At 62.2% G+C, this 55644-nt stretch carries 57 protein-coding genes, 3 pseudogenes and 1 riboswitch (1 of these 61 only partly in view); of the genes and pseudogenes, 39 read left to right on the top strand and 21 right to left on the bottom strand.

The features are described from left to right. Together NKJ15_RS29400 and NKJ15_RS29395 are read right to left on the bottom strand one after the other, a co-directional pair. Nucleotides 1-15, bottom strand: partial view of an aldo/keto reductase gene (locus tag NKJ15_RS29400; RefSeq protein WP_352773556.1) — the 5' portion only. The gene continues 969 nt to the left of window position 1, outside the view; the window shows 15 of its 984 coding nt (coding positions 1-15); the start codon lies at nt 13-15; its stop codon lies beyond the left edge, outside the window. 10 nt (nt 16-25) lie between these two features. After that, nucleotides 26-181 carry a YjiS-like domain-containing protein gene (locus tag NKJ15_RS29395; RefSeq protein WP_156937304.1) on the bottom strand — a complete coding sequence of 52 codons (156 nt, stop codon included), beginning with the start codon at nt 179-181 and terminating at the stop codon, nt 26-28. A gap of 235 nt (nt 182-416) precedes the next feature. Between NKJ15_RS29395 and NKJ15_RS29390 the strand changes: the two genes are divergently transcribed. Further along, a complete protein-coding gene (locus tag NKJ15_RS29390) occupies nt 417-1286 on the top strand; it encodes a LysR family transcriptional regulator (RefSeq protein ID WP_352501394.1) in 870 nt (289 codons plus the stop codon). Between the two features lie 160 nt (nt 1287-1446). Here the strand turns inward: NKJ15_RS29390 and NKJ15_RS29385 are convergent, their stop codons facing one another. From NKJ15_RS29385 to NKJ15_RS29355, 7 genes are all read right to left on the bottom strand, one after another. After that, nucleotides 1447-2256 (bottom strand): MBL fold metallo-hydrolase, encoded by an 810-nt coding sequence (locus tag NKJ15_RS29385; RefSeq protein ID WP_352769323.1) that lies wholly within the window; start codon nt 2254-2256, stop codon nt 1447-1449. Between the two features lie 159 nt (nt 2257-2415). Next, nucleotides 2416-2574 (bottom strand): YdeI/OmpD-associated family protein, encoded by a 159-nt coding sequence (locus tag NKJ15_RS29380; protein WP_352616453.1) that lies wholly within the window; start codon nt 2572-2574, stop codon nt 2416-2418. Nucleotides 2575-2686: 112 nt separating this feature from the next. Continuing rightward, nucleotides 2687-3481 carry a helix-turn-helix domain-containing protein gene (locus tag NKJ15_RS29375; protein WP_352474471.1) on the bottom strand — a complete coding sequence of 265 codons (795 nt, stop codon included), beginning with the start codon at nt 3479-3481 and terminating at the stop codon, nt 2687-2689. 75 nt (nt 3482-3556) lie between these two features. Beyond that, complete coding sequence (locus NKJ15_RS29370; protein ID WP_352542645.1) at nt 3557-3901, bottom strand: hypothetical protein; 345 nt, start codon at nt 3899-3901, stop codon at nt 3557-3559. Between the two features lie 146 nt (nt 3902-4047). Next, nucleotides 4048-4698 (bottom strand): type 1 glutamine amidotransferase domain-containing protein, encoded by a 651-nt coding sequence (locus tag NKJ15_RS29365; RefSeq protein WP_352819288.1) that lies wholly within the window; start codon nt 4696-4698, stop codon nt 4048-4050. A gap of 116 nt (nt 4699-4814) precedes the next feature. After that, nucleotides 4815-6314 carry an aldehyde dehydrogenase family protein gene (locus tag NKJ15_RS29360; protein ID WP_352819287.1) on the bottom strand — a complete coding sequence of 500 codons (1500 nt, stop codon included), beginning with the start codon at nt 6312-6314 and terminating at the stop codon, nt 4815-4817. Continuing rightward, entirely contained in the window at nt 6311-6952 is a 642-nt protein-coding gene (locus tag NKJ15_RS29355; protein WP_352449697.1) for an NADPH-dependent F420 reductase, read from the bottom strand. The genes NKJ15_RS29360 and NKJ15_RS29355 overlap by 4 nt, the downstream gene beginning before the upstream one ends. 381 nt (nt 6953-7333) lie before the next feature. Next, nucleotides 7334-7449: riboswitch (guanidine-I (ykkC/yxkD leader) on the top strand. Nucleotides 7450-7550: 101 nt separating this feature from the next. On the opposite strand from NKJ15_RS29355, the gene NKJ15_RS29350 reads away from it, so the two are divergent. The 7 genes from NKJ15_RS29350 (at nt 7551) to NKJ15_RS29320 (ending at nt 13202) form a co-directional block, all read left to right on the top strand. Next, the gene (locus tag NKJ15_RS29350; protein ID WP_352819285.1) at nt 7551-8615 is read left to right on the top strand and encodes a putative urea ABC transporter substrate-binding protein; all 1065 of its coding nucleotides are present in this window, start codon (nt 7551-7553) and stop codon (nt 8613-8615) included. Between the two features lie 38 nt (nt 8616-8653). Next, nucleotides 8654-9532: an ABC transporter permease gene (locus NKJ15_RS29345; RefSeq protein ID WP_352819299.1), complete on the top strand. Its 879-nt coding sequence runs from the start codon at nt 8654-8656 to the stop codon at nt 9530-9532. Further along, nucleotides 9529-10338 carry an ATP-binding cassette domain-containing protein gene (locus NKJ15_RS29340; RefSeq protein WP_352819283.1) on the top strand — a complete coding sequence of 270 codons (810 nt, stop codon included), beginning with the start codon at nt 9529-9531 and terminating at the stop codon, nt 10336-10338. Before NKJ15_RS29345 ends, NKJ15_RS29340 begins: the two co-directional genes overlap by 4 nt. A 10-nt stretch (nt 10339-10348) precedes the next feature. After that, nucleotides 10349-11557, top strand: a complete 1209-nt coding sequence (locus NKJ15_RS29335; RefSeq protein WP_352819281.1) for an agmatinase family protein — start codon at nt 10349-10351, stop codon at nt 11555-11557. A gap of 2 nt (nt 11558-11559) precedes the next feature. Continuing rightward, complete coding sequence (locus NKJ15_RS29330; RefSeq protein WP_352819280.1) at nt 11560-12099, top strand: hypothetical protein; 540 nt, start codon at nt 11560-11562, stop codon at nt 12097-12099. 47 nt (nt 12100-12146) lie between these two features. Beyond that, nucleotides 12147-12740 (top strand): HupE/UreJ family protein, encoded by a 594-nt coding sequence (locus NKJ15_RS29325; protein WP_352474460.1) that lies wholly within the window; start codon nt 12147-12149, stop codon nt 12738-12740. Between the two features lie 261 nt (nt 12741-13001). Beyond that, entirely contained in the window at nt 13002-13202 is a 201-nt protein-coding gene (locus tag NKJ15_RS29320; RefSeq protein WP_352819278.1) for a hypothetical protein, read from the top strand. Between the two features lie 484 nt (nt 13203-13686). On the opposite strand, the gene NKJ15_RS29315 is transcribed toward NKJ15_RS29320, so the two are convergent. Then, complete coding sequence (locus NKJ15_RS29315) at nt 13687-14976, bottom strand: D-tagatose-bisphosphate aldolase, class II, non-catalytic subunit (protein WP_352819276.1); 1290 nt, start codon at nt 14974-14976, stop codon at nt 13687-13689. Between the two features lie 8 nt (nt 14977-14984). Continuing rightward, a complete protein-coding gene (locus tag NKJ15_RS29310) occupies nt 14985-15935 on the bottom strand; it encodes a sugar kinase (protein ID WP_352773587.1) in 951 nt (316 codons plus the stop codon). 264 nt (nt 15936-16199) lie between these two features. Between NKJ15_RS29310 and NKJ15_RS29305 the strand changes: the two genes are divergently transcribed. Beyond that, a complete protein-coding gene (locus NKJ15_RS29305; protein WP_352819297.1) occupies nt 16200-17222 on the top strand; it encodes a LacI family DNA-binding transcriptional regulator in 1023 nt (340 codons plus the stop codon). Here the strand turns inward: NKJ15_RS29305 and NKJ15_RS29300 are convergent. The 3 genes from NKJ15_RS29300 to NKJ15_RS29290 form a co-directional block, all read right to left on the bottom strand. Beyond that, entirely contained in the window at nt 17210-18196 is a 987-nt protein-coding gene (locus NKJ15_RS29300) for an alpha/beta hydrolase (RefSeq protein ID WP_352819274.1), read from the bottom strand. The genes NKJ15_RS29305 and NKJ15_RS29300 overlap by 13 nt on opposite strands. A gap of 18 nt (nt 18197-18214) precedes the next feature. Next, nucleotides 18215-19363, bottom strand: coding sequence for a Gfo/Idh/MocA family protein (locus NKJ15_RS29295; RefSeq protein ID WP_352819272.1), 1149 nt, complete (start codon nt 19361-19363; stop codon nt 18215-18217). A 253-nt stretch (nt 19364-19616) separates the two neighbouring features. Continuing rightward, nucleotides 19617-20378 carry a DeoR/GlpR family DNA-binding transcription regulator gene (locus tag NKJ15_RS29290; protein WP_352501408.1) on the bottom strand — a complete coding sequence of 254 codons (762 nt, stop codon included), beginning with the start codon at nt 20376-20378 and terminating at the stop codon, nt 19617-19619. Nucleotides 20379-20540: 162 nt separating this feature from the next. Here NKJ15_RS29290 and NKJ15_RS29285 point away from each other — a divergent pair, with 162 nt between their 5' ends. The 15 genes and pseudogenes from NKJ15_RS29285 to NKJ15_RS29220 all read left to right on the top strand — a co-directional run bounded on the left by NKJ15_RS29285 (nt 20541) and on the right by NKJ15_RS29220 (nt 33874). Beyond that, entirely contained in the window at nt 20541-21341 is an 801-nt protein-coding gene (locus NKJ15_RS29285; protein WP_352819295.1) for a beta/alpha barrel domain-containing protein, read from the top strand. Nucleotides 21342-21344: 3 nt separating this feature from the next. Then, a complete protein-coding gene (locus NKJ15_RS29280; RefSeq protein WP_352819270.1) occupies nt 21345-22295 on the top strand; it encodes a PfkB family carbohydrate kinase in 951 nt (316 codons plus the stop codon). Nucleotides 22296-22385: 90 nt separating this feature from the next. Then, on the top strand, nt 22386-23531 hold the full coding sequence (locus NKJ15_RS29275; RefSeq protein ID WP_352819268.1) for an ABC transporter ATP-binding protein: 1146 nt from the start codon (nt 22386-22388) through the stop codon (nt 23529-23531). Between the two features lie 120 nt (nt 23532-23651). After that, nucleotides 23652-24899: an ABC transporter substrate-binding protein gene (locus tag NKJ15_RS29270; RefSeq protein ID WP_352819266.1), complete on the top strand. Its 1248-nt coding sequence runs from the start codon at nt 23652-23654 to the stop codon at nt 24897-24899. 139 nt (nt 24900-25038) lie between these two features. Further along, on the top strand, nt 25039-25935 hold the full coding sequence (locus tag NKJ15_RS29265) for a carbohydrate ABC transporter permease (protein WP_352819264.1): 897 nt from the start codon (nt 25039-25041) through the stop codon (nt 25933-25935). Nucleotides 25936-25940: 5 nt separating this feature from the next. Continuing rightward, nucleotides 25941-26783: a carbohydrate ABC transporter permease gene (locus tag NKJ15_RS29260; RefSeq protein ID WP_192254565.1), complete on the top strand. Its 843-nt coding sequence runs from the start codon at nt 25941-25943 to the stop codon at nt 26781-26783. Nucleotides 26784-26971: 188 nt separating this feature from the next. Then, on the top strand, nt 26972-27793 hold the full coding sequence (locus NKJ15_RS29255; protein WP_352819262.1) for a sugar phosphate isomerase/epimerase family protein: 822 nt from the start codon (nt 26972-26974) through the stop codon (nt 27791-27793). A gap of 4 nt (nt 27794-27797) precedes the next feature. Beyond that, nucleotides 27798-28874 (top strand): Gfo/Idh/MocA family protein, encoded by a 1077-nt coding sequence (locus NKJ15_RS29250; RefSeq protein WP_352685812.1) that lies wholly within the window; start codon nt 27798-27800, stop codon nt 28872-28874. Then, nucleotides 28874-29692, top strand: a complete 819-nt coding sequence (locus tag NKJ15_RS29245; protein WP_352685814.1) for a sugar phosphate isomerase/epimerase family protein — start codon at nt 28874-28876, stop codon at nt 29690-29692. The genes NKJ15_RS29250 and NKJ15_RS29245 overlap by 1 nt, the downstream gene beginning before the upstream one ends. Next, nucleotides 29692-30519 (top strand): alpha/beta fold hydrolase, encoded by an 828-nt coding sequence (locus NKJ15_RS29240; RefSeq protein ID WP_352685815.1) that lies wholly within the window; start codon nt 29692-29694, stop codon nt 30517-30519. The genes NKJ15_RS29245 and NKJ15_RS29240 overlap by 1 nt, the downstream gene beginning before the upstream one ends. Next, nucleotides 30516-31238 carry a ribulose-phosphate 3-epimerase gene (locus NKJ15_RS29235; RefSeq protein WP_352587490.1) on the top strand — a complete coding sequence of 241 codons (723 nt, stop codon included), beginning with the start codon at nt 30516-30518 and terminating at the stop codon, nt 31236-31238. Before NKJ15_RS29240 ends, NKJ15_RS29235 begins: the two co-directional genes overlap by 4 nt. Next, nucleotides 31238-32257 (top strand): ROK family protein, encoded by a 1020-nt coding sequence (locus tag NKJ15_RS29230; RefSeq protein ID WP_352685817.1) that lies wholly within the window; start codon nt 31238-31240, stop codon nt 32255-32257. Before NKJ15_RS29235 ends, NKJ15_RS29230 begins: the two co-directional genes overlap by 1 nt. 7 nt (nt 32258-32264) lie before the next feature. Continuing rightward, a pseudogene (locus tag NKJ15_RS29225) lies at nt 32265-32608 on the top strand (ATP-binding cassette domain-containing protein); the annotation flags it as partial. Nucleotides 32609-32736: 128 nt separating this feature from the next. Further along, nucleotides 32737-32933, top strand: a pseudogene (locus tag NKJ15_RS33115) (hypothetical protein); the annotation flags it as partial. Nucleotides 32934-33145: 212 nt separating this feature from the next. After that, nucleotides 33146-33874 carry a hypothetical protein gene (locus NKJ15_RS29220; protein WP_352685819.1) on the top strand — a complete coding sequence of 243 codons (729 nt, stop codon included), beginning with the start codon at nt 33146-33148 and terminating at the stop codon, nt 33872-33874. Nucleotides 33875-33930: 56 nt separating this feature from the next. On the opposite strand, the gene NKJ15_RS29215 is transcribed toward NKJ15_RS29220, so the two are convergent. Beyond that, on the bottom strand, nt 33931-34668 hold the full coding sequence (locus NKJ15_RS29215; protein WP_352685820.1) for a hypothetical protein: 738 nt from the start codon (nt 34666-34668) through the stop codon (nt 33931-33933). 147 nt (nt 34669-34815) lie between these two features. On the opposite strand from NKJ15_RS29215, the gene NKJ15_RS29210 reads away from it, so the two are divergent. After that, entirely contained in the window at nt 34816-35064 is a 249-nt protein-coding gene (locus NKJ15_RS29210; RefSeq protein ID WP_352685833.1) for a helix-turn-helix domain-containing protein, read from the top strand. A 268-nt stretch (nt 35065-35332) separates the two neighbouring features. On the opposite strand, the gene NKJ15_RS29205 is transcribed toward NKJ15_RS29210, so the two are convergent. After that, nucleotides 35333-37450: a DUF3363 domain-containing protein gene (locus NKJ15_RS29205; RefSeq protein ID WP_352819258.1), complete on the bottom strand. Its 2118-nt coding sequence runs from the start codon at nt 37448-37450 to the stop codon at nt 35333-35335. Between the two features lie 479 nt (nt 37451-37929). Here NKJ15_RS29205 and NKJ15_RS29200 point away from each other — a divergent pair, with 479 nt between their 5' ends. The 3 genes from NKJ15_RS29200 (at nt 37930) to NKJ15_RS29190 (ending at nt 39956) form a co-directional block, all read left to right on the top strand. Then, nucleotides 37930-38238: a hypothetical protein gene (locus NKJ15_RS29200; RefSeq protein ID WP_352685823.1), complete on the top strand. Its 309-nt coding sequence runs from the start codon at nt 37930-37932 to the stop codon at nt 38236-38238. A gap of 158 nt (nt 38239-38396) precedes the next feature. Continuing rightward, the gene (locus tag NKJ15_RS29195; protein WP_352819293.1) at nt 38397-39098 is read left to right on the top strand and encodes a hypothetical protein; all 702 of its coding nucleotides are present in this window, start codon (nt 38397-38399) and stop codon (nt 39096-39098) included. Between the two features lie 324 nt (nt 39099-39422). Further along, entirely contained in the window at nt 39423-39956 is a 534-nt protein-coding gene (locus NKJ15_RS29190; RefSeq protein ID WP_352819256.1) for a Ros/MucR family transcriptional regulator, read from the top strand. Nucleotides 39957-40038: 82 nt separating this feature from the next. Here NKJ15_RS29190 and NKJ15_RS29185 read toward each other — a convergent pair whose 3' ends face one another. Beyond that, nucleotides 40039-40350 (bottom strand): DUF736 domain-containing protein, encoded by a 312-nt coding sequence (locus NKJ15_RS29185; protein WP_352596123.1) that lies wholly within the window; start codon nt 40348-40350, stop codon nt 40039-40041. 1151 nt (nt 40351-41501) lie between these two features. On the opposite strand from NKJ15_RS29185, the gene NKJ15_RS29180 reads away from it, so the two are divergent. From NKJ15_RS29180 to NKJ15_RS29140, 9 genes are all read left to right on the top strand, one after another. Further along, nucleotides 41502-42515 carry an ABC transporter substrate-binding protein gene (locus NKJ15_RS29180; protein WP_352542839.1) on the top strand — a complete coding sequence of 338 codons (1014 nt, stop codon included), beginning with the start codon at nt 41502-41504 and terminating at the stop codon, nt 42513-42515. Between the two features lie 30 nt (nt 42516-42545). Beyond that, nucleotides 42546-43553 (top strand): ABC transporter substrate-binding protein, encoded by a 1008-nt coding sequence (locus NKJ15_RS29175; RefSeq protein ID WP_352819254.1) that lies wholly within the window; start codon nt 42546-42548, stop codon nt 43551-43553. A gap of 45 nt (nt 43554-43598) precedes the next feature. Continuing rightward, the gene (locus NKJ15_RS29170) at nt 43599-44606 is read left to right on the top strand and encodes an ABC transporter substrate-binding protein (protein WP_352819252.1); all 1008 of its coding nucleotides are present in this window, start codon (nt 43599-43601) and stop codon (nt 44604-44606) included. A gap of 32 nt (nt 44607-44638) precedes the next feature. Further along, complete coding sequence (locus NKJ15_RS29165) at nt 44639-45649, top strand: ABC transporter substrate-binding protein (RefSeq protein WP_352819250.1); 1011 nt, start codon at nt 44639-44641, stop codon at nt 45647-45649. Then, nucleotides 45646-46230, top strand: coding sequence for an SCO family protein (locus tag NKJ15_RS29160; protein ID WP_352819248.1), 585 nt, complete (start codon nt 45646-45648; stop codon nt 46228-46230). Before NKJ15_RS29165 ends, NKJ15_RS29160 begins: the two co-directional genes overlap by 4 nt. Then, nucleotides 46196-48850, top strand: a complete 2655-nt coding sequence (locus NKJ15_RS29155) for a GAF domain-containing protein (protein WP_352819246.1) — start codon at nt 46196-46198, stop codon at nt 48848-48850. The genes NKJ15_RS29160 and NKJ15_RS29155 overlap by 35 nt, the downstream gene beginning before the upstream one ends. Further along, nucleotides 48847-49212 (top strand): response regulator, encoded by a 366-nt coding sequence (locus NKJ15_RS29150; protein ID WP_352819244.1) that lies wholly within the window; start codon nt 48847-48849, stop codon nt 49210-49212. Before NKJ15_RS29155 ends, NKJ15_RS29150 begins: the two co-directional genes overlap by 4 nt. Nucleotides 49213-49226: 14 nt before the next feature. Next, nucleotides 49227-50354, top strand: coding sequence for an adenylate/guanylate cyclase domain-containing protein (locus tag NKJ15_RS29145; protein WP_352819242.1), 1128 nt, complete (start codon nt 49227-49229; stop codon nt 50352-50354). A 686-nt stretch (nt 50355-51040) separates the two neighbouring features. Beyond that, nucleotides 51041-52054 (top strand): ABC transporter substrate-binding protein, encoded by a 1014-nt coding sequence (locus tag NKJ15_RS29140; protein WP_352819241.1) that lies wholly within the window; start codon nt 51041-51043, stop codon nt 52052-52054. 606 nt (nt 52055-52660) lie between these two features. On the opposite strand, the gene NKJ15_RS29135 is transcribed toward NKJ15_RS29140, so the two are convergent. From NKJ15_RS29135 to NKJ15_RS29120, 4 genes and pseudogenes are all read right to left on the bottom strand, one after another. Continuing rightward, nucleotides 52661-52852, bottom strand: a complete 192-nt coding sequence (locus NKJ15_RS29135; RefSeq protein ID WP_352542958.1) for a hypothetical protein — start codon at nt 52850-52852, stop codon at nt 52661-52663. Continuing rightward, the gene (locus NKJ15_RS29130) at nt 52849-53091 is read right to left on the bottom strand and encodes a hypothetical protein (protein ID WP_352542957.1); all 243 of its coding nucleotides are present in this window, start codon (nt 53089-53091) and stop codon (nt 52849-52851) included. The genes NKJ15_RS29135 and NKJ15_RS29130 overlap by 4 nt, the downstream gene beginning before the upstream one ends. 143 nt (nt 53092-53234) lie before the next feature. Then, a complete protein-coding gene (locus tag NKJ15_RS29125; RefSeq protein ID WP_352542956.1) occupies nt 53235-53552 on the bottom strand; it encodes a hypothetical protein in 318 nt (105 codons plus the stop codon). Then, a pseudogene (locus NKJ15_RS29120) lies at nt 53549-53811 on the bottom strand (hypothetical protein). The gene NKJ15_RS29125 and the pseudogene NKJ15_RS29120 overlap by 4 nt, the downstream one beginning before the upstream one ends. Before the next feature lie 492 nt (nt 53812-54303). Here NKJ15_RS29120 and NKJ15_RS29115 point away from each other — a divergent pair. Together NKJ15_RS29115 and groEL are read left to right on the top strand one after the other, a co-directional pair. After that, nucleotides 54304-54618 carry a co-chaperone GroES gene (locus NKJ15_RS29115; protein WP_352819238.1) on the top strand — a complete coding sequence of 105 codons (315 nt, stop codon included), beginning with the start codon at nt 54304-54306 and terminating at the stop codon, nt 54616-54618. A 113-nt stretch (nt 54619-54731) separates the two neighbouring features. Then, a partial coding sequence (gene groEL, locus NKJ15_RS29110; protein WP_352542954.1) for a chaperonin GroEL occupies nt 54732-55644 on the top strand: 913 nt, incomplete at its 3' end.

Here is a 55644-nt window from a genome sequence, read left to right as displayed (position 1 = left end):
CATCATCATCTGCATGCCCGGCTCCTCAACGACGCAAGCTGGCGTGGCGGGCACGCTCGCGGATCTCTTCGCGAGAAATGCCGGCATCCGCCAGTGTGCTGTCCCGGGCCTGCCTCAAACTCGCAAGCGTCTGGCGATAGGCAATCCAGCGGGCGAAACGGTATCGAAGTTCATCCAACATGATCGTCTCCTTTGGTACGCAGAATGCCTGCGCGCCTGGGTTGGTCGGAAGCGCAAAACCTCTGCGCCAATCGCATGCGCGATCGAAAGGGTTCAGTTCGCTTCTTGGCCAGCCGAGGCGCTTGTCCCTGTCCCGCCAGGCAGGATTGTCCAACGCCTCCAATGCCTGCATACTTGCGCACGATGCCCGCTTTGCGCTACAGCCACGGTCGCAAGGAGTTTTTCATTTCTGCAAAATGGATATCGGCTGGGACGATCTGAGGTTGTTTCTCGACGTTGCGCGGCTGGGTGGCTTGAGCGCAGCGACGGGAACCACGCGCCTCAGCGCAGCCACCCTTGGACGACGCGTCACCGCGCTCGAAAAGCAGATCGGCGAACCTCTATTCGTGCGCCAGCAGACCGGCTACCGGCTGACCCCGGTCGGCGAGGAACTGCTGCGGCGCGCCGAAGACGTCGAGGCGGCAATGCAGTCGCTGACCCGCTGGCGCGAGGGAAACCTGCCCGACCGCATTGTCCGCGTCTCGGCCGGGCCATGGACCTCGGCCTTCGTTTCCGCCCATATCGGCGAGATCTGGACGGTCGATGATGGCATAAGGGTGGAGCTCGTCACCACCACCGACCGGGTCGACATCGGTCGCCGTGCCGCCGACATCGGCATCCGCAGCGAGCGCCCGACCGAGCAGTGGCTGGCCGGCCGTCAGAGCGGCAAGGTCGCCCACGCCATTTATTCCGGACGTCACCTGATCAACGGCATCGCCGCCGGATTGTTCGTCGGCGTCACCGGCGAAGGCGCAAACATTGCCTCGGCGCGCTGGCTGCAAGCCCATCACGGCGACCGCATCGCCGTACGCGGCAACAACACCCACTCGGTGCGCGAACTGGTGGCCGCCGGCGCCGGCCTTTCGGTCTTTCCGTGCTTCGTCGGTGACGGCGATCCGCGGCTGGTTCGCGTTGCTCAGCCTATCCCCGAACTCGAAACCGACCAATGGATCGTCACCCATCACGAGGAACGTCACTCCCCGCCGGTACGGAAAGTCGCCGACCGGATTGCCGCCTTGATGCGGGCGCACCAGCCGCTGTTTCGCGGCGAGACGCCGATCCGGTAAGCCTCAGGCAGATCGGCCGCCAGTGGATCAAGAATCAGATATTTTGGTGGGCCGGACGATGGTACCGCCGCCGTTGAGGACGCCGGAGTGCGGCGCGCTGCTCGTCGAGATCCTTGCCTTGGGCGAAGAGAGCGGTATAAACCGACCAGCACGGGGCCGCCTATCCGGTCACTCGTCCTCCTGCCGGCTCATAGCCGTATGCTTCGCCCTTACGCACCACGCGACCGATGCCCGGCCAGCCAAGGTGCGCGCCGGCGATCCACGTCCCCGCCTCGGCCGCGTCACTGAAAACCTTTAGGCGGGTTGCGCGCGCGGTCAGCTGATCGTCGTCATAGCCCCAACTGAACGCGGGATTGCCGAACTGCAAGGCCGGCACATGAACGATGTCCCCGAAGAATAGGAAACGATCCTCGTCCGTGTCGAACGTGTAGCCGGTATGACCGGCAGCATGACCGGGCAAGGCGACCGCCCTCAATCGCTCACCCACCTGGTCGCCATTCTGGACAGGCTTCAGCAGGGGCCGGAACTGCGCAAGGTGCGCGTAAGCGAAAAAGCTCTGCACAGCCGCCTCGGGAATTACGATCGCCTTCAAGTTTGGAAAGAGCACTCGGCCGTCGGGGGTCAAAAGTCCGTGCACATGATCCTGATGGGCGTGGGTGAGCGCCAAGACCGTGATCGAAGCCGGGTCGATCTTGGCTTCCGCCATGGCCTGCTCAAGACGCCCCACTGTCGGGGCCCAGCCCCCTCCTCCGCTGTCGATTAGAACGCCGTCAACGCCTGGACCTACCAGCGCGAAGCAATTGACAGACAGGCGAAGCGCCCCTGCCAACGCAGCTTGCGGCACCGGATTATCCTGCGGGTCCCGCAAAAGGTCCGCCGGCATCTCGACGTAACCGTCCGAGAGCGACCAGACGCGCCACCTTCCCGACGTGCTGCCGAGCACGTTATTGGTTTGCGATGTCACGATCATATGGCCACCTGCCGCGAACGAAAATGAAGGATAGGTTCGATTGTCACTATTGGCTCCCTGCATAATCTGCGCAAAGACGTGGGGAAATCGATGAAGATCGATGCGGAAAGCACGGATTGGAAGATGATCGTTGACGGATCTGCTAGCTTCGCGGCGATCTCAGCTCTTTTTTTTCATGCCCATGTAGATTCCTCCCTTCGTAAGCTCGTCAATCATCTGATTTATGCGCTTTCGGCGTGTTTCCGGGTGACGGGCGCGCTCGATCCAATGCAAGTAATCATTGCGCTGATAGGGAGGCCGTTGCTCGAAAGCAGTCATCAGATTTGCGGCCTCGAGCTCTGCACGCAAACTGTCGGGCATCTTAGCCAACGGACGTTTCAGCAACTTACGTCTCCGCCATTCGAATCCTGATGCCGGAATAGATCACAAGTCAGCCGTCGCGCCTGCGAGACCGCAGCCGGCCTGGCGACAGCCCTTTCAATCGGGTCACGACGCGATTCATATGGGCCTGGTGAGTGAAACCCGCGTGCTGAGCAATCTCGGCCAGCGGCAGATCGCTATTTTCCAAAAGCTCGACCGCGCGATCAACGCGGCGGCGTAAAATGAATTGATGTACCGGCAATTGCGTCGCCTCGCGAAAGGCGGCGGTGAAGGCGCGTCGTGGTATTCCCGCGATTCCGGCAAGATGGTCGATCGACACCCCCTTTTCCAGATCGCCGTCAATCGCAGCGAGGACCCGGTCGAACCGCTGCGAGGTTAGGACCGGAGACTTCTGCTGCCGCTGGCGTGCATGCCCGAGACGAAGCAGGTTCGCGAAAACCAGGCCCAGCGTCCATTCGCGGACGATCGGGTTGGCGGGCGGGTCGCCTTCGAGGCGTCGACACAACTCGGCCACCAGCGAATCGCGTATCGGTCGATCGGTCAGGATTACCAGGTCCTCGGGGGTCCCGCCTGCGGATACCAGGAGCCTTGACGCCAGCGCGGAGTCAACGGTGATCATCGTCAGCTCTCGCGGCTCCTCGATCTTGAACCGCGTGGCACGCTCGGGAAGACTGAGCAGCAGGTCGCCGGGGCGGGTGAAGACGCGCCGCAGCCCGCGGCCAAGATCGATCTCTGCATAGGATGAACCGCTGCGAATCACACGCAGCTGAACGACTCCGGCCGGCGCATGGCGATAGTCGCCGGCAGGAAAGAACAACCTCTTTGCACTTGCCGCGATCACCATCGTTGTACCGGGCGTCCGGACGCAAGTTCCTCCAGGACTTCGATGATCGATCGCCGCATCCTCGATCCTTGATGCCTACACTTTTGCCCGTTTGTCGGGTCCACCAGGCGCATCATTTGCCAGGGCAGTCAGTTCACCAATCCGGGGCACAAAGATATTGTGCAGTGTCTGGGTCATAATGGTCATTTCACGCTGAACTTGCAGTTCCTGTGCGGCGGGAAACAATGTGTCCTGCAAGAAGAGCTCCAGGCCTGCCTTGTCGTCCCATATCTCGATGATGCGATAACCATCGTCTGTGGCATGCGCGATGTGCTGGTAGATGCCGCCAGCGGGCCGTTTCTCCACGCCGATCCGATCGAGGATGCGGCTATAATCTTCGGCCGTCAGGCCGGCAATATCAAGTGTCGTCACTACGGCCATGGTTCATCCTCGCTGCTGATAGTGGTTGTTTGAGGTGGAGTTCTTGGACGGACCCCGGATCCTATTGGGCCGATGTCGTTTGGCATCGCCCGCCCTGACGGCGAGTTTGTCTCCCGAACTTCACCGACAGGAGCGGTCTTTGGTCCTCAGCCACCGAGCGCCTCGATGACAAGACGGGCGGTCGCCGCTCCGGAGAAGTTCTGCTGGCCGGTGATCAAATTGCCGTCGCGCACGGCAAAATCGCGCCACAGCCCGGCCTGAATATAGTTCGCGCCGAGCGCACGCATCTCATCCTCGATCCGCCATGGCATCAGATGCGTACCGTGCGGCAGCGCGCCCATCTCCCAGACGGCATTGTCGGCGAAGTCCTCCTCGACATTGGCGAACCCCGTAACAGTGCGCCCTTTGGCCAGCAGCTCGCCGGTTGAGAGGCGCGCGTAACGCAGCAGCGCGACGCCATGACACAAGGCAGCCGCGACCTTGCCGGCCGCGAAGAAGTTGACGAACAGCCGCTGCAACTCAGTTGCGTCTTCGAAGGTGAACATCGGCGCCTGGCCGCCAGCGACGACGATCGCGTCGAACGCGTCGACCGACAGCTCTGCGATGGGCCGGGTCGTCTCCACCAGCGCCGCCAGTTTCGGCGTCGACAGGAAACCGAGCGAGATCAGATCCGTATCCGAATAGCCGGACGGATCGCGCGGGTCGCTCAATGCATCCGCCTCGCATTTGTTGCCCTCAGGCGAGAAGATCGCGACTTCGTATCCGCGCTCGGTGAAGGCGAGCCAGGGATGGGTCAACTCGCTCCACCAAAACCCGACCGGCCAGCCTGTGGTGGTTGACACAGCCGGGTTTGAAAGGACCATCGCGACGCGTTTAGGATGCCGCGGGTCGAGTGGGTTGGAATCGCGCACGCTCATCGCGCCATCTCGACTGGTTCGCCAAGATTCGCCCAAATCGTCTTGTATTGGGTGTAGCTTTCCCACGCCTCGCGGCCCTGCTCGCGGCCATAGCCGCTCATCTTGAAACCTCCGAACGGCGCATTAGGATGGTACTTGTGCCAGCAGTTCAGCCAGATCGTGCCTGCCTTGATCCGGTCGGCGAGCCGCAAGGCGCGGCCGAGATCGCTGGTCTGGATGCCCGAGGCGAGCCCGTAGCTCGTATCGTTGGCGATCCGGATCGCGTCCTCCTCGCTGTCGAATGGAGTCACCGGCAGGACAGGACCGAAAATCTCTTCGCGCGATATCCTTAGGTCGTTGGTCGCATCGGCGAAGATGGTCGGCTCGATGAAGAGGCCCTTGCCGTTGACCTGGCGGGTGCCGCCGCCCGCGGCCAGTCGCGCGGTGCGCTTGCCCTCTTCGACATAGCTCAAGACCTTGTCATACTCGCCCCGCGATGCGATCGGCCCGATCATCGTCGCAGGGTCCAGCGGATCGCCGAGTGTCGCCGACTTCGCCATGGCGCTCAGCTTCTCGACGGCCTCGTCATAGCAGGCGCGTTCAACCAGCAGGCGCGATCCGGCGACGCAGACTTCGCCCTTGTTCCAGAAGATGCCCCAGAAGGCTGCCTGTATCGCGACATCGATATCAGCATCGGCGAAAACGATATTGGGACTCTTGCCGCCGAGCTCCATGGTCAGGTGTTTCATCGTCCCGGCACCGTTGCGCATGATGCCCTGGCCGACGGTGGTCGACCCGGTAAAGGCGATCTTGTCGACGCGGGCATCGTTGACCAGCGCGTCGCCGATGGTGGCGCCCGGGCCGGTGACGAGATTGTAGACGCCTGGCGGCACGCCCGCGTCGAGGATCACTTGCGCCAAGGCGAGGGCCGTCAGGGGCGTGTCGGTCGCAGGCTTGTGAACGACCGTGTTACCCGCCGCGAGTGCCGGCGCGATCTTCGAACAGGACAGCGCGAGGGGAAAATTGAACGGGGTGATCGCAGCGACCACGCCGAGCGGCTCGCGCCGCGTCAGGATCCTGATATTTGGTTCGTAGCTTGTACGATAGGCGCCGTCCATCGCGCTCATGGCGAGCCCGCCATGAAAGCGGAACAGTCCTGAGCAGTGCGGCATGATGATATCGCGGAAATCGCGATAGGGCATACCCATATCCATCGCCTCGCGCACCGCGAAATCCTCGGCCCGCTCGTCCATCAGATCGGCGATGCGAAACAGGATCTTGGCGCGCTCCTCATGATGCATCCGCGCCCAGGGTCCTTGCTCGAAAGCCCGCTGCGCGGCCGCGACGGCATCGCTCGTGTCGGTGACGTCCGCCTTCGCAATATCGGTGATCGCCGCCTCCGTGGTCGGATCAAAAGTCGTCGAAGTCTCGCCGCTGACGGCATCGCGCCATTGGCCATCGATCAGCAGACGTCCTACTGGAATCGCCTTGCGCCGCGCGGGTAGATAATCAGTCATGAACCGGTTCCGTCCTGTCGAATGAGATTGAAGGAAATTGTCGGCCCCATCCCGCGCCGATAGGCGAGCTGGACCAATAGCAGCATCATCGGCTCGATCAGGCGCGAGGCCGTGAGATCGCCGACATCGACCGGCATTGTCGGCAGATCGGCGAGAAGCCGGCAAACCGCCGCCTTGGCATCTGCGTCATTGCCGGCGACATAGCTCGTCACCGGATCGCCGTTGAGACGCGGATCATCCCTGTCAAGCAATTCGGCAAAGGTCGGAATGCACTTGACGACAAGGGCGCCCCGCGCGCGCCTCTGAACCTCCTCGCCTACAGACGTAGTAGTGCCTAGCAGCATCGTGGAAAGGTCAGGCGCGACTGCATTGGTATTGTCCCAGACGATCTTGCCCGACAAATCGCCAAGCGCGTCCATCGCCAGCTCCAGAGCCGGCCATGGCGTCGCCAGGGCAATTACGTCGGCCCATCTCGCTACTTCGTCAGGGGCACCGAAGCCAACACGGAGGGTTGCCGCGATTGCGCGCAACTTGCCTTCGTCACGACTGAAGCTGAGGCGAATTTCGTGCCCGGCGAGGCCAAGACATTTCGCCAAGGCCTTCCCGAGCGAGCCTGGTCCGATGATCGCAACTTTCACAACTGCCTCCCGACACGCGATCGGGCTTGCCTAGCATCATTGCAGTCGCGCTTATTTCACGAATTGCCCTTGCACGATCGGGCGCACTCGTCACATGGGTCGGCGCCAATTGGCATCCGGATCCGCCGCGCGCTCACGCCCTTCCCGAACGTGTCCCTATTGGGCATGTATGTGTGGGCGACCATAGAGCAGGGTGCGATCAGCCGAGGTCCCCAGGGCACAAGCCTGCTCATATGGGTTGACGCTGGATTTTCCTTGCCTAATCCGTCGGCGTTGCGATGACTTTTGTGGCATCAGCATAGCGCGATTGCCTGCAAATCCGGGCAAAGGCCGCCTCAGGACGGCTTTCCGGACTGGCACGCCCCTTGCTTCGTTATTCACGTGCAGAGCGTCTAGGGTTCCGGCCGTGTCGATCACGGTGCTGGTCCAAGAGACGCGACCGCTTGAGATGCATTGAGGCATCTGGCGGAACACGGCGGGCCAAAATCCCGGGAGAACCCTGCACGGGTTTGCTGGCGCGAACCTCTCCCGGATGCGCGCTCTGTGAACCCCCCAACAGACGTTCGGACGCAATCCGGATCGCAAACAGGGGTATGTAATGCTTCGCAAACTGGCCACAATCATCCTAGCCGCATCACTCAGCCTCCCCTTCATCTCAGCCGCGCAAGCGGCGCCCAAGAAAGACTTCAAGATTTGCTGGTCGATCTACGTCGGCTGGATGCCGTGGGGCTATCTTTCCGATAGCGGCATCATAAAGAAGTGGGCCGATAAATACGGCATCAATGTCGAGATCACCCGCATCAATGACTATGTCGAAAGCATCAATCAGTACACGGCCGGCGGCTTTGACGGCTGTTCGATGACCAACATGGATGCGCTTTCGATCCCGGCCGGCGGCGGTGTCGACACGACGGCCTTGATCGTCGGCGATTTCTCCAACGGCAACGACGCGGTCATCCTCAAGAACAAGACCACGCTCAAGGATATTGCCGGCCAGAAGGTCAATCTCGTCGAGCTTTCCGTCTCACATTACCTACTTGCGCGCGCACTGGAGACGGTGGGGTTGGCCGAAAAGGACATTACGGTGGTGAACACCTCCGATGCCGACATGGTCGCTGCCTACGGCACCAGCGACGTCACCTCCGTCGTCACCTGGAATCCGCTAGTCTCGGAAATCGCTGCCATGCCGGGCGCCCACAAGGTATTCGATTCGACTGAGATCCCCGGCGAGATCATCGACATGATGGTCGTCAACACCGCGACGCTGAAGGACAATCCGGCCTTGGGCAAGGCGCTTGTCGGTGCATGGTATGAAGCCATGGCGCTGATGACGTCGGGCACGCCCGAAGGCAAGGCGGCCAAGGAAGAGATGGCCAAGGCGTCGGGGACGGATCTTGCCGGTTTCGACGCTCAGCTTGCATCAACGGCGATGTTCTTCGAGCCGGCCAAGGCGGTCGCATTCACCAACGGCGCCGAACTGCCGAAGACCATGGATCTGGTGCGCAACTTCCTGTTCAGCCACGGCATTCTTGGTACCAACGCGCCGAGCGTCGACGTGATCGGCATGAGCTTTCCCGATGGCTCGACGCTGGGCGATGTCAACAACGTCAAGCTGCGCTTCGATCCGGCCTTTATGGCAGAGGCGGCGGGCGGAACGCTCTGACGCGGGAGCGCGACATGCTAGCCAGAGGAACCGGCATCATGCAGGCCGCGGCAGGCCCCGAAGTCGCGCGCCTGCAACCTAGCAGGCCGAAAGCGCGGCTTCGCCTCATCAACGCGACGGTCTCGCGCGGCGGAGCGTTGCTGCTTGGGACGCTGCCGTTTGCCGCCGTGGCAATCGCCTATCTCTTCGCTTCGTCGCAAAGGCTGGCGGTCAATCCCAGCGACAAGCTGCTGCCCTCCCCTGCACAGATGTGGTCGGCATTTTCAGACCTAGCGACAGTGCCGGACAAGCGCTCCGGCGACCTGATCCTGTGGGCCGACACCTATGCCAGCCTGATCAGGCTGTTCGCCGGAGTCGGCATGGCCACGCTGGTGGCGCTCAGCCTCGGCGTCGCCATAGGTTTCATCCCGCGCGTCAGGGCCTTTCTGCTGCCCTTGGTCACAGTTGTCTGCGTCATCCCGCCACTGGCGCTGCTGCCGATCCTGTTCATTGCGCTCGGCCTCGGCGAAACGGCCAAGATCACCTTGATCGCTCTCGGCGTCGCACCGGTCATGGTGCGCGACATCGCCAACCGGGTGATGGAATTGCCGCCGGAGCTCGTCGCCAAGGCACAGACGCTCGGCGGCAACAGCTGGACCATGGTGCTCAGGCTGGTGCTGCCACAGGTCATGCCGCGCCTCATCACTTACGTACGGCTGGCGCTTGGGCCGGCCTGGCTGTTCCTGATCGCGGCAGAAGCCATCGCCTCCACCGAGGGGCTCGGCTACCGCATCTTCCTCGTTCGTCGCTACCTGTCGATGGACGTCATCCTGCCTTACGTCGCCTGGATCACGCTGCTTGCGGTGATGACCGACTGGCTACTCGTGCGGCTCTCTCACATCATCTCGCCCTGGGCGCATCCGGTGCGGACCAGATGAGCCGGATCCTCGTCCATGGGCTGGAGAAGAGCTACGGCGACGCCCGCGTACTGGAACGGGTCAATGTCTTCGCCGAAGCGGGTGAATTCCTGTCGCTGGTTGGCGCCAGCGGTTGTGGAAAATCGACGTTCCTGCGCATCCTGCTTGGCCAGGAACAGCAAAGTGGCGGCGTGGTCGTCGTCGGCGACCAGCCGATCGTGCCGGAGCCGACGCCGCAGCGCGGCATCGTCTTCCAGCGCTATTCCGTGTTTCCGCATCTGACCGCGTTGCAGAACTTGCTGCTGGTCGAGGACTTCCGTTCGGGCGGACCGTTCGGCCGCGTCTTCGGCGCCAGGCGCACAAGCGCCAGGCAAGAAGCCGAAACCATGCTGGAACGGGTCGGGCTTGGCCATGCGCGCGACCTCTATCCGGCCATGCTTTCTGGCGGCATGCAGCAGCGGCTGGCGATCGCGCAGACCTTGCTCGGCCGGCCGCAGATCCTGCTTCTCGACGAGCCGTTCGGCGCACTCGATCCCGGTATTCGCATCGAGATGCATGAGCTGCTCACCGAGCTCTGGACCGAGCACGGCATGACCGTGGTCATGGTCACCCACGATATCGGCGAGGCATTCAAGCTCGGCACCCGCGTGCTGGTCTTCGACAAGGTGCGCCACGACCCCCAGTTCCCGTCCGCCTATGGCGCGACGATCACCTACGATCTGAAGCTCGACCGCAAGCACCGGGCTTCCGCACGAGACGTGGCCGAAGTGGCCGCGATGGTCGGGACGACCCGACTGGATAGCGCAATCGCGACGACGGCGTCGTGAAGGAGGTTTCATGCACAGAGATAGTCCAGAACGCCGGCATCGTCGCGCCGGGCTCACCGACCACCAGCCACGCCAACGCTTCCACCATCCGAACTTCGAGATCCGCGACATGCAGGGCTGGAAGTCTATCGAGGCGGAAGGAAAGCTGCCCGAGGACGGCTGGCGCAAGGAACAGAAATGGGCACTCGACATGGGCCTGCCCGGATCGGATTCGATCACCGACAAGTCGATCCCGACATTCGCGCGAGGCGAGTTGCCGCACTTCGCCGGCATCAACACCTTCCTCAAGGCGCCCTATATCGAGAACGTCCGCGATGTCGGCAGGTATGACGCTGCCGTCATGGGCATTCCTTTCGACAGCGGGACCACTTACCGGCCCGGAACCCGCTTCGGGCCGCAAGGCATGCGCCGCATCTCGGCGCTTTACACGCCTTACAATTACGAGCTCGGTGTCGACCTGCGCGAGCAGATGACGCTTTGCGACGCTGGCGACGTCTTCACCATCCCCGCCAATCTCGAAAAGAGCTTCGACCAGATCACCAAGGGCGTCAGCCATGTCGCCTCGTCCGGCGCGCTGCCGATCATGCTCGGCGGCGACCATTCGATCGGGTTTCCGTGCGTGCGCGGTATCGCCGACGTGACCTCCAAGCGAATCGGCATCATCCATTTCGACCGCCACATCGACATCCAGGAAAAGGATCTCGACGAACGTATGCACACGACGCCCTGGTATTGGGCGACCAACCTGCCGAACGTCTCGGCCACCAATCTGGTGCAGCTCGGTATCGGCGGCTGGCAGGTGCCCCGCTACGGCGTGGCCGAGGCGAGAAAGCGCGGAACCAACGTGCTGACGATCTCCGATATCGAACAGATGGGGCTGGAGAAGGCGGCCGAGATCGCGCTCGAGCTCGCATGGAAGGACACCGACGCCGTATACATCTCCTTCGATGTCGACAGCATCGATTGCGGTTTCGTGCCGGGTACGGGCTGGCCGGAGCCCGGTGGCTTCCTGCCGCGCGAGGCACTGAAGCTGCTCGGGCTAGTGTCGGCGCCCGGCATCTGCGGACTGGAAGTGGTCGAGGTGTCGCCGCCCTACGACACGTCAGACATCACGGCGCTGTTTGGCGTGCGGGTTGTCGTCGAGGCGCTAGGCTCGATGGTCGCGCACGGCAATCTCGGCAAACACAAATCCATCATCGACAAGCCGACGAGCTTTTGACCATGCACGATGATCATCACCACCACAGCCATGATCGTGGCGACGGTCACCATCACGGGCCGAACGGTCATCATCACCATCCCCACCCTGTCGGCCACAACGGGCCGGCCGGCAAGCCGTTGCAATGGCAGACACCGCATCTACCGCACGACCATGCGCCCGAACCCGCCGACGCGCGGGCGACCGATCTCGATCTCGTCGAGATCGCGTTTCTCGAAGGGTTTTCGCGGGCGCCCGACCCGTCCAGTTTCCTGCGCCTCGCCGGGATTCCGTTCGTCGGCGAGACCGCCGACGGCGTGCGGCTGCATCTTCTGCGCGTCGAGACGCAGGACATGGTCGATGTCGGCGCCGTCATGCCGCTGATTGGTGGCGCCGGCGTCACCTATCACCCGCTGCCCGCGAAACTGACGTCGCGCCGGCGCCGCCTAGCCTTCGTCTACCATAACGGCAAGGCACAAACGCCCCTTGACTTCGGCGAGGCGCGACTTCTGGCCGACAGGTCCGGCGCCGCACAATTCACCATGCCAGGGGCCGGACAATGAGCACCGGCCTTGAACCGATCGCACCCCTATCAAACAGGTCCAGAACCATGAACAGAACGCTTTCATCCTTCGGTAGACTCGCCCTGGCAGCCGCCACAACCCTCATCCCCTCATTGGCCTTCGCCCATAGCGGCGGTTTTCATGCCCACGGGTTTGTAGACGGCCTTCAGCACCCGCTGACCGGTATGGACCACCTGCTTGCCATGATGGCTGTAGGCATCATTGCCGCTCGCGCCGGCGGCAAGGGGATCATCATCGTGCCGTCGTGCTTTGTCTCGGCGATGCTCGCTGGCGCCCTGCTCGGTATCGCCGGCATCGGCCTACCCTCACTGGAAACCGGCATAACGCTATCGCTGGTGGTCTTCGGCGCGATGATGGCGCTTGCCAAGCCGCTTCCGCTCGCTGTGGCCGCCTCGCTGACTGCTCTCTTCGCCCTCTTCCACGGCAATGCCCATGGCCTCGAAATTCCCGAGACGGCCAGCGGCATCGCTTATGCGGTCGGCTTCGTGGTCGCTACTTCGGCTCTTCACGCGACCGGCGCGTTAGCCGCCCTGACACTTCGGCGCTGGCCGCGAGCCATCCGCACGGCAGGCGTCGGCACGTCGTTGGTCGGCGTGGCGCTGGCGGCACAGATCATCTGAACCGCAGCCCATTCATCTGCGATGAACAGGAGGCGAAGGCGTGATCAACCGGCTAACCGTTGGGCAGCGCATCCGAAACGTGCTGTACCAGATCCTGAAGACCCGGTCTGAGCGACTCTGATCTCATCCGGAGATTGAGGCTAGCAGCTTGCCGTACGCCGCGCGCGCGTACGGAGCCGTCCGCCGTGGGTTGCGATTAACTTCCTAGCTGCAGCCGGACGGTCTTGCCTGACGTCGCCGGCCTGTTCCCAGCTACGCCAAATGATCGCCGTCGTGAACTCCGCGCCGGCGAGCGTGACTTGGTCGTCACCGCTGCTGGCGGCCTCCCCGGGCGAGGTCATGAAGAACTGGCGTGTCAAAGCGCCGAACACATTCGATCGCGAATTCGGCTTCTCACGCATGGGCTACGAGATCGCCGCAGGGTGGGGTGCGGCGATGGCCGATGTAGCATCCAGACAGTAGTTCGAGGTTGATTGCGACGGGACTATGCGCGGATTTCCATTCCGAACACCCTGCCGGCGTCGTTCAAGCACTTGATAAACGATCCTGACACTCCACCGCCGGTTAGCAACACATCTGCGGCCTCCGGAGCCCACCATAAGTCAATAAAATCAAACGCAATGGACGGCGGTTCGCCAGTTATTACTTGGCCCCGAGCCAAAGCATACCGCTAAGTCATTGATAAATAATAACAATGGTGGGCCCGGAGGATGTGCTAGGAACGTCGATTTGATTGGGTTTTTCGTGGGCCAAAATCAGAAGTATTCCCGTATCGTTCCGTATGGTTCCGCGATGCTCTCACCGTCGAATTGGCTGTGCCCTGTTTATATTAGTCCAACAGCAGCCCAACTTCGAAGGTCCGGCATAGGCTCCGCGTGTGTCGGCTGAGCGCACATCTTAGATCACGCGCGTCCTCCGGGCGCGGCTCGACCCTGCAACGGCGAATCTAGGACGATCCGCGCTGCTGTAACGTCGCACGCCCATAGGAATCGAGGACACGGGTGATGCTGCCAATCAGCAGGTCATGCGCGACGGGCTCGATCCGACCTGCCGCAACCTCGGCATCGAGTTGCCCCAGATACTGGCTGATCAAAGGGCGGGGAATGTCCCTGTCGCCCAGAAAATCCAGCAGCGTCTGTGTCGCGTGCTGTGCGTCGGGCGTCGGCCAGTAGTAACGGATGCGGTCGCTGAAGGAGAAGTGCCGCTGCACGCGCTGCTCGTCCGGCGTACCCGGATAGTATTTCTGCCAATTGTCCGGCGAGGCCAGCATGACGCGCTCCATCGCCGCCGGTAGGCTTTCACGGGACGGGTCTGGCGCAAGCACGTCGGCGATGTGGCTCAGCCCGTACAACGCCTCGCGCAGCGCGAAGGTGAGCCAGGGTCCAACCTTGAGGATGGCGAAGCCGTCGCGCACCAGAGCCCCAAGCGCCTCGTTTGGCTGGTAGTCGGTCGAATGCGCCTCGAAGACGAATTGCGGCATGCGCCCGAGCACGGCGACCAGCTGCGTCGCCTTCCGCGGCGCGTAGGCGATGATCTCGGCATTACCGAATTCGACGCCCGGCTGGACGACGACGCCGACCGCACGCGCAAAGGCAGCATCGAGGCCGGCGCGCGAAAATGCCTGTCGGTGGATCTCGACGGTGCGCAGGGCGTCATCGGGTTCGGTGACATGCATATGGTCGAGCGCTTCGAGCGCGCCGCCCGGCACCGGAACTTCGGTGCCGATGATGTAGACCGGTTTCTCGCCGCCAATGCGTTCGACCGCCACCTCGGCGACGGCCGCAAGCGCCGCGGCGCGTGCAGCGATGGTCTCGTCGGCAAGCGCGGCTGGATCGTCGGCGCAAGCCATGCTGGTGTCGAGATGCAGCTTGGTGAAGCCGGCGCCGGCATAGGCGTCGATCATCGCCTTCGCCTTCGTCATCGCCTCGGCGGAAGGAAGATGCTTCCACGGATTGGGACCGAGATGGTCGCCGCCGAGGATCAGGCGATCGAGCGGAAAGCCGGCCCTTTGCGCATGGCCCTCGACGAAGCTGCGGAAGCCGGCGGGCGTCATGCCGGTGTAGCCGCCTTCGTGATTGACCTGGTTGCAGGTCGCCTCGATCAGCACATCGGAACCGCGCGACGCGCCGTGGCGGAGCGCGGCCTCGATCACCAGCGGATGCGCCGAACAGATCGAGGCGATGCCGCCTTTCTCACCCGCGGCGCGCTTCACCGCGATGCTGGCAAATCTCTGCATCGCGGCCCTCACGGCCGGCCCCTCCCGGCGGTGGTTGCGAAAGCCTCAACCTCGGCCAGCGGAAAGATACCTTCCATTGGCCCCTTGCGAGTAACGGCTAGCGCGCCACACGCATTGGCGATCATGAGCGCCTGGGCGGGTGCCGCACCACGAAGCCAGAATGAGACGAAGGCAGCGCCGAAACAGTCACCGGCGCCGGTCGGATCGACCTCGTTGATGGCAAAGCCCGGCAAGGCCACCGTGCCGTGACGGTCGTGGAAGGCGGCGCCGTCGGCGCCCTTCTTGAGGACGACGCAGGAAACGCCGCGCTGCAGGAGGTCGTCGACCGCGCCCTTTTCGTCGCCGGCCGACGAAAACAGGAACAGTTCGTTGCCGCTCGGCAGGAAGACATCGGTTTGCTTGAGCACTTGGTCGAGCGCTTCGCGCATGCCGGAGGCCTGCATGATCTCGCGGCGAATGTTGGGGTCGAAGGACACCGTCCCGCCCTTGGCCTTCACCGTTTGGATCGCCGACAACGCGACATCGGTGGCGCGGTCGGAGAACAGTGACGAGCCCATGATATGGACATGGTCGGCGCCGGCCAGCATGCTTGTCGCAGCGGCATCGATCCCGACCAGGCCGGCGGCGCTGTTGCGGATGTTGAAGACAAAGTGCCGGCTGCCATCCGCCCGGTAGGTGACGAAGGCGGTGCCCGTCGCGTGGCCCTTGTGAACCGCGATCGCCGACACGTCAGCTCCCAGGGTCCGCAGCCGCTCGATGTTCAACTGGCCGAAATCGTCCTCGCCGACCGCGCCGATCAGGCCGGCGGGTTGGCCGAGCGCTGCGGCCTGGCCGATGAAGATGGCGGGCGCGCCGGACGGATAAGGCCCCAGCAGCGGGCCCGGTTCGAGAAAGCTCTGGCCGATACGCTCGGCCATGATCTCGACGAGGATCTCGCCGGCTGAGACCAGCTTCTTCATCGCGGAATTCCTCCCGGCGTCTCGCTCCAGTCCGACTGCGGACTTCAGTCGCGCACAATTGTGCCTGGCGGCAACCGACATCCAGAGTCAATACGGCTTGCACTTTTTGCGCCAATTAATAAATTTACGCGTGGAATAATTTTGTTATACGCGTTAAAACAGCTACAGTTTTCTGTAAAATTTTGCCTTGCGGTTGCACGCCGGCGCACCGTAAGTAGGTGCCGGACAGCACAAGGAACGAGGTTTCCGGAAGGCGGGGAATCGCTGGCGATGAAGCACAAGACGATGGAGGATTTCGCCCGCTCCTGTGGCGTCTCCAGGCCGACCTTGTCGAAATATTTCGACGATCCGACCAGCGTCAAGCCGGCGACGCGAAAGCGCATCGAGGAAGCGCTGCGCTCGTCCGACTACCAGCCCAATTTGTTCGCGCGCAACCTCAACCGCAAGCGTACCCGCAGCATCGGCATCATGGTGCCGACGGTGGCCGATCCCTTCTATTCGGAGATGGTCAGCCGCATAGAACTCAGGCTGCGCGACGAGGGCTACTGGCCGATCGTGATCTCCTCGCACGGCTCGCGCGAACTCGAAGTGGAGGCAACGCGAACGATCCTGTCGCTGAAAGTCTCCGGCGCGCTGATCGCACCGCTCGGCGTGCGCTCGGACCACCGCACGCTGGAAAAGCTGACGAAGGCGATCCCGGTCGTCTATTTCGACACCTATCTCGAAGGCGGGACGCCGTTCGTCGGCAACAACAACGCACAGAGCGTCTCGACCATCGTCGATTATCTTTGCCGGTCCGGCGGCGCCCCGGTCTATTTCGACATCCCGCATGTCAACCACAACTCGCCGGAACGGCTGGAGAGCTATGTCGCCTCGATGAAGCGGCTCGGGCATGAGCCGGTCGTCATCGGCAACACCGAGGACTACACTTGGGATTTCGAACGGATCGGCTACGAGCAGACGGAAACGATGCTCGACAATGGCGGCCTGGCGGGAAAGACCATCCTGTGCAACAATGACCGCTTGGCCTTTGGCGTGATGGCCGCCGCCTATGCGCGCGGACTCAAGATCGGCCGCAAGGGCGATTGCGACCTGCGGGTAGCCGCCCATGACGATCATCCACTCAGCCGCTACACCTGCCCCGGTCTCACCACCATGGCGCAGGACTTCGCCTCGATGGCCGGGCGCAGCGTCGAGATGCTGCTGGCGGTGCTTGAGGAGGACGACACGGCGATCCCACCCAAAGTCAGTCTCGATGCGACGCTGGTGATGCGTCAGTCGGCCTGATCTTTCCCAAAAGCCGAATCGAAGCCGCGCCATGCGGCGACCGCAGCGCCAACGGCCTGTCGCGCTGCCGTGCCATGGCGGCCCATGGAAACAAAACCATGGATCTGGCCTGGCCAACGCCGCAGCACGACCGGCACACCGTCATCTTGCAGACGCCCGGCGTAGGCCTCGCCTTCATCAGCGAGGATGTCGTGACCCGCGATGGCGACGAAGGCTGGCGCCGCGCCCGCGAGGCTTTCCGCCCTGAGTGGCGAGGCGCGCCAGTCGTCGATGTCGGCGGCATAGCGGACATAGTGATCGCGAAACCAGGCCATGGTCGAGGCGGTCAGGCCAAAACCTTCGGCGAAGCGGCGATAGCTGTCCGCCGTCTGCGCGGCATCAGTGTTGGGATAGAACAGCAGCTGCGCGGTCAACGGAATAGGATCGCCCCGCGCGAGAAGACTAAGCACCGTGGCGAGATTGCCGCCGGCGCTGTCGCCGGCAACGGCAATGCGCAGAGCGTCGATGCCGAGATCGCCAGGTGCCTCTTGTATGAAGGAGAGCACGGCGCGGCAATCCTCGACCGCGGCCGGGAATTTGTGCTCCGGCGCCAGCCGGTAGGCGGGCGAAACGACGACGCAAGCCGCCATATTGGCGAACCAGCGGCAGATCTCGTCATGGGAATCGAGATTGCCGATCACCCAGCCGCCGCCATGCAGGTAAAGCAGCGCCGGGGCAGTTGCATCAGGCGCGTCCTGCCCGCGATAGATCCTGAGCGTCAGCGAACCGCCGGGTCCAAGGATGGCGCGCTCAGTGACCGAAGCCACCGGCTCGCGCTCACCCTGCTGGTCCGGAAGGCCTTCTTCGTAGGCACAGCGTGCCTGTTGCGGTGTACCGGTCTCGAATGGCAAGGCGTCGGCCTGCCGGCCGAGCTCGAGCACATGCCGGGCTTCCGGGTCGAGTGGGGACAGGGACGGCGCTGAAGGCGATGTCATCATGGATCTCCCTCCCCATCAGGCAAGCAGACCTGCCGCCTCGTCCTCGCCGAGCAGCGGCGGCTGGTCGACGGTCCCATTGACGGCAATCGAGCCGCGGCTTTCGCCCGAAGCCAGGATCGCCTCCATGATCTCCAGAACATGCAGCGCCAGATCGCCGGAGGCGCGGGGCTTGCGCCCATCGGCCAGCGCCCGCGCAAGATCGGCGACGCCTAGCATGCGGTAGTTGGCGCGGTCGGGTGCGACATAGGGCCAGTTGCGCGCACCGTAGAGTTCGGCCTCGCTGGCGAAATCGGCCCAGTCGTCGCCGCGCGCCGAGAGCGAAACTGTGCCGCCGAATGTGTCGGGATCGGGCAATCGCAGCGAGCCTTCGGTGCCGTGCAGTTCGATCGGATGGTTGGAGTGCTTGAACACGTCCCAGGACGCGCCGAAGGTGACGGTGGCGCCAGAGCGGAACTCCAGCAGGGACAGGATGGTGGTCGGCGTGCCGACCTTGAAGCTGGTGTTCTTGTAAGGACCTTCGGCTGATATCAGACGTTCCTCCTGACCGCGCGTCGCCATCGCCATGACGCGCTCGACCGGGCCGAGCAGGTTGACCAGCATCGTCAGGTAGTAAGGGCCCATGTCGAAGACCGGGCCGCCGCCTGGCTGATAGTAGAATTGCGGATTGGGATGCCAGTGCTCCATGCCGCGCCCCATCATGAAGGCGGTGCCGGTCACAGCGCGGCCGATCGCACCCTCATCCATCAGCCGGCGCGCCCGCCGGCCGGCAGCGCCGAGGAAGGTGTCGGGAGCCGAGCCGAGCTGCAACCGGCGCGCCCTCGCCTCCTCGACCAGCCGGCGGCCGTCGGCGGCCGATGTCGCCAAAGGCTTTTCGGTAAAGACGTGCTTTCCCGCCGAAAGCGCCGAAAGCGAAATGTCGAAATGCGCCGCCGGTATCGTCAAATTGAGAACAAGATCGATGTCCGGGTCGGCCAGCAGCGCGTCGACGCCGAGTGCGCGGATGCCATGCTCCCTGGCGCGCAGCGCAGCCATATCGGCCGAAATGTCGGCGCAGGCGCTGAGCTCTACCCCGCCGAACAGAGCCGCATTGCGCAAATAGGTCATCGAGATGTTGCCGCATCCGATGACGCCGACGCCGAGCTTTGTCTTTGATTTTCTGTGCATTTCAGATCGTACCTCTAACGCGGTCATGGCCTGGCTACGGCAAGGTTCATAGTCGAAAGCCGCTATATAACATTTTAAATCTTGACGCGCGTAAAATTTTTATAGAGCATGTGAAAACGCTGGCGCAGCATTGGAGGCCGCCAGCCTTGAGGAGGAGAACATGACTGACATGAAAAACGGCCAACGGCCGATGCGAATCCCGTGAGTCATGCGCGCACTGGATCTTTCCGTCGCGGTAGGAACCGAGACGGGTTCAGGCATAGATCACCTTGGCCCTGATCCTATCAAGCTGGCTGCGTATTGGACCGGGCAGGCCATCGTCGGTGATCACCACATCGACGGCCGACAGCGAAAATGCCTTGGAGGTCCCGCTGACGCCCCATTTGCTCGAATCGGCGAGGAGGACAACGCGCCGGGCCATGCGAACGAGGTTTCGCTTCGTTCGCGCCATGTCTTCGTTCACGTCGACCACATCCAGTGACGAGTCTATCGCATGCGCTCCAACAAAGACCTGATGCGCTACCAAGCCGCCGAGAGCCGTATCGGCATCGGTGATCAGTGTGCTCACCGTGTCGGGATAGACCCGGCCGCCGATCATATGAACGTCGAGCCCGGGACGATGCATAAGGTGCTGCACGATATTCATGGCCGTGGCCGCGACCACGACATTGCTGAGCGGCGGTAACTGCATGGCAAGCTGCATCAATGTCGAGCCGCCGTCGAAGATGACCGATTGGTTGTCCTCGAAGAGGTCTACCGCCGCCCGGGCGATGCGCTTCTTTGCGTCGAGGTTCGCTTGCATCCGCCGGGCGAACGCGGCCGTAGTCGAATCGGTGGTACGGGTCACCGCCCCTCCACGGGTCTTGGTCAGTAGTCCCTTTCGGTCCAGTATCTCGAGGTCGGAGCGCACCGTGACTTCCGACACGCCAAACCCGTCTGACAGGTCCTTCGTGCGAACCTGTCCGCTGCGTTGCACCTCACCCAGGATCGATTGGCGTCTCTGCTCCGACAACATTGCCCTGCCCTTGCCTCCCTACGCCAAGCAACCGCTCTGGCCTCGGCTCAGCTTAGCAAAAATACGCAAATTCGAAAGCTTTCGAAAGATTGTTTTTCTTATTTCTTTCGGAAACACTGGGTCCAGGATTTTGAAATCAAACGATTGGGGAATTTTGCACTCATGAGCCTAGGAACCAAGGTGCGTCTTGCGCGCCTCTTCTCGCATCCATCGGGGAACCTTTTTGGCGGCGCCGTCGACCACTTCGTCGGCTATGGTGACGTGCGCAAAGGCGGCCTTGCCGACCTGCCGGGAGCGCTTGCACGCGTCATGGCGGGCAGACCCGATTACGTCAGCATCCAGCCTGGCACCGCGCGCCATCTCTGGCCGCAATATGCGGGCAAGGCTTCCCTGGTGATTCAGGCGGGCTGCTTCACTCCGGACGATCGCATCAGCGAGTTGATCGCAACGCCCGAGGATGCGGTGCGCGCCGGGGCCGATGCGTTGGCCGTGGCCATTCCGGTGCGCGGCGCGACCGAGGGCAAATACATACGCTGGCTCACCGATTCGGTAAACGCGGCGGCGCGCTACGGCATGCCTGTGGTGGCGCATATCTACCCACGCGATTTCACCGACGGAGCAAGAATCGTCTTCACCCCCGACGAGATCGCCTATGCGGCGCGCATCGGCTACGAGTCCGGCGTCGACGTGATCAAGATCGGCTACACGGGCGATTTCGAGTCGTTCCGAGAGACCGTCCGGACCTGCCCGGTGCCGGTTGTGATCGCGGGTGGTCCGAAAACCGATACACTGCTCGGCGCGCTTAAGCAGACGGCGGACGCCATCCGTGCCGGCGCACGCGGTGCCGTGGTAGGCCGCAATCTTTGGGGGCATGGCGATCCGGAGAAGGCTGCGCTTGCCTTTCGGGGCGTCATCCATGACGGCCTTTCGGCGCAAGAGGCCCTGGCGAAGGCGGGTGCCTGAACGATGCCCACCGTCCCTTCAATCCTCGGCTTCGGCGCTATTGCGATCGACGACATCGTCTATGTCGATCAGCCGTTGTCGGCGGGCAAGGGGAAGGTTCTGCATAGTGCCCGGTCTTTCGGGGGAAATGTCGCGACGGCGCTAGCCGCCGTCGCGCGGCTCGGCGGAAGCGCCGGGTTCGTCGGATGGTTGGGCAGCGCCGCTGACGATGCCGTGCTGCGCGATCTCGTTGCGAGCGGTGTTGAAACCGAATTCGCGCCGCGCCACCCGGACGCGCGCCCGGTGCGCTCGCGCATTACCGTCGGCTCGGACGGGGAACGGTTCATCGCGTATGACGACGACGCGATGCTGGGCACCGCGTCGGACTTCCCGGACGAGGTCCTCAGCCGCGCGACTGTCCTGATCGTCGATAGCTACGCGATCCGGTCGCTGGATGTCGTGGCTCGCGCTCGCGATCTCGGCCTTGCGATCCTCGGCGATATCGAATGGAGCTGCGGCCCAGCCACGGAGCGGCTGATCGCGCTCTGCGACCATCTCATTCTTCCCCTCGGCTTTGCACGGACTGCCACAGGGCGCCGATCGCCCGCCGAGATGCTCGATGCATTGTGGTCGCCGTCGCGGTCCGCCGTGGTTCTGACCGATGGCGGCAGGGGCGTGTACTATCGCGGGCGTGAAGAGACAGGTCTCTGGCATCTGCCCCCGCACCGGGTGGTGGTCGTCGACTCGACCGGCGCGGGTGACTGCTTTCATGGCGCCTACGCGCATGCCTTGATGCGCGGAGCCGACACCGCAGGCCGGGTGGCATTCGCGGCCGCGGCGGCGGCCCTCTCGATAACGGGGCGTGGCGGGCGCGAGGCGCTTCCGACCGACGACCAGGTCACGGAACTCCTGGCATCGACGAACGCGCCGCCAGCAGTCGAACTGAAAAATGCGTACGTCGATACCGGAACATAGCCTGAAACTATCCGACGAAATATTTCGCAGGTGAACATAAGCCGAGCAAAATTATAAGACTCATTGGCTTATACTTGTGGAGGGAGGAAGATGGCAGAAGTCATTCTAGAGAATATCTGCAAAACTTACGGGAACAATTTTCGCGCAATCGACCAATTGAACTTATCGGTCGAGGACGGCGAGTTCCTGATTCTCGTCGGCCCGTCCGGCTGCGGCAAATCCACCGCGTTGCGAATGATCGCGGGATTGGAGGACATCACAAGCGGCAGCCTTCGGATCGGCGGAGTCGACGTCGTCGACATGCCGCCCAAGGACCGCGACATCGCGATGGTCTTCCAGAGCTACGCGCTCTACCCGCATATGACGGTGTTCGAAAACATCGCCTTTTCGATGCGGCTGGCAGGCAAGCCGAAGGCCGAGCGCAAGAAGCGCGTGGACGAGATCGCCAAAACCCTTCAGCTGACGTCTTTGCTGGACAGCAAACCCGCGAACCTGTCAGGCGGACAGCGCCAACGGGTTGCCATGGGCCGCGCCATGGTACGCGAGCCGGCCGCCTTTCTCATGGACGAACCCCTTTCCAACCTCGATGCGAAACTGCGTGTTCAAATGCGCGCCGAAATCACCAGCCTGCAAAAGCAGCTCGGCGTAACGACCATATACGTGACCCACGACCAAATCGAAGCGATGACGATGGGCGACAGGGTCGCGGTGTTGAAGGGCGGCGTGCTGCAGCAGGTCGACACACCCAAGAGACTGTATGAGTCGCCGGTGAATGCCTTCGTCGCCGGCTTCATCGGTTCTCCGTCGATGAACCTTTTCGAAGCGACCCTAAAGGGCGGCGAGCTCGGTTTTCGCGACTTCGCCATCCGATTGCAGGATGCAGCTTTCGTCGGCAGGCCCGCTCTGAGGTCCTATGAGGGGCGCAAGATCGTGTTCGGCATACGGCCCGAGGATCTTTATGACAGCGGCCTCGAATCCGGCCGCAATTATCAGACGATACCGGCAAAGGTGACTTCGATCGAAGAGCTCGGCTCTGAACATATCGTCCACCTGAACATCGACGCGGTCCGGGTGGACTCCGGCGATCCGGACGCAGCGGAGGATTTTGGCCTGGCATCGAACGCGGTGGCGAGATTCGAACCGGCCAGCGCCATCCACTCCGACTCGGAAATCCGGTTGGCCGTGGATGATGCCAAGTTCCATTTCTTCGATCCCGAGACGCATCTAGCGATCTGAAGATCTGCAGCAGACCGCAGGCGAGAGGGAGGCGCCTGCGAAAGATACTCGCAAGAAGGCTTCTGAATAAACCAGACAATCGTCCGCATTGTGCGGTCGATCTTGTAGAAGGAGGAGAAAATGATGTTTCGGATGCAACCCGCGATGCTGAAAATAGCCGCGGCCGCATGGTTGCTTGGCGCAACCAGCGCCATGGCGGACACGACGCTGGAATTCACCCAATGGTGGGAGCCTGAATTGCCGGCTGGCTCGCTCAGGGCAATCATGGATGACTTCGAGGCCGCAAACCCCGGAATCAAGGTGACATTGGTCAGCGGCCCCTACGCGACCACGCGAGACCAGATCTCGGTGGGTGCCGCAACCGGAACGCTCAGCGACGTCGTCGGTCTCGACGGCGCCTGGGTGAACAATCTGAATGCGCAGAACGCACTCGCCGACATGAATCCGATGATGGATGCGAGTGGTTTCGACAAGAGCCAGGTCGCGGACATCATCAAGGTGGACGGCAAGGCGGTGATGTTTCCCGTGGCCTCCTTCGTTTATCCGGTCTTCGTGAATTTGGACCTCGCCGCCCAGGCAGGCGTGACCAAGCTACCGTCGACCCGCGCGGAGTTTCTCGAAGCCGCCAAGAAGATGACGCACGCCGAAAAGAACCAGTATGGCTGGGTGTTGCCCCTGTCGCTGCAAACGCCATCCGGCGTCCAGAACGACATGATGTCTTGGGTTTGGGCTTCGGGTCAGTCGATGATGGCGAACGGCAAGCCCGCTCTCGAGGGCAAGCCGGTGGTGGATATGCTCACCTTCGTCAAATCACTCAACGACGCCGGCACCATCTCGCCCGGCATCGCCACCAAGACCGAGCAGGAAAAGGTCGAGGAATTCGTCAACGACCGCGTCGGGATGATGATCGACTCGCTCGCGCATGTGAACCTCATCCGCAAACGCAACCCCAAGCTGAACTTCGACCTCATCCCGGTCCCGGTCGTAGAAAACTACACCGGCAAGCGCGGCCTTCCCTATGCCTCCTGGGGCATCGGCATCTCTGCTGCCTCGAAACATCAGGAAGAGGCCTGGAAACTCGTCCAATATCTGATGAGTGAAAAGGTGAACGCCAAGCTCGTGTCGCTTGCAAACGCCTTCCCGGGCAACGTCAACGCCAAACCCGATTTCGTGACCTCGGACAAAGCTTTCGGCAAGGCTTTTGAAATCTTTAAGACCGGTTATCTCGCCAATGAGTTCACGGGCCTGCCGGTGGCTGAAGACCTGATGACCCAGTTCGACGTTCAAGCCCAGAAGATGCTCGCCGGCGAGCAGTCTCCGGAACAAGCTGCAGCCACCGCTCAGAAGGGCTGGATGGCGAAATTCTGATCGGCCTGTTCCCGTTTGCTATGTTCGACCGGGTGGCCTGACTTCGGGCAGGCCACCCGGCAACAACGGATCGGAAATTTGAGATGGACCTGTTTCCGAAGCTTACCTTCTCGCTGAAGGCGTATCCCAAGGTTGGCACATGACCCGGCAAAAGCGCTCCCACCACAAGCTGAAACGAGCGGTCGCACCCTACCTCTATCTGTCGCCCTCGCTGCTCATAATCGGGCTTCTGATGTTGCTGCCGATGGTGACGGTGATTGCCTACTCGTTCCAGAACAGCGCGGTGCTGCGTCGTGACCCGTCCTTTGCCGGACTGAAACACTACCAGGCGATCTTCGACGACCCCGTGTTCTGGGCTTCGCTGTGGCACACGCTCTACTTCACATGCATGAGTGTCATTTTCCACATGACCATCGGCATGGCCTTCGCGCTCATGCTGAACAGCGAGCGCATCAATCCGACGCTGCGCAATATCCTGCGCGTGCTCTACATACTGCCCTGGCTGTTCACCGCAGTGATTATCGCCGTGATCTGGCGCCTCCTGCTTGAGCCGAACGGTGTCGTGAATAGCATTCTCATGCAAATCGGCATCATCGGTTACAAGGTCGAATGGTTTTCCTCGCCCGAGACCGCGCTGCACGCCGTCACCTTCGCCAACATCTGGGCGGGCTATCCGCTTTTCATGGTCAGCCTGCTCGCAGGCTTGCAGGGCATTCCCAACGATTTCTACGAGGCCGCCGATATCGACGGGGCGAAGGCCTACCAGAAACTGATCTTCATCACGATCCCGCAGCTGATGCCGATCATCATCAGCATCTCGCTGCTGGATTTCATCTGGACCATGCAGGTCTTTCCATTGATCTGGATAACGACGGGCGGCGGTCCGATTTACTCGACCGAGGTCCTCAGCACCTACACGTACAAGCTGGCGTTTTCGAGCTACAACCTGTCGCAGGCGTCGGCGAGCGCCGTGGTCATCCTGCTGATCTCCCTCGGCCTGACGCTGTTCTACATCCGCTATCAAAAGGCTCGGTAGTCACCATGAGGAAAAGGCACACGCCGAAAGACAGGCTGATCACCGTCGCGCTGCATGTCGCGCTTGCTGCAGGGCTCTTTTTCGCGGCCTTCCCGATCTACTGGATGCTGAGCAGCTCGTTCAAGTCGAATACCGAAATCTTTGCCCTGCCACCAACCGTCCTGCCGAAGGCCTTCACGCTGGAAGCGTATGCGGCCATCCTTGGCGACCCGGTAAAGCTGCGCTTCTTCTTCAACAGCTACTTCGTGGCCGGGGCGGTGACCGTGCTGACGGTGCTGATCGCCTTGCTGGCGGCCTATGGGTTCAGCCGTTTCAATTTCCGCGGCAAGGGCAGCCTCAACACACTCATCATCAGCACGCAGACGATCCCGCCGATCACGCTTTTGATCCCCTTCTTCGGGCTTGTCGTCTCGTATGGCATCTTCGACACCTACGTCGCACTGATCCTGACTTACCTGGTGTTTACGCTGCCCTACGCGATCCTGCTGATGACGGGATATCTGAACACCTTGCCCCGCGATCTCGATGAAGCGGTGGCTGTCGACGGCGGCAGCAGCTGGACCGCACTCTGGCGGGTGATCGTCCCGATTTCACTGCCTGGTATCGTGGCGACGTCGGTCTACACCTTCCTGTTGTGCTGGAACGAATTTCTGTTTGCGCTGACGCTGACGAAGTCAACGTCCATGCGCACCGTCCCGATCGGCATCCAGCTGTTGATGGGGCAGCACGCCTTCGAATGGAACCAGATGATGGCGATGAGCGTGCTCGGCTCGCTACCGCTCTTGCTCATCTACCTCGTTGCCCAGAGGTTCTTCCTCGCCGGTATGACCGCCGGCTCGGTCAAGTAGGATGTCCCTCCCACAGAGAACTGATGGAGTAGGCCGCGCATCGAAATCGATGGATTGGACCTTCTCTGCTGGCAGGCGATATCGCCGCGGCCTCAAGCGTCGTCATAGCGCCGCTGATCGTGCTGGAGCCGTTCTTCCAGCGCCACATCATCGAAGGGCCTATGCAGGTGGAATCAAGGAATGAAAGGATGAACGTGAAAGACCTCAAAGTCGGCTGCCAGACCTTCACCTGGGAAATGCTCGGAGACCGTTTTGCCGGCGGCCCCGACGACCTGCTCAAAGCGATCGCCGATGGCGGCTATGCCGGCATCGAGATCACCGATACGATGATCGGCCGCTATGCCGGCAAGCCGGCGGAGTTCGCTGCGGCGCTGAAGACATCCGGCCTGACGCTGGTCTCCTTCGCGTTCGGTTCGGACAGCGGCTTCACACTCAAGGAGAAGATCGGCGCCGACCTCGAGACCGCCAAGCGCTGGATCGATTTCGCCGCCGCCTTTCCGGGCGCGATGGTGTCCATGGGCTCGGCCACCGTCGTGTCGGACGGTCCGCGCGACGACAAGTTCGCCATTGCGGCCGAGGTCTACAACAAGGCTGGTGAACTCGGCCGCAGGGCCGGCGTCCAGGTCGCGGTGCACCCGAGCTCGCATCACAGCACGCTGCTCTACGACCGCCTCGATTGCGACCGCATCTTCGGGCTGCTCGATGCCTCGCTGGTAGGCTGGGTGCCGGACACCGGTCACATCCTGCGCGGCCACAAGGATATGGCCGACACGCTCACCACCTATCGCGATCGCATCTGCTACGTGCACCTGAAGGATGTCGACGCGAGCGGCACCTGGGCGATGCTCGGCAAGGGCGTCTGCGACACCGCGAAGGTGATCGAGATCGCCAGTGCGGCACCCAACTTCAATGGCTGGCTGGTGCTGGAGGAAGAGTCCGAGACCGCCGCCGCCGATCCGGCCGGCGCGGTCAAGACCAACCGCCAGACCATGCGCGGCTACGGAGCCTGAGACGATGATCCGCAAGAAAGACCGTCGTCTTCGTGTCGGTGTGCTCGGCTGCGGGCCGATCGCTCAATTCGCGCATCTGGAATCCTGCGTGAAGGCGAGCAATGCCGATCTCTACGCGATCTGCGACGCAGCACCCGATCTGCTCGCACGTATGGGCGCGACCTACGAGCCGCAGAAGATGTATGGCGACTATGACGCGATGCTCGCCGACCCTGCGCTGGAGGCGGTGATCGTCGCCACCTCGGACGCCTATCACGTGCCGATGTCGATCAAGGCGCTCGAGGCGGGCAAGCACGTTCTCTGCGAAAAGCCGATCGGCGTCTCGGTCGAGGAAGGCCAGAAGCTTGCCGACGCGGTCAAGCGCTCCGGCAAGGTGCTGCAGGTCGGCCACATGAAGCGCTTCGACCCGGCTCTCGAAGCGGCGCGCGATTTCGTGCGCGACGAGATGGGCGAGATCCTGGCGCTGAAGGCCTGGTATTGCGATTCCACCCATCGCTACACCAACACCGACGCGATCCAACCTCTGCCCATTACCAGCAAGCTGGCGAGGAAGCCGGCCGGCAATCCGAAGGCCGATCTCAGGCAATACTTCATGCTGGCGCATGGCTCGCATCTCGTCGACACGGCGCGCTTCCTGTGCGGCGAGATCACCGCTGTACGAGCCCGCCTCAACGAGAAATTCGGCGCCTATTGCTGGTTCGTCGAGACCGAGTTCGCCAATGGCGCGCTCGGCCATCTCGACCTCACGGTTGCCGTGCGCATGGACTGGCATGAAGGTTTCCAGCTCTATGGCGAAAACGGCTCGGTGATCGCGAAGACCTTCAATCCCTGGTATTTCCGCGCAAGCGAGGTCGACATCTTCCATGAGAAGGATGCGACGTCGCGCAAGCCGCTTGGCGCAGACGGCCATTTCTTCCGCCGCCAGCTCGAAGGCCTCGCTGAGACGGTGCTCGACGGCAAGCCGATGCGCGGCGCCAATGTCGACGACGGGCTCGCCTCAATCCGCGCCATGGTGGCGATCGCGCGCTCGGTCGAGAGCGGCGAACGCGTCGAGATTGCTGGCGTGACGGGAGCGGTCTGATGCAGATCGGGGTGTTCGCCAAGACCTTCCCGGGCAGCGAGCCGGCCGGCGTGCTGGCGTCGGTCCGTGACGCGGGTTTTGCGGTCACCCAATTCAATCTCGCATGCGCCGGCCTGCCATCGATGCCGGATGATGTTCCCGCAGCGGCGATCTGGGCAATCAATGCCGCAGTCGACAGCTCCGGCGTCGGTCTCGTGGCGCTGTCCGGCACCTACAACATGGCGCATCCGGACAAGCAGGTACGCGACGATGGCTTGCGTCGGCTGGCGATGGTGATCGAAGCCGCCGCAAGGCTTTCCACGCCGCTCGTCACGCTCTGCACCGGAACGCGCAATCGTGACGACCAATGGGCGCACCATCCTGACAATGCCGATCCCTCGGCATGGACCGACATGGCGGTCGAGATGGAAAAGGCGCTCGAACTCGCCGAGCGTCACGGTGTCAATCTTGGGATCGAGCCCGAACAGACCAATATCGTCACCTCCGCTCCTGACGCGATGCGGCTCATCGCCGAGATGGGTTCGAAGCGGCTGCGCATCGTGCTCGATCCGGCAAACCTGTTCGAACAGGCGGATGCCGCGCAGGCGCGCGCCATGGTTGCGGCTGCAGTCGAGCGCACGGCAAGCCATGTCGCCATGGCCCATGCCAAGGACCGTTTCGCCGACGGCCGGTTTGCCACCGCCGGGCAAGGCGTCGTCGACTTCGCCGACTTCATCGCCCGGCTGAAGGCGACAGGTTTCGACGGGCCGTTGGTGACGCATGGGCTTTCGGCCGGGGAAGCGCCCGGCGTCGCCCGTTTCCTCAAGGGGCTGCTGTGATGGCGCGCCCGACGATCCTGCTCCGCGATGGCGCCGCGCTTCGGGTTTCCGATACGGGCGACGGGCTGGCGGTCGTCGTTCAGCACGGGCTGGGTGGCGGCGAGGCGCAGGTTGCGCAGACCTTCCCCACAGGCTTTCGTCGCATCACGCTCGAATGCCGCGGCCATGGCGGCTCCGGCCTTGGCGAGCGACGGCCATTTTCGTTCGAGATGTTCGCCGACGATGTGCTCGCGGCCGCCGACCAGGCCGGCCTCGACCGCTTCGTTGCCGGCGGCGTCTCGATGGGTGCCGCGATCGCGCTCCGCCTCGCCTGCCGCCATCCCGACCGCGTCGCCGCGATGGTGCTGGTGCGGCCGGCGTGGACGTTCACGGCAGCACCGGTGAACATGCAGCCTATAACCGAGGTCGCCGAACTCATCCTCGACCGTGGCGCCGAGAGCGCGCGGAGTATCTTCGCGCAATCCGAGACGGCGACGCGGCTTTACCGCGAGGCGCCCGACAACCTGTCCTCGCTGTTCGGCTATTTCGACCGGCCGGACGCCCACGCCTTTGCGCAGGTGCTCGCCAACATCGCCGCCGACGGGCCCGGGATTTCCGAGCGCGACGCCGCCGCCCTGCGCATCCCGACGCTGGCCATTGGCAACGCCAGCGACGCGGTCCACCCGCTGTCGGCCGCCTATACGCTCGCCGCAGTCATCCCCAATGCGATCTTCGCCGAGATCACCCCCAAGGCGCTCGACAGCGCCAGGCATTTCACCGAATTACACGCCGAGATCTCGGCCTTCCTTCACGCCCACTCGAACGTCCGGAGCCTCATTCCGTCATGACCAGCAAATCTCTCTCAGGCCCCGCCGCGATAGCCGCTCTGCCGCGCAACCGGCTGCTCGGCGAATTCTCGCTGTGGTCGGCCGATCTCGCCAATATGGAGCGCGACCTGAAGCGCATCGAGGCCCATGCCGATCTGCATCACGTCGACGTCGCCGACGCCCGCTTCACCCCCGGCTTGCTGTTCTTCCCGGATCTGGTGGCGCGCATCGCCAAGCTGACGGCGAAGCCGATCCATGTGCATCTGATGGTCGAGGCCGAAATCGTCGAGGCGCAGACGCGGCAGTTCATCGAGGCCGGCGCCGACCTCATCACCATCCATGCCGAGAATGGCGAGGCGGGCTTGCGCGCCGTCAAGCTGGCGCATGAGCTCGGCGCCGAGGCCGGCGTCGTGCTCAGGCTGGAGACGCCGGTCGCGGCAATCGTGCCTTTCTTGCCCGAGGTCGCGTTCGTCACGCTTCTCGGCACTTTGATCGGCGTCAAGGGCCAGAGCCTGTCCGAGCAGGCCTGCCCGCGTCTCATCGAGGCGCGCGCGCTGATCAGGAAAGCCGGCCGCGAGGCCGATATCGTGCTCGCCGCCGATGGCGGCATCCGCCATGAGACGGTGCCGCTGCTGCGCGCCGCCGGCGCCGACACCGTGGTGCTGGGCTCGCTCGCCTTCGGTGACCCTGACCTTGCGCAACGCATCGCCTGGCTGCACGGGCTGAAAGCAGCCGCCTGATGAGCACGCTTGCGCTTGCCTTCGATCTTGGCGGCACGGAGCTGCGCGGCGCGCTGGTCGAGCGCGGTGGCGACGTCGTCGCCCGCGTCTCGGCGCCGACGCTTGCCGTCGCAGGATCGGAGGCGGTGATCGGCCAAATCATCACGCTGGCGGCCATGTTGCTCAAGGAGCACCCACAAGCGAAAGTCACCGGTATCGGCATGTGTGCGCCCGGCCCGCTCGACCCCAAGGCGGGCATCGTCATCGGGCCGCCGACACTGGCCGGCTGGCACAATGTGCCGCTGATCGACATCCTCAGCCGGCAGTTCGGCCTGCCGGTGCGGCTGGAGAACGACGCCAATGCGGCGGCCCTCGGCGAATGGCGCTTCGGCGCCGGCCGCGGCACCGGATCGCTGGTATTCGTGACCGTGTCGACCGGCATTGGCGGCGGCGTCATCGCCGACGGCCACATCTATCACGGCAGGCGCGGGTTGGCGGCCGAGATCGGCCACATGACCATCACCGGCGAAGGCGACCGCTGCTTCTGCGGCGCCGTCGGCTGCTTCGAGGCGGTCGCCTCCGGTACGGCGCTCGGACGCCGGGCGACACGGCTGACCGCGCCGGGCGACGGCTCGCTGCTCCGGCGGCTGTCCAACAATGGCGACGTCTCGGCGCGACACGTCGTCGAGGCCGCGCGGGCGGGTGATGTGGCGGCTCGCCCACTGGTCGAGGCCGAGGCGCGGTGGCTGGGCATCGGCTTCACCAACCTCCTGCATCTCTACTCGCCCGACCTGATCGTCATGGGCGGCGGCCTTTCCAACGGCTTCGACCTCCTGGCACCGACCATCAGGGCGACCGTCGAGCACCGCGCCATGGAAGCCTATCGCGACGTGCCGATCGTTCCGGCCGAACTTGGCGACCGGGCGGGCCTGGTCGGCGCGGCGAGCCTGATCCTATGGGATGGCGAGCCCGGCACGGCGCTGGCGATGGTGCAGAACGAGGAGACGACAACCGGCGCCAGGGAGGCAAGCCAAGGCTGAGCTCAAGCTGCGCGGCGCGCGCAAATCCTATGGAGCCGCCGAGATCATCAAGGGTATCGAGCTCGACGTCGAGGACCGCGAATTCATCGTCTTCGTCGACCCGTTCGGTTGAGGGAAGTCCACGCTGCCGCGCATGATCGCCGGGCTGGAAAGGATCAGCGCAGGCGACCTCATGATCGACGGTGCGCGCCAACGACATCGACCCGTCCGCGCGTGGGCTGGCCATGGTGTTCCAGTCCTATGCGGCCTATCCGCATTTGAGTGTGGCCGAGAATAGGGGGCTTCGCACTGAAGATCACTGGGGTGCCGCCGCAGGAGCGGGAGCGCAAGGTGAAGGAGGCGGCCGACGTATCCGGAGTGGTGGCCCCTGGCGGCAGCCTGCGCTCTGCGGAGGATCGACAACGCGCGGATCGGTAGCCGTTTGCGAGAATGTCCATCTCAAGAGTCTCAAGGCGTAATCTGTAGTGCAAGGGTGTCAAATGCCCACTCCCAACAATCCTCCGGCCGCGGTCAGACGCGCCCTGCGCAGGCTGGGAGCGAATATCCACGATGCCCGGCGGCGGCTCCCAATGGCGCTGGTGGCGAGCGCGCCTTTACCTCGCGCTCGACCCTGCAACGGGTCGAGGCGGGCGACACGAATGTCAGCGCCGGCATATATACCGCCGCAATCACAGCTTCCTTTGGCTCGGAAGACGGCGCGCGAGCGACGGATGAATCGGCCGAGTTGACAAAACCATCGTGCAGCGTCACCTCATTGCTCTCTAACAATGCTTCCGGGGGGCGGCTTTGCTTTTCTGTCGATCTCTCTGCCGTGCTGTGCTCTTGACCGTGGCCTTTTTTGCAGCACTGCCGACGATGCCGGCACTGGCATGGGCCCCGGATACTGTCATGACCTTCCAGGTGATCCGGAACTCGGACCCCGCATGTGAACCAACCTGCCCTGCGTGGATCTACGCTGCAGGTTCAATTGAAACCTCGTCCCCATCGGCTTTGCGCAAGCTGCTGAAGCGCCTCGGCGCAGTTCACCTTCCCATCGTCTTGGCATCGAATGGTGGTGACCGTCAGTCCGCCCAGGAACTCGGCAGGATCGCCAGAAAGAACAAGCTGACAATCGCTATTGGGACTTCACCCGTAGTTTGCAAAGACAAAGCCTCGGTCTGTCGCACGATGCCAGAGATTGACGGCCAAGGTCGATTCGAAGAAGCCAACTGCCTGTCTGCCTGCCCCTTGTTCCTTGCTGGTGGCGTCAAAAGGCTCAACAGCGACCGCAACTTTATCGCGGTCCACAAGGGACAAGCCGTCCTGTACTCAAATGGCGACAGGACCTTCACTCAAATAAAATCCGCCAAGAGGGTTGCCAAGGTTCTAGCCAATGCTCACCTGGAGAAGAAGCAATATCTCCGGGAAATGGGCGTAGCCGTCGCGCTGGAGGATGAGGCTTTCAAGCATGGCGGCGACGACTTTTATGAAGTCCCGATCGATCGGCAGCGCAGTTGGGGCTTGATCACCGGCTCAGTCGAAGAGTTGGATTTCACCGATCCCCAATTCTGCAAAAGACAGCCGCTCCCCGAGAATTGCGTCCCAAAACAAAATGGCCTGCCACGACGTAAGTCATGAAAATGGGTGGCTTATTTCCGCGCAGCCACTCGACCGGAAGAGATCAGCCGCGTATCTCAGTCAAGCAAGCCGCCGTTACGAGGCCAACCGGCTCTTAAGCCGTTTCTCGCGGAGACGGGTGCCAGCCCGCCAGGTGCGGGCGGTTTGTCGTCCGCCGTCTGCTGGGCGATCCGTATCAGATCGCTGAGCGCCGAACGGATTTGCGGCCAAGGGAATTCGGAGGATCCCTCCCAGGCTTCGCCCTCGCGCAATACGGCATCGAGCTTGCCCGCCACACCGGCGAGCGTCTTGGCGGGGGTGGTTGAGAACGCTTCAAGCAGATCCTCCGCCCGGTCGCCAGCCTCGCGCTCGTCCCTGAGCGCTGCGGTGTAGCCGCCCTCCTCGGCAGCCGCGTCCCAGCGGGCCTGATGTGCCGCCAAATCAGCTTCGGCCTTCTCGCGGAGAGCCGCCATGTCGGGCCCTTTGCCGAGTACATCATTGACCGCCCCGATCGAGTGGATGGTCACGTCCTCTCCCTCCGGCAGGCGGACGGTCACACATGGAAAGCCGACGCTCTCAACAAGCCTCGTCTCCAGGCGCTGCTGCCGGCGGCAATGCCGCTCGGCCGACCCGCGGGTCATCTCCCATTCCCGCCAAAGCGCCAGCGCTGGGTCGGGGGGTATGCTGGTTGCTGCTACATCCCCGGGAAGCGCATTCTTCTCAAGCATCAATGCGGTGGACGTGATCATTCCTCCCGTAAGCACTTGTCGGCGAGTGACCAAAGGCAGAGTCATGCTATTGTCGGAATCAGCCATGATCCGAGCTCCTGAACAGCTTGGTTGTGGTCAGGCTGCTGAGGGTGGTTGCACACCAACAGCAGCCGCTTTCAAGCGAAATCGTATCAGCGGTACGATAATGAAAATGTCACGATGGATCAACAAGAATCGTATCACGGTTACGAAATGAATGCAGTTCAATGCAAGATGGCACGCGTCGCATTGGGCTGGGGAACTCGAGAACTAGCTATAAACGCTAACGTATCTCCTGATACCATCGCCCGGTTAGAAAGAGGCGAGCAGTTAAAGAATTCAACCCTCGCCGAAATTCGTGCAGTCTTCGAAGCGGCCGGGATCGAATTCATCCCGGAGAACGGAGGCGGTGCTGGTGTTCGCCTGGCGCGTGGATCAGACGGCACAAAGGGCAAACTGTGACCCTTTGGATTAACCGGCTACCTTTCGCCTGAGGCGTGCAGCGATAACGGAAGTCGCACATAGGTGTCCGGCCTGTGGAGCGGACGCGCGTGGGGTGATCTCGGGCAGACCTAGCGCGCCACGCTTCGATTCTGAGTCAACATACCTCGTCGGGAGGCCGAAGACGGCTCCGCTCTGGAGGGCGCCGTGAGTGCCTGACAGATGCAGGAACAGAATTCATCGTATAGAACGGCAGCGGACCTGAAGTGAGTTTCGGATGGACCGGCCCTCACATCCCGATCCCCAGCCCACGCTTTCTGCCGAAGGTCCAGTCGATGCCCCCGCTGTCTTGCACGAGCCCGCTGATGTGCTGGCCGACGCGCTTGTCGAGCATCGGCTGCCAGGGAACGAGCTGAAGCCCGAGCCCGTCGTCCAGCATGGCAAAACGCCCGCTGGCAAGGCGGACCGAGCCAAGCAGCGTGCCGCCGACGTGGTTGCCGGGCTGGACGGGCACGAAGGTGAGGCCGCGCGCAGCGGCCATTTCCTTGCCGACGCGCGCGACCTCCCGGCGCTCCAGCGTGGCAACAAGATCGCGCGCGAAGGTGATCGTCCCACTGGTCGCATCGCGTTCGGCATGGCCCAGCCTGACGAGTTGGGCAGCCCGTTTGTCGAGCGCGTTGTCGACTTCGAGACCAAAGCCTGACCGGACCAGCGAGACGGGGTTCCTAGCCACAAGCTCCCGATCGAGCCAGGTGGCGCCGTCACTGCCGATCTGCGCGTCGAGGTCAAGCGTCGAGAGCAGGCGGACGGAGAAGTCCTTGCCGCGGTTGTGGCCATCGTAAGCGATGCCGCGCTCGGACAGGTCATTTGGAACGCGCCAGTGGTCGTCGTCGATGCGTTCGACATGGCCGGCCCGGCGCAGCGCTTCGAGACGGCGGACATGGAAGCGGACGAAGGCGTCCGGGTCCTTGCCCTGCTGCAAAAATCTCTCGCGGATTGCCTCCAGGTGTCTGCTCGGGCGATAGATGCCATCCTCGCCCGCCACGACACTGATGTTGCGGTCGGCCGCACGCGGCCCCTCCTTCGGCAGGATCGGTTCGAGTGCCACGATATGGCCGCGCTGGATGTCGTCGAGCTTTGCCGTATCCGCGGTCTCGACATAATGGGTGCGTCCGTCGACGCCATCGATGACGAGCGACAGCTTATCGCTCATCTCGTCGCCGGCAAGGCCCTTGGCGAGCACACGGCCGACGACCGGTTCGGTGATGGTCTGCCGGTGCATGACATATTGAGCCGCGCCCCGCTCATCAGCGAGGCCGTGCTCCTCGAGTGCCCGGTGCATGGTCTTGATGATGTCGTTGCGCTCGCCAAGTGCCCGCAGCGTGCTTTCGGCTCGGTCGGAGATCACCCATCGGCCGGGCTCGATCTCGCTCGCCAGGCCGAAGTGTTGCAGTGTCTTCGCCCTATCGATCAGCAGATAGCGGTTGCTGGAAATGGTGTAGCTGTCGCTGGCATTGGGACGGAGGTCGACAAGATCGTGCTCCTGCTGTTCGGCGATCAGCATGCGGTCGAGTCTTGTCAGCCGTTCTGCGTCCACCTCGTTGGCCAGCTTGCGGGCGACTTCGATCTCGCTTTGCAGCCCGAGTTCCCGTTCGACCAGCTCGCCTGCCCGGTGGCGGATGCCATGGGCGATGTAGTCGCCGGCGATGTTCAGGGTCTTGCCGTCGTCGGTGATGCCGCGCACCAGGACGTGGGTGTGCGGATGGCCGGTGTTGTGATGGTCGACGGCGATCCAGTCGAGGCGCGTGCTGAGGTCGGTCTCCATCTGTCGCATGAGGTCGCGGGTGAAGGAGCGCAGGTCTTCCATCTCGGCGGCATCCTCCGGCGCGACGATGAAGCGGAACTGATGCCGGTCGCCGCGCCCGCGCTCGACGAAGGCCTTGCCGTCGGCCTCGTCGTCGAAGGCCGAGTATACCTTCCCCTTCTCGCCGTCCCTGGTGACGCCGTCGCGCTGGAGATAGCGCAGATGCGCATCGACGGCCTTGCTCGTCGTCACAAACTTTTGGCCGCGCCCGCTCGCCTTCCCTCGCCCCGGCAGCTTGACGACGCGCGCCTTCACCACGACGCGGCGGGAGCGAAAGCGGACGCCATTGGAGTCCTGCTTCCACCCGCCACCGTCGTTTGGCAACCCTGTCACCACCTTGCCGCCGCGACCACGGGCGTTGAAGCGGCCACTTCCCTTCCCGCCGCTGCTGCTTGCTCCGAGGCGATAGGGATTGCCGCCTTGCTTGCGGATCGCAATCTCGACCTGGCGCACAAAGGGCAGCCTCCGTGAATTGACCGGCGCGCCGCCATGCCGCATCCGGCCGGTGCGAACCTGGAATCTATCGGTTTCACGATCTGCCATGACGACAGGATCGGGAATCAGATTCCCTGCTTCAAGATGGCTGGAGCACCGAGCGTGCTACGGCGCGCAAAGACTTGCTGTGGCGTAAAGCGGCGGATCGCACATCGCTGCGGCACGATAGTTTTGCGTTTCGGATCAACAGCATAGCCATAGCCTGTCAGCCCCGCACCTCACGTCATTCTGCCTGAGGTCGGCACGGGCAGGAAAAACAATGTGCAGACAAGCACTTACGAGCGAAGCGAGGCGAGCGCCAGCTCGCTTTATCTTGCTGTCCCTCTCCGCACTCTGTAACCGTCCGGATCCTGCACACCTAGTGCAATCTCGCAACGTGTGGGGTTCCTTCTTATCGAGGAGGATCTTCGGCGGTGCCTCGACGTTCCTGGGACAGGCCGACAACTCGTACTGGTCGACGCATGTCGCGACCTGGTATCGGGGGCCGTTTTGAGGTGGAGGAATATTGCCGCCGGCGCAAGCTTTCGATGACGACTTTCGAGCTGTGGGTGCGTCATCTGGTGAGCGCGGAAGATCGGCGCAAACGTGCGGAATATCTGCGGAAATTGCGCCGGGGAAAGCCGCAAAAGCGGGGCAAGAAAGGGCCGCCGAAGCGACGCAAGAGCCCGCGCCGCTACTGCTACAGCGTGCGTACGGACACGATCCGATTTGCCCTGCAGGCGTTCTGGGGCATGCATGTGGAGGCGATGAACTGGAGCGGATTGGGGCCTGCCGAATATGCCGTGGCGCTCGGGCTTTCGCCCCCATGCGCTGCGCAAATGGCGCGCTCGTCTTGAGGAATTCGAATTCGAAGTGGACTGGCGATCTCTGTTGCATCCGAGTGCCCGGGCTCAATTAAGCAGCGCTGATTGCGTGCGGCGCCAATCGCTTGAGACTGCGGGTTGACGGGCGGTCGGACCGGCGCCGCTTCAGCGACGCGCAGAAGCAGGCGATTGTGCAGGAGACGGAGAAGCCTGGTGTCAGTGGCGGAGGTTGCCGCCGCCATGGAGTCGCCACCAGCACGGCCTTCCGCTGGCGTGTCGAGTTTCGGCCTGACCGCTCGCAAGACGCCGCAATTGGCAACTGTTGCGCTCATCCATGGGGCGAAAAAACGAACGCCGGCGACGGCTCCCCTGTGCAATCTCGTGCGGCCGCCGGACGGCATGGTGGCAGTCCGACTGGACAACGGGCGGCGCGTCTTTGCGTCCGTCGGCAGCAATGCGGATGCAGTCAAGCGGCATCTCGCGGTAAGGGAGAACGCATCATGATCGTCGTTGCGGCGGGTGTGAAGATGCATCTGGCGCTCGGTCATACCGACCGTCAAGAGGCTCGACGGGCTCGCCATACTGATCCAGGAGCAGCTGAAAGATGGATCCCTTCTCGGATTCCGAGCGCAATGGACCCCGACCACATCGAACGCGATATCAGCGAAGGCGCGAACATCACTCCGCGCCGTAGCGAACCCGGAAAAGCGCAACCAAAGCGCGGGCCGCTGCCCGATCATCCGCCGCGCGTTGTTGCGGCGGCACCCTGCCCAGCATCTGCGAGAGCATTAGCGAGATCCTCGACTATACCCAGGCGCGGTTTAGATGTAGCGCCACGCCGCCCGAAATGTGCCTGCCGGACCCGTTGGCCCGAACAAGTTCAGGCAACTTGAACGTCGCCGACGCGTTCCAGATGAATTGCGCCCGAAGCTCCAATTCACCGCCGCCGCCGCGAGGAGGACCGCGCCGCCAAGTGCCGAGAGGATAACGATTGTACGCGCATGTTCATCGCTCGATCTGCGGTGCAGCAGCTTTCACCGGTTTATCAGCAACTCTGTCCGCAGCCGGGCAGAACGATGGAAGCGAAAGCTTGCCGGCTTGATATTTGCGACGAATGAGGTTTGTTGCGGAACAACGAATTATTTGCCTGATTGGCAATAAACAGCCCATCCGTTTCAACGCGCGCTATTAGAGCCGTCAGACAAGAGGAAAACTCGATGACCGTTTCTCCAGACCCAAGCGACCAGGCTGATCTCGTATCAATCACCGCCGACATCGTTTCCGCCTACGTTTCGAACAATCCGCTGCCGGTCGGCGAGTTGTCGAAGTTGATCGGGGATGTCTATGTCGCTTTGCAAGGGATCGGCAGACCTGTGGCTGCGACCGCAGCCAAGCTGGAGCCGGCGGTGTCGATCAAGAAGTCAGTGTCACCTGATTTCATCATATGCCTGGAAGACGGGAAAAAGTTCAAATCCTTGAAGCGGCATATCGGAACGCATTACAATCTGAGTCCGGACGAATACCGTCTGAAATGGAACCTGCCCTCCGACTATCCTATGGTGGCGCCAAATTACGCGGTCACCCGCTCGGCCCTGGCGAAATCAACAGGTTTGGGACGCAAGGCGACAGCGCCAGCAAAAGCTGCGGCAGAAAAACCAAAACGAGTTGCTCGCGCGGCAGCGGCGGCAGCAATTGCCACGGCAATCACGTTGCCGGTCAAGAACGCGCGCAAGACACCCGTCAAAGCATAGCGTGCTGCACCAGATAGAGGTGCATGGTGAACCTGAACCATGGCGAAGCCCCGCCTTGCGCGGGGCTGCGTGTTTAGTCGGATCACTCTGCGGTGCGGCGGGACCAGATGAGCGACAACTCGCCCTCGGTGGCGGTCTCGACCAGGCTCGCATAGATCGGAGCGGGGAAGCTCGGATCGTCGAGCTTGACCGAGTGGTAGTCGCGGCCCTCGCGCGAGGTCTTCTTCCATGCCGCCCCGAACTCGATGGCGCCGGCGAAAATGCGGAAGTCCGGACCTTTTTCATTGTCGCCTTCGGCTGGCGTGAACGTCACCGACTTGACGTTGAGGTTCAGGGTTTTGACTGAGCCGGAGAAGCCGTTCGCGGTGCGGGAGAATGTGCCGATCGTCGCCATTGTGATGGTTCCTTCTGTTTCTCGGGCCGCGCCTATCGCGGCCTCGATGGTGGTCTTGAGACCGGGGGCGATCGGGCCGCACCCAAAGCAGCTGAAACGAAGTGGAAGACGGCGCCGCGAGACTTTCTTGGGCCGCGAGGAATGGACGCAAACCGGGGTCCCCGCCAGGTGTGCCGGGTGGGGTGGTACGGCCAGGGGAAGAAAACGAAGCGCCGTCGTTGCGGGAAGACGATCGAGGTTGAGCCAAGCGAAAACGGTCTTCGGTCAGACCCAATCCATTCGAGGGCGCCTTGGGCGTAGCTAGGATGGACAGACAGTCACAACGGCGACCGCGATCAGTCACCCGCTTCCCAGCCCCGTCATGAGCGCTTTGGCGGTCAATACAGCTAACCCACACCTCAACCATGAGAATGATGATGCCGCTCCAGGTACCCGCGCCAAGATGGCCGGCGAGCGGAGCTGGGCCGCGCCGTGAAGCTGGGCGGACCGGATCAGTTCAGTTCAGTTCAGGAGGTGGGTGACGCGCTCCATTGCGAGTGGGCGGCCACGCTCTGGTACAGATTGTATTTGTGCGAGCGATGGCCAAAGCCATTTCTCCATCGGCGGCTCATTTGCCTTATGCTTCGTCAATGATCCGAAATCCGCGTTCCAGACTGCAATCCTATGCTGCTTGACCCTATATTGATCAGCGATCTTGCCCCAAGGCATCCATTCCAAACGGCACAACGCGCCACTTGCTGACGCAGTGCGCCGATGTACGAACGTCTCGATATTTTGGGGCCGACAGCGGAATGGCGGCCTTTGGCGTCCGAAGAACGATAGCGGACGTTCAGCGGGTGGGTCCGGCCGCAGCAAACTTGAACTGGCCATTCGCAACCCCGTAAACAGTCTCCATGACAGCGAGGCGCTGGCGGGACGTTCGGCGTAGCAAGTTTTGCGCTCGCTACCTACGCAAATTGGGCGTATCGTGGCATATCGTCTGTTGCTAATAAATGAGCCGGCGACTGAGAGCGCAAGACTCTCGCATCGGACTAGGCGCGCTAGGTTCCACAACTACTCGTCGCGCTCACCAGACCATCTGCCTCTGCTGAAACCTCTTTTCCTCGGTTCCGGCCAGTATTGCTTTTGCCAATCGGAAGAGGAGCGTTCTGATGCAGATCATCCAAACCCGCCGCCGGTTCCTAGCCGGCGCTGCAATGGCAGGCGCTGCCGGTATCGTCGGTGTTCCAGGGTCACTCCACGCGGAACCGCCGTTGGAAACGACCACGGTTCGTCTGCCGCTGTGGGTCGGTAGTTCCTACTGTTGGGCAGGTGCGTACATCGCCGGAGAACTGATGCGCGCCGAGGGTCTTACCGATGTCCGCTACATAGAAGGCGACAGAAGCGTCAACCAATCGGTATGGATCGCACGCGGTGAGACCGATTTCTCCGTGAACTTTGCGCCGAACCAGGTCGCGTCGATCGCCGCCGGCGTGCCGATCAAGGTGCTGACCGGCTTGCACTCGGGATGCCTCGAACTGATCGCCAAGGAGAGCATTCGCAGCGTCACGGATCTGCGGGGCAAGAGAGTGGGCGTGAACGGTTTCAACAACTCGCGGCACGTGTGGCTGTCCCTCATGTCCGCCTATGTCGGACTCGATCCAGTGAACGATATCCAATGGGTCTTGACTAACGACGTCAAGCCGACGGAACTCTTCGTCGAAGGGAAGATCGACGCATTCCTCGGGACGCCGCCCCAGCCGCAGGAGCTGCGCGCCAAGAAGATCGGCCACACGATCCTCAACAATGCCGTCGACCGCCCGTGGTCGCAGTATTTCTGCTGCATGATCTCGGCCACGACGGACTATGTGACAAGATACCCGGTGGCGACCAAGCGGGTCTTGCGATCCATCCTCAAGGCCGCCGACCTCTGCGTGTCAGATCCCGAAAGTGTGGCCCAGCAGATGGTCGATCGCGATTTCGAGACCAGCTATGACTACGCGCTCCAAACTCTGAAGGACATTCGGTACGACCGCTGGCGGGAATTCGATCCCGAAGACTCCTTGCGGTTCTACGCACTGCGCATGCAGGAGACCGGCATGATCAGGTCCAGCCCACAACAGATCATCGCCAACGGAACGGACTGGCGCTTCCTCGACGAGTTGAAGCGTGAGCTGAAAACCTGATCCCATCTGGTCTCGAGGGGAGACGTAGACATGCAAATCATTCAGAGCCGCAGGCGCTTCCTGGCCGGCCTGACGGCTGCCGGCACCGCAAGCCTCGTCGGCGCTCCAACTCGAGTTCTTGCCGAGCCAGGGCCGGAGACCACACGCATTCGCTTGGCCAAGATCCCTAGCATCTGCGTGGCGCCACAGTATGTTGTAGAGGACCTGCTGCGCACTGAGGGCTTCACCGAGATTGCCTATGTCGCGGCAGGCCCCGGTGCGGCCACGGCCTCCGCGGTGGCGAATGGCGAGATCGACTTTAGCCTCAACTTCGTGACAAATTCGATCGTCGCCCTGGACTCCGGTGCGCGGCTCACTCTGCTCGGCGGCGTCCATTCCGGTTGCTTCGAGCTGTTTGCCAAGCACGGGATCGACAGCGTCGTCGATCTGAAAGGCCGGAACGTCGGCGTCCAGGGGCTCGGTTCGGGGCCGCATCTGTTCCTCGCCAGCATCGCCGCCTATGTCGGGCTCGATCCGGCGCGCGACATCAACTGGGTGGTGGACCCGGCGGTCAAGCCCAAGGAGCTGTTCGCGCGGGGCGAAATCGATGCATTCCTGGGCTTTCCGCCGGACCCGCAGGAATTGCGGCGCAGCAAGGTCGGGCACGTGATCGTCAACAGCACAGTGGACCGACCTTGGTCGCAATATTTTTGCTGCATGCTGTCCGGCAACAGCGATTTTGTGGCCGCGCATCCGGTTGCTACCAAGCGGGTGCTGCGCGCCATCCTCAAGGCCGCGGATCTATGCACCGCCGCGCCGGCCTTGGTTGCCGAGCGCTTGGTCGCGGGCGGATTCGCCAGCCGCTACGATGACGCGTTCGCAGCGATCAGCGAGTTGCCCTACCGGAAATGGCGGGACTACGATTCAACTGACACCGTCCGCTTCTATGCGCTGCGGCTGAAGGAAATCGGTTTGATCGGGTCCACACCCGACAGGATCATCGCCAACGGAACAGACTGGCGCTTCCTCAACGAGCTAAAGCGAGAGCTGAAGACGTAGACCTATCGCCAATACGCGTTGCCTTTTCAAGGGAAGGAGAGACTCGTGCAGATTGTCCAGAACCGTCGCCGTTTCCTTACAGGCCTGTCTGCGCTCGCAGCCGCGGGTCTTGCAAAGGGCCGCAACGCGGCCGCCGCCGAAGCGGCACCTGAAACCACGACCGCCCGCTTTGCGGCGGCGCCTGGTATCTGCATCGCTCCGCAGTACGTCGCCGAGGATCTGATCCGCGCAGAGGGGTTCTCAGATTTCGGCTTCGTGGCCGCCGAGGCCGGTTTGGCCCAGACCGAGATGCTGGCGCGCGGGGACATCGACTTCGGCATTGACTTTGCCACGGCCCTAATCATTCCGGTCGACACTGGCGCCCCGATCAAGGTGATCTCCGGAGTCCATGTCGGCTGCTACGAGTTGTTCGGACGCGAGAACATCAAGAGCATCACAGATCTCAAGGGCCGCAAAGTCGGCGTCGGCGGCAATCTATCGTCGGATCCGCATATCTTCGTCAGTGCCATGGCGACCTATGTCGGCCTCGATCCGCAACGCGACATCGAATGGATCGTCGGCGAGGCAAAGCCGGCGGAGCTCTTCGCCGATGGCAAGGTCGACGCCTTCCTGGCTTTTCCGCCTGAGGCTCAAGACCTCCGCGCCCGCAAAGTCGGCCACGTCATCCTCGACAGTTCCAAGGACCGGCCGTGGTCGCAATATTACTGCTGCATGCTGGCGGTCAACGCCGCGTATGCCGAGAAAAATCCAGTTGCCACCAAGCGCGTCATCCGGGCCATCATCAAATCGGCCGATATCTGCGCGGCCGAACCGGAACGGGTGGCACGCCTCTTGGTGGATGGCGGACACACCGAACAATACGACTACGCCGTGCAGTCGCTCCGCGAGCTCCCATACTCCGATTGGCGCGACTTCGATCCCGAGGATACGGTCCGATTCTTCTCGTTACGGTTGCATGAAGCCGGCATCGTCAAGTCGAACCCGAACGAGATCATCGCGAATGGCACCGATTGGCGCTTTTTCAACGAGGTAAAGCGCGAGATGAAAGGCTGAGTCTGCTCGTGCCGAGGGAGAGGAGACGTGACATGGAGATTGTCCAGAGCCGCCGCCACTTCATGATGGGCCTGTCGGCGGTCGGCGCCGCGGGTCTCGTCAACGTGCCGACATCGGCTCATGCCGAGCCGGCGCCAGAGACCACGACAGTGCGTTTGCCAAGGACGTTCCGCGCCCTTTGCGAAGCACCCAAGAATATCGCCGGGGAGTTATTGCGGGCCGAAGGGTTCACCGATGTACGCTACATAGACTTGGCCGCCGACTCCGATCCGTTCGCGATGCTCGCAAACGGCGAACTGGATTTCGCCACCGACTTTCCGCCACCGCACATCATGGCGATCGAGGCCGGCATGCCGATAAAGGTGGTCACCGGCCTGCACTCCGGCTGCCTCGAACTGATCGTCAACGAAAGCATTAACAGCATCTCCGACCTCAAGGGCAAGAGGGTGGGCGTGTTCGCGCTGACCTCAGCTCCGCACATGCTCGTAACCCTCATGGCCGCCTATGTCGGTCTCGATCCCGCCACCGATCTCAAGTGGGTCGCGAACCCGGATGTCAGCTCGATGCAACTATTTAACGAAGGAAAGGTCGATGCCTTTCTGGCGGTGCCACCCGAGCCGCAGGAGCAGCGCGCCCGGAACGTCGGCCACACAATCCTTAATACGACCGTCGACCGGCCATGGTCGCAACACTACTGCTGCATGCTTGCCGGCCGCGCGGACTATGTCGACAGACACCCGGTGGCGACCAAACGCGTGCTGCGAGCCATCCTCAAGGGCGCCGACATCTGCGTGTCGGATCCGCAACTGGCTGCGCAACTATCGGTCGACGGCAAGTTCACCGATCAATACGACTATGCATTGGACGGCTTGCGCGAAGCGCGCTACGACGTGTGGCGGGAGTTCGACCCCGAAGACACGATGCGCTTCTACGCACTGCGGATGAACGAAGTCGGCTTCATTGAGGCCGGCCCTAACAAGATTATCGCCAACGGCACGGATTGGCGCCTCCTCAACGAGATCAAGCGCGAGATGAAAACGTGAGCGAGTGGCCGGCGCGCATCTTGGTGCTGGCGCTGATGGCCGGGCCGGCACACGCGCACGACGCGCGGCACGACGAGCGCCTGCCGACGATCGGACAGGCGCCGGACTTTACCTTGGTATCGCAGGATAGTGTGCGCGTGTCGCTGCACGACTTTCGCGGCAAGGTGGTCGCCGTCTCATTCATCTATACGCACTGTACCGACGTCTGCCCCATGCTGACCGCCCATATGGCCAGCGTGCAGGAGGAGTTGGGTAATGCGTTCGGACCCCAAATCGCCTTCGTTTCGATCACCGTCGACCCGGAGCGCGACACGCCCGATGTTTTGAAGGAATATGCGCAGAATTTTGGCGCCGATCTGAAGGGCTGGTCGTTTCTTACCGGTGATCCGGCGATTGTCCATGAGGTTGGACGGAAATACGGCGTCATCGCGAAGAAAACGGTGAACGGAGATGTCGACCATACCTTGCTGACGTCGCTCGTAGACCCCAATGGCATCTTGCGAGTACAGTATCTTGGCGTCCGGTTCGACTTGGAGGAGTTCCGGGATGACCTTGTCAGCCTCTTGGACGAATCCAAATAGCATAACGAACCGGCTCGTTGGCTGGGTTGCCCGGCTGCCGGCGCGCGTCCAGACCAAGCTCTTGATCGCGTTCCTGTCGATCGTCGGCCTGCTGATCGTGCTCGGGGCCGTCGGGTTGCAGGTGCTGAGTGGGGTCAACGATCAGACCAACGAGCTGATCAAGCTGCAGCGCAGGATCGCGGCCTATCGCCAGGTACAGCACGATACGACCACCCAGCTCTACGGCATCTCCACCGCCCTGTTGCTTCAGGACAACCGGATGCTGGATGGGGCGCTGCGCCAGCTCAACCAGTTTGGCTACGACCTCGACCGCATGGAGTTCGTCGCTGAAACTGAAGCGGAGGTGCTGGGCCAGGTCCGACAGGAATACGAACGGCTCGCGGCCGGCGTGACGCGTGTCGCGGAGCTCTTCCGCGCCGGTCGCACGGACGAAGCGCGCAAGGTTCAGCTGGACGAGATCATGCCGTCGGCCGACCGCCTCGAGCGGCTGACGAACCAGTTGGTCAACATGGCCGAAGCCGACATGGTCGTGGCCATCGAAGCGAGCGAGGGGGCCTACGGCACCTCTCAACTGGTCGTGGTTGCTTTCGCTGTGGGCAGCATCCTGCTCGCGCTTGCGCTTGGCTACATAATCTCATGGTCGTTGATCGAACCGGTCAAGAAGATCGAGACGCGTCTCAGTGAGATAGCGGCCGGCGACTTCGCCCAACACGTTGCCGTCGCCAATCGCGACGAACTTGGAGTGCTCGCCGCTAACGTCAACCAGACCTCCGACCAGCTGGGGCGCCTATATCAGGAGATTGAGACGCGCACCCAGCAGCTCGACGAGGCCCTTCAGCAGCAGACAGCCACTGCAGATGTTCTGAAGGTCATCAGCCGCTCTACCTTCGATCTACAGGTCGTGCTCGATACGTTGGTGGAATCGGCTGTCAGGCTCTGCCGTGCCGACAAGGGTGGTATCGTGCAGTTGTTGGATGGCGTATTCCGCTATGTGTCGACGCATGGCTACCCGCCCAGTTTCCGCGCTTATGTCGACGCCAATCCACTTCCAGCGCTTGCCGCAGGCCGAGGCTCCGCCGTAGGGCGCGTAATCGAAGAACGTCGGATCGTGCAAATCGAAGACGTGACCGCTGATCCGGACTACCGCGTGGCCCTGATCGCTGAGGCAGGCGGGTTCCGCACCGTCCTCGCTGCCCCGCTGTTGCGGGAAGGTGATCTCGTTGGCGTATTCGTCATGACGAGGGTTGAGCCGCGATCTTTCAATCCCAAGGAGATCGCGCTCGTCGAGACATTCGCCGACCAGGCGGTGATCGCCATCGAAAATGCGCGGCTGTTCGAGGCGGTGCAGTCACGAACGCGCGAGCTTGCCGCGTCTGTTGGTGAGCTCGAGGCGCTTGGTGAGGTGAGCAAGGCGGTCAATTCGACGCTGGATCTCGACACGGTGCTGAAAACAATCGTCGCCAAAGCGGTCCAGTTGTCGGAGACGGATGCTGGCACCATCTACGTGTTCAGCAGCACGCGGCAGCAATTCCGTCCGCGCGCAAACTTCGGTATGAGCGATGAGCTTATCGCCGCAGTCTCACACCAGACGATCGGGCTGGCCGACATGGGGATCGGCGACGCACCCGGGCGCTGCATGCCGGTGCAGTTTCCCGACCTCGGCCAGGAGACCTCATCCTTCCTTGTAAGAAAGACGATCGTCGATGCCGGATATCGCGGTATCCTGATCGTTCCGCTGCTGAGGCCCAACAAGATCGTAGGTGCACTGGTCGTCAGGCGCCACAAGCCAGGTGCCTTCCATGAGCAAGTCGTCCACCTGCTGGAGACCTTCGCAGCCCAATCGGTGCTCGCGATCCAGAATGCCATGCTGTTCCGCGAGATCGAGGAGAAAGGCCGGGAGCTGGAGACCGCCAGCCGCCACAAGTCCCAGTTCCTCGCGAATATGAGCCACGAGCTCAGAACACCGCTCAATTCGGTCTTGGGCTTCACAGAACTGCTGGTCGACGGCATCTACGGCGAACTCCCGGACAAGGCGAAGACGACCGTCGCGCGCGTGCAGGCAAACGGCCGCCACCTCCTCGGGCTCATCAACGACGTACTCGACCTTTCGAAGATCGAAGCCGGCCAGCTCACGCTGGCGATCGAGGACTACTCCGTCGCGCAGATTGTTCGATTGACCGTTACGGCTGTCGAGCCGCTGGCACGAGCGAAGGGTCTTGAGCTTTCAACGACTGTTGCCGAAAACCTTCCAATCGGCCGCGGGGACGAACGCCGTTTGATGCAGGTCCTGCTCAATCTTGCAGGCAATGCCGTCAAGTTCACCGAAACGGGTGCGGTCGACATTCTTGCCGGCGCGGTAGACGGACATTTCGAGATCACCGTCCGGGATACAGGTCCCGGCATCGCGTCCAAGGACCAGGGTCTCATCTTCGAAGAATTCCAGCAGGTCGACAACAGCAGCACCAGGCAGAAGGGTGGCACAGGTCTCGGCCTGGCGATCACAAAGCGCATCGTCGAAATGCATGGTGGGACCATAGACGTCGAGTCCGTGCTCGGGTCAGGATCGACATTCCGGCTGAAGATACCAATCCGGGTGAATGAGGAAGTGAGGGCCGCATGAGCAAACGAATCCTGATGGTGGAAGACACCGAGGACAACCGGCAGATCATCCGCGATCTGATCGCCACCACCGAATACGAGTTGATCGAGGCGGCGGACGGTGCTGCCGGCGTCGCTGCTGCTGCGGCCGAGAAGCCAGACCTGATCATCATGGACATTCAGCTGCCGGTAATCGACGGGTATGAAGCGGCCCGCCGTATAAAGGCCGATCCGGCGCTGCGGCACATCCCGATCATTGCCGTCACATCCTATGCATTGTCGGGCGACGAGGCGAAGGCCCTTGCTGCAGGGTGCGATGGCTACATTGCCAAGCCATTCAGTCCGCGCCAGCTGCTCGCCGAGATTCGTCAGTTCCTTTCCTGAGGGGAGACGGTACCTTGCACGATCCGCCTCGCATTCTCGCGGTCGACGATACCCCGGAGAACCTTGAGATCCTTCGCATGCGGCTCGAGGCGAATGGCTACGAAGTGGTGACTGCCGCGGATGGTGAAGAGGGGCTTGGTAAGGCCCGCGATCTCACGCCGGATCTGATCCTGCTCGACATCATGATGCCGAAGCTCGACGGCATCAGCGTGGTGCGTATGCTGAAGCAGGATCTCTCGCTGCGATCGATCCCGGTCATTCTTGTCACCGCAAAAGCCGACACGCGCGATGTGGTCGAGGGGCTGGACGCCGGGGGCGATGACTATTTGACAAAGCCCTTCGAGCACCAGGCGCTGTTGGCGCGGGTGCGCTCGATGCTGCGCCAGAAGGCGCTTCACGATACCGTCGCAAGCCAAGCCGTGCAGCTTTCCGATTGGAACCGCTCGCTCGAGCAGACCCTGGCGGAGCAGGTGATCGAGATCGAGCGAATGGGCCGGCTCCGGCGTTTCCTGCCCGAGCAAGTCGCCGACCTCATCCTTGCGGCGGGAAATGGCGACACGCTTCTGCAAAGTCACCGCCGCGAGGTGACCGTCGTTTTCTGCGATCTACGCGGCTTTACAGCCTTCGCCGAGACTGCCGAACCTGAGGAGGTGATGGCGGTTCTTGGCGAATACCACGCCTGTCTTGGTGAACAAATCGTCCGCTACGAGGGAACTCTTGAGCGATTCGTGGGCGACGGTATCGTCGTCGTTTTCAACGATCCACTGCCCTGCGCCGACCATACGGAGAGAGCCGTCCGCATGGCTGCGGCGATGCGTGATGCGATTGACGAGCATTCAGAGCAATGGCGCAAGCGCGATCACTTGCTCGGCTTCGGAATCGGCATCGCCCGAGGCCATGCAACCATCGGGCGGATCGGTTTCGATCAGCGCGCCGATTATGCAGTGATAGGCACAGTGTCGAACCACGCCGCCCGATTATGCGAGGAAGCCAGGCCACGCCAGATTCTCGTCAGCCAGCGGGTCGTTGGTGCCGTCGAATCCCTGGTTGAGTCCGTCGCCGTTGGCGAACTGACGCTGAAGGGCTTTCGCCGATCGATGCCTGCCTATGAAATTGTGCGGTGGATCGGTCGGCCAAGCTAGGGATCACTGTGCCTAATGAGATAGATCGGCTCCTGCGCTGAATGGGCCATACAATGATGCGGGCAGCTAGACCGATCAGCGATCGGACGGCCTTGAGCTCCATGGCCGTTGCTCCCTATTCGCCTCGCTCGGGGAAACTTCCCAAGGTCAGCTCGCAAGGCACGTTACAGATACCTGGTTGGCTTCTTTCAAGCCCGGTCGCCACAAGGCGCGACAGGAGTGTCCGGAAGTCCAGCCCAACCTATGAAGAGCGCCTGGACAAGATGGCCGTAGCGGATGGGTGCAGCGTCTGTGGCGCAACCCAGCCCTCTGCCAACGCGAACTTTGGACCCGATCCAGTCGTCACGTGGGATGAACTCGAACGTCTCGAATTGGTTCGAGAAGGCGCCTTTTGGCAATTACGCGATGGATCCGTTTTGTCAGCGCCCTGGAAGGTACGAGGGTTCCGTAAAGGGCTTGGCCTTGGCTGAGAGCATTGCCCTCGCCACGAACGTTGAGAAGGCGTATGGTCGTTAATCGTTGGCTGAAAGCGTTCTTGGCCAGCGACTGAAGAACGAGAAGACTCCCGCCTTTAACAGGGCGTGCTCCAACTCGCGATTACTCGGCGCGCTCACGCATTGTCCGTCCTCTATTGGGGTCATTTGGTTGATTCCTGGGGATGATCAATTTGCCAAAGGAGCGTCCCGATGAAGCTAATGCAGGATCGTCGCACATTCCTGACCGGCCTGTCGGCGATCGGCGGTGCCGGGCTCCTCAATGTTCGCACATCTAGTGCGGCCGGGGAGCCTGCTCTGGAAACGACAACCGTCCGCTTGGGGCAGTGGGTCGGAGGCGCTTACTGTTGGGCGTCCATCTACCTTGCCGGAGAACTTCTGCGCGCCGACGGTTTCACCGATATCCAATATGTCGAAGGCGACACCCACATCGACAATTCCAAGTGGCTCTCCGCCGGCCTGATCGATTTCGACATGAACATGCCGTCGATGCACATTAGGTCCATCGACGCCGGCGTGCCGGTGAAAGTGCTGATCGGCGTGCATTCCGGCTGCTTCGAGTTGATCGGCAACGACAGCGTCCGCAGCATCAGGGATCTGCGTGGAAAGCGCGTCGGGGGAGGGTCGGTGGAGTCGCATCCTCACATCCTGACGGCTCTCATGGCCAACTATGTCGGGCTTGATCCCGTGCACGATATCGAGTGGGTGGAGGGTGAACAAGCCCCAATGCAAATGTTCATCGACGGCAAGGTCGATGCCTACATGGCAGGTCCGCCCGAACCGCAGATCCTGCACGCCCGGAAGATCGGCCATACGATCGTCAACAACGGGACCGACCGCCCGTGGTCGCAATACTTTTGCTGCATGGTTGCCGGCAATGCGGACTACGTGAGCAGATACCCGGTCGCGACGAAGCGGGTGTTGCGCGCCATTCTCAAATCCGCTGACCTGTGCGCTTCTGATCCGTCGTTGGCGGCACAGCAGCTCGTCGACCGAGGCTTTCTACCCAACTATGACGAAGCGCTTGGGACGCTGAACGGTGCTCAGCACGACAAGTGGCGCGTGTTCGACGCCGAAGACAGCGTGCGCTTCTATGCGCTGCGCATGCAGGAGACCGGCATGATTAAGTCGAGCCCGCAACAAATCCTGTCCGACGGAACGGACTGGCGTTTCCTCGAGGAGCTCAAACGCGAGTTGAAGGCCTGAGACCCTAGCAGACGCAGTCACGCCTTGGCGCTGGTCATAGCGCGGGCGAGTGAGCACGACGCGCCGAAGGACGAGCGCCTGCCGACAATCGGAATGGCTCAGGACATCACGTTGACATCGCAGGACGGGACGCGCGTGTCGCTGCGCGATTTTCGCGGCGACCAACGCGGCCGGATGGTGGCAGCAACCAGCCTGCAGATATTAGTTGTCTCTGGAGGACTGCTGTTTCGTGGGAGCAGCCGTTTCCATCAACAGCAACCACACGGCAACAAATGTCGCAAACGTGAGCGCCATTCCGCTGGCGACCTCCATCTTGGCCGCAACGACGGTGCTAGCCGTTCTCGACTGCGGCACTGCGTTGGTCGCTTGCTCCAGGAGGCGACATTCCGGTGTTATCAGAACGTTCGTGATTCGGGGCCTACCTACCGAAAATCGCACACTTCATCGAATCTGCGGCTGGGGTTTGGGAAGGAGAGCGTCATGATTGGCCCGCCGCTGCCTCGTGTGGGACAATTGGCGGCGCCGCAACCCACGCCCTCTGGCACTCGGCATTGCGCTGATTGAGGGACAACATGCTGCGCGTCGCATCCGACCGGCTGAGGCCGGTCATGGCACCACGTCGATCAGCGCCGGAATTCCACTGAAGACATGATAGACGGTCCAGGACCGATCCGCCTCGACGCGGCGGCCATATTGACGGTCCGCGAAGTCGCGTCCCGATGTCCCACCCTCATTTTCCCAGACCGCAAGCCCGGCGGCGTTGCACTGCCGATCGGTTTCGTTGCTACGGGCACTCATGGCGTTGGCCTTTCCTCATTGATCGCTTCCGTGGCCAGAACGCCGGAATAGAGCGTTGCGCCCTTCGCGTCGGCGATCGTCATGGCGTCCGGCCGCTGCGGCATGTTCAAGGTTTTGGCCAAAAGCCTGGCGATCTCGAGCGCATGGTCGAGGTTGGCCGCTTGCGCCGTCTCGCGCCCGACCACGGCATGCGCATCGTCCGAGGTTCGGGTGCGATAGAATTCGATCACGATCTTCATCGTCATCCGTGCCCGTGTCGCTACGTCAGTTCTTGCCCTTGCCGCGCCGGGCATTGATATCGGCTGCAACTCTGGTGTGGGCGCCGAATACGCTTTCAGGCTTGGGCGGGACCTTCTCCTGCGTCGGGTTCCCGATCTTCCGGCTAAACCATTTCTGTCCCTTTGACACGTTCGAAGATCCTTTCGATGAGCGTTGTGCTGTCACCGGGCGAAGTGTCGACCGGTTCGAGACTGTCCTGCATCGCCACCCGTTCATGAAGTTCGACGTCGCTGCGGATGCGGTACTGCAGCGAATTTCCGCTCGGCGGGAGCCTTGCTGTGACGCGGTAGATTTCCGCGGCCTTTGGAAACGTGCCGATGCCGCTCTTCAGCCGGACAGCTTGTCCGACGGCAAAGAGATGCGTTGCGGCTTCGCGGCGGACTGGGCGTGCGTTGCGTTGCATCAGGGTTGTGGTTCTCATGATTGTCTCTCGTCCAGCTCCAGCGAGGCTTGAAGCAATGCCGGTTCGATCGGCACCATCTGCTGCGTAGCACCGCTCGCGGTGATCGCCGGAGGTGAATGAAGGTGGCCACGCGGCGCCATGCGATCTGGGAAGTCCCTTCGAGGGCCTCCTCGTCATGGTCAACCCGATACTCTCCGGGCGGTTGCGGTGTATCAAAGCCGGGCAGCGAAAACGCCGACTTGAAGCGAACGACTGTATTTGTGGTGCGGCTGGTCATGAATTGCGGCTTTCCGCGGAAACGGGCGGCTGCGCCTTTCCGTATCAGTCCCACTCGAACCGCCGGGACGATGCCCGACGCTGCCAGTACATCCGTGGTCAGCGTCGGTTTCATTCCAGGATCCGAACGGAACGAGATGTGCGCCGGACCGGCGCATGCACTCATTTTCGAGAATTCGGTGGTGAATGGCGGGGCTCTGACACAAAGCCAACTCGACCCAAATCAACAAGTTTTACCTATGCGCCTCAATTGAGTTCCAGACAAGGTCGCGGCCTCCTTTATTTGATCTTTGAAATAATAACCCGCATCCGCGAAATTCAAGCCGGCAGAAAGTTTTCCTCACATCCGAACGAATTTCTGGCGTCTCGAATTATATCATTCGAATTCTTGGCCATTGGCCAGAAATAATTCTGGCACTCCTATCTATCGAGTGCCAACGCGCCTATATCAGGGGTAGCGGCCGCCTATGCTGGCCCCAGAAAGAAGTTCCCCATGAAATTCCGGCCACTCCACGATCGCGTCGTCATTCGCCGCGCCGAAGGCGACACCAAATCCAAGGGCGGCATCATCATTCCCGACAATGCCAAGGAGAAACCACAGGAAGGCGAAGTGATCGCCGTCGGCCCGGGCGGACGCGACGAGAATGGCGCGCTTGTTCCGCTCGACGTCAAGGCCGGCGACCTGATCCTGTTCGGCAAATGGTCGGGCACGGAGGTCAAGATAGACGGCGAGGACCTTCTGATCATGAAGGAGGCCGACATCATGGGCGTCATCGACAAAGCTGTCGAAGCCAAGAAGGCCGCCTGACTGGAGCGGCGCGTGTCCCTCAAGGCGCGCAAAGGTCGCTCCAGTATTTGAAAGAACAAGCGCAGCGCGTTCCGCGCGGCGACCGTTCCACTCCAAATTCGACGGGATAAAAAATGTCTGCCAAGGAAATCAAATTCTCCACCGACGCCCGCGACCGCATGCTGCGCGGCGTCGAAATCCTCAACAACGCCGTCAAGGTGACGCTCGGCCCCAAGGGCCGCAACGTCATCATCGACAAGGCCTACGGCGCGCCGCGCATCACCAAGGACGGGGTGACGGTGGCCAAGGAAATCGAACTTTCCGACAAGTTCGAAAACATGGGCGCGCAGATGGTGCGCGAAGTGGCCTCGAAAACCAACGACCTCGCCGGCGACGGCACCACCACCGCCACGGTGCTTGCCGCTTCCATCCTGCGCGAGGGCGCCAAATTCGTTGCCGCCGGCATGAACCCGATGGACCTCAAGCGCGGCATCGACCTTGCCGTCAGCGCCGTCGTCAAGGAAATCCAGGCGCGCGCCAAGAAGGTCAAGTCCTCAGCAGAGATCGCGCAGGTCGGCACCATTGCCGCCAATGGCGACACCAGCGTCGGCGCCATGATCGCCAAGGCGATGGACAAGGTCGGCAATGACGGCGTCATCACCGTCGAGGAAGCCAAGACCGCCGAAACCGAACTAGACGTCGTCGAAGGCATGCAGTTCGACCGCGGCTATCTCTCGCCCTATTTCGTCACCAATGCCGAGAAGATGCGCGTCGAGCTGGAAGAGCCCTACGTGCTCATCCACGAAAAGAAGCTCGGCAATCTGCAGGCGCTGCTGCCCATCCTCGAAGCCGTGGTGCAAAGCGGCAGGCCGCTGCTGATCATCTCCGAGGACGTCGAGGGCGAAGCGCTGGCAACGCTGGTCGTCAACAAGCTGCGCGGCGGCCTCAAGGTAGCGGCCGTCAAGGCGCCTGGCTTCGGTGACCGCCGCAAGGCGATGCTGGAAGACATCGCCGTGCTCACCGCCGGACAGATGATTTCCGAGGATC

Origin of the sequence: Mesorhizobium sp. M0207 (assembly GCF_040321995.1) — a bacterium.
Taxonomy (GTDB): Bacteria; Pseudomonadota; Alphaproteobacteria; order Rhizobiales; family Rhizobiaceae; genus Mesorhizobium.
The sequence above is the reverse complement of the archived record's forward strand: the minus strand, read 5'-3'. Positions and strand labels throughout refer to the sequence as shown.

Excerpts from the sequence above, each read along its gene's own strand:
- NKJ15_RS29130 (WP_352542957.1), bottom strand. The coding sequence starts at position 53,091 with ATGAAGATCGTGATCGAATTCTATCGCACCCGAACCTCGGACGATGCG.
- NKJ15_RS29385 (WP_352769323.1), bottom strand. The coding sequence starts at position 2,256 with ATGATCGTGACATCGCAAACCAATAACGTGCTCGGCAGCACGTCGGGA.
- NKJ15_RS29155 (WP_352819246.1), top strand. The coding sequence starts at position 46,196 with ATGACCTTGTCAGCCTCTTGGACGAATCCAAATAGCATAACGAACCGG.
- NKJ15_RS29115 (WP_352819238.1), top strand. The coding sequence starts at position 54,304 with ATGAAATTCCGGCCACTCCACGATCGCGTCGTCATTCGCCGCGCCGAA.
- NKJ15_RS29350 (WP_352819285.1), top strand. The coding sequence starts at position 7,551 with ATGCTTCGCAAACTGGCCACAATCATCCTAGCCGCATCACTCAGCCTC.
- NKJ15_RS29335 (WP_352819281.1), top strand. The coding sequence starts at position 10,349 with ATGCACAGAGATAGTCCAGAACGCCGGCATCGTCGCGCCGGGCTCACC.
- NKJ15_RS29300 (WP_352819274.1), bottom strand. The coding sequence starts at position 18,196 with ATGACATCGCCTTCAGCGCCGTCCCTGTCCCCACTCGACCCGGAAGCC.
- NKJ15_RS29135 (WP_352542958.1), bottom strand. The coding sequence starts at position 52,852 with ATGAGTGCCCGTAGCAACGAAACCGATCGGCAGTGCAACGCCGCCGGG.
- NKJ15_RS29275 (WP_352819268.1), top strand. The coding sequence starts at position 22,386 with ATGGCAGAAGTCATTCTAGAGAATATCTGCAAAACTTACGGGAACAAT.
- NKJ15_RS29240 (WP_352685815.1), top strand. The coding sequence starts at position 29,692 with ATGGCGCGCCCGACGATCCTGCTCCGCGATGGCGCCGCGCTTCGGGTT.
- NKJ15_RS29285 (WP_352819295.1), top strand. The coding sequence starts at position 20,541 with ATGAGCCTAGGAACCAAGGTGCGTCTTGCGCGCCTCTTCTCGCATCCA.
- NKJ15_RS29245 (WP_352685814.1), top strand. The coding sequence starts at position 28,874 with ATGCAGATCGGGGTGTTCGCCAAGACCTTCCCGGGCAGCGAGCCGGCC.
- NKJ15_RS29255 (WP_352819262.1), top strand. The coding sequence starts at position 26,972 with ATGAACGTGAAAGACCTCAAAGTCGGCTGCCAGACCTTCACCTGGGAA.
- NKJ15_RS29250 (WP_352685812.1), top strand. The coding sequence starts at position 27,798 with ATGATCCGCAAGAAAGACCGTCGTCTTCGTGTCGGTGTGCTCGGCTGC.
- NKJ15_RS29340 (WP_352819283.1), top strand. The coding sequence starts at position 9,529 with ATGAGCCGGATCCTCGTCCATGGGCTGGAGAAGAGCTACGGCGACGCC.
- NKJ15_RS29165 (WP_352819250.1), top strand. The coding sequence starts at position 44,639 with ATGGAGATTGTCCAGAGCCGCCGCCACTTCATGATGGGCCTGTCGGCG.
- NKJ15_RS29270 (WP_352819266.1), top strand. The coding sequence starts at position 23,652 with ATGATGTTTCGGATGCAACCCGCGATGCTGAAAATAGCCGCGGCCGCA.
- NKJ15_RS29325 (WP_352474460.1), top strand. The coding sequence starts at position 12,147 with ATGAACAGAACGCTTTCATCCTTCGGTAGACTCGCCCTGGCAGCCGCC.
- NKJ15_RS29140 (WP_352819241.1), top strand. The coding sequence starts at position 51,041 with ATGAAGCTAATGCAGGATCGTCGCACATTCCTGACCGGCCTGTCGGCG.
- NKJ15_RS29360 (WP_352819287.1), bottom strand. The coding sequence starts at position 6,314 with ATGACTGATTATCTACCCGCGCGGCGCAAGGCGATTCCAGTAGGACGT.
- NKJ15_RS29330 (WP_352819280.1), top strand. The coding sequence starts at position 11,560 with ATGCACGATGATCATCACCACCACAGCCATGATCGTGGCGACGGTCAC.
- NKJ15_RS29390 (WP_352501394.1), top strand. The coding sequence starts at position 417 with ATGGATATCGGCTGGGACGATCTGAGGTTGTTTCTCGACGTTGCGCGG.
- NKJ15_RS29375 (WP_352474471.1), bottom strand. The coding sequence starts at position 3,481 with ATGGTGATCGCGGCAAGTGCAAAGAGGTTGTTCTTTCCTGCCGGCGAC.
- NKJ15_RS29345 (WP_352819299.1), top strand. The coding sequence starts at position 8,654 with ATGCAGGCCGCGGCAGGCCCCGAAGTCGCGCGCCTGCAACCTAGCAGG.
- NKJ15_RS29175 (WP_352819254.1), top strand. The coding sequence starts at position 42,546 with ATGCAAATCATTCAGAGCCGCAGGCGCTTCCTGGCCGGCCTGACGGCT.
- NKJ15_RS29190 (WP_352819256.1), top strand. The coding sequence starts at position 39,423 with ATGACCGTTTCTCCAGACCCAAGCGACCAGGCTGATCTCGTATCAATC.
- NKJ15_RS29280 (WP_352819270.1), top strand. The coding sequence starts at position 21,345 with ATGCCCACCGTCCCTTCAATCCTCGGCTTCGGCGCTATTGCGATCGAC.
- NKJ15_RS29290 (WP_352501408.1), bottom strand. The coding sequence starts at position 20,378 with ATGTTGTCGGAGCAGAGACGCCAATCGATCCTGGGTGAGGTGCAACGC.
- NKJ15_RS29315 (WP_352819276.1), bottom strand. The coding sequence starts at position 14,976 with ATGCAGAGATTTGCCAGCATCGCGGTGAAGCGCGCCGCGGGTGAGAAA.
- NKJ15_RS29320 (WP_352819278.1), top strand. The coding sequence starts at position 13,002 with ATGATCGCCGTCGTGAACTCCGCGCCGGCGAGCGTGACTTGGTCGTCA.
- NKJ15_RS29205 (WP_352819258.1), bottom strand. The coding sequence starts at position 37,450 with ATGGCAGATCGTGAAACCGATAGATTCCAGGTTCGCACCGGCCGGATG.
- NKJ15_RS29125 (WP_352542956.1), bottom strand. The coding sequence starts at position 53,552 with ATGAGAACCACAACCCTGATGCAACGCAACGCACGCCCAGTCCGCCGC.
- NKJ15_RS29210 (WP_352685833.1), top strand. The coding sequence starts at position 34,816 with ATGAATGCAGTTCAATGCAAGATGGCACGCGTCGCATTGGGCTGGGGA.
- NKJ15_RS29295 (WP_352819272.1), bottom strand. The coding sequence starts at position 19,363 with ATGCACAGAAAATCAAAGACAAAGCTCGGCGTCGGCGTCATCGGATGC.
- NKJ15_RS29150 (WP_352819244.1), top strand. The coding sequence starts at position 48,847 with ATGAGCAAACGAATCCTGATGGTGGAAGACACCGAGGACAACCGGCAG.
- NKJ15_RS29220 (WP_352685819.1), top strand. The coding sequence starts at position 33,146 with ATGACCTTCCAGGTGATCCGGAACTCGGACCCCGCATGTGAACCAACC.
- NKJ15_RS29235 (WP_352587490.1), top strand. The coding sequence starts at position 30,516 with ATGACCAGCAAATCTCTCTCAGGCCCCGCCGCGATAGCCGCTCTGCCG.
- NKJ15_RS29310 (WP_352773587.1), bottom strand. The coding sequence starts at position 15,935 with ATGAAGAAGCTGGTCTCAGCCGGCGAGATCCTCGTCGAGATCATGGCC.
- NKJ15_RS29370 (WP_352542645.1), bottom strand. The coding sequence starts at position 3,901 with ATGGCCGTAGTGACGACACTTGATATTGCCGGCCTGACGGCCGAAGAT.
- NKJ15_RS29380 (WP_352616453.1), bottom strand. The coding sequence starts at position 2,574 with ATGACTGCTTTCGAGCAACGGCCTCCCTATCAGCGCAATGATTACTTG.
- NKJ15_RS29395 (WP_156937304.1), bottom strand. The coding sequence starts at position 181 with ATGTTGGATGAACTTCGATACCGTTTCGCCCGCTGGATTGCCTATCGC.
- NKJ15_RS29180 (WP_352542839.1), top strand. The coding sequence starts at position 41,502 with ATGCAGATCATCCAAACCCGCCGCCGGTTCCTAGCCGGCGCTGCAATG.
- NKJ15_RS29200 (WP_352685823.1), top strand. The coding sequence starts at position 37,930 with ATGACGACTTTCGAGCTGTGGGTGCGTCATCTGGTGAGCGCGGAAGAT.
- NKJ15_RS29215 (WP_352685820.1), bottom strand. The coding sequence starts at position 34,668 with ATGGCTGATTCCGACAATAGCATGACTCTGCCTTTGGTCACTCGCCGA.
- NKJ15_RS29230 (WP_352685817.1), top strand. The coding sequence starts at position 31,238 with ATGAGCACGCTTGCGCTTGCCTTCGATCTTGGCGGCACGGAGCTGCGC.
- NKJ15_RS29185 (WP_352596123.1), bottom strand. The coding sequence starts at position 40,350 with ATGGCGACGATCGGCACATTCTCCCGCACCGCGAACGGCTTCTCCGGC.
- NKJ15_RS29265 (WP_352819264.1), top strand. The coding sequence starts at position 25,039 with ATGACCCGGCAAAAGCGCTCCCACCACAAGCTGAAACGAGCGGTCGCA.
- NKJ15_RS29260 (WP_192254565.1), top strand. The coding sequence starts at position 25,941 with ATGAGGAAAAGGCACACGCCGAAAGACAGGCTGATCACCGTCGCGCTG.